Annotated in this window: 51 protein-coding genes (1 of these 51 running past the window's edge); 33 read left to right on the plus strand and 18 right to left on the minus strand. The window is 36.1% G+C overall.

All coding sequences use genetic code 11. From position 1 onward, the window contains the following. Nucleotides 1-89: 89 nt before the first annotated feature. Entirely contained in the window at nt 90-1,028 is a 939-nt protein-coding gene (locus EKM02_RS02555) for an L-threonine 3-dehydrogenase (RefSeq protein ID WP_126451905.1), read from the minus strand. 312 nt (nt 1,029-1,340) lie between these two features. Between EKM02_RS02555 and EKM02_RS02560 the strand changes: the two genes are divergently transcribed. Further along, nucleotides 1,341-1,946, plus strand: coding sequence for a hypothetical protein (locus EKM02_RS02560; RefSeq protein ID WP_126451906.1), 606 nt, complete (start codon nt 1,341-1,343; stop codon nt 1,944-1,946). Further along, nucleotides 1,939-5,307, plus strand: coding sequence for a transcription-repair coupling factor (mfd, locus tag EKM02_RS02565; protein ID WP_126451907.1), 3,369 nt, complete (start codon nt 1,939-1,941; stop codon nt 5,305-5,307). The genes EKM02_RS02560 and mfd overlap by 8 nt, the downstream gene beginning before the upstream one ends. Nucleotides 5,308-5,354: 47 nt before the next feature. On the opposite strand, the gene EKM02_RS02570 is transcribed toward mfd, so the two are convergent. From EKM02_RS02570 to EKM02_RS02585, 4 genes are all read right to left on the minus strand, one after another. Further along, nucleotides 5,355-5,963, minus strand: coding sequence for a hypothetical protein (locus EKM02_RS02570; RefSeq protein WP_126451908.1), 609 nt, complete (start codon nt 5,961-5,963; stop codon nt 5,355-5,357). 85 nt (nt 5,964-6,048) lie between these two features. After that, nucleotides 6,049-6,705, minus strand: a complete 657-nt coding sequence (locus tag EKM02_RS02575) for an aspartate kinase (protein WP_126451909.1) — start codon at nt 6,703-6,705, stop codon at nt 6,049-6,051. 108 nt (nt 6,706-6,813) lie between these two features. Next, nucleotides 6,814-7,173, minus strand: a complete 360-nt coding sequence (locus EKM02_RS02580; protein ID WP_126451910.1) for a YraN family protein — start codon at nt 7,171-7,173, stop codon at nt 6,814-6,816. Nucleotides 7,174-7,338: 165 nt separating this feature from the next. Next, entirely contained in the window at nt 7,339-8,340 is a 1,002-nt protein-coding gene (locus EKM02_RS02585) for an LD-carboxypeptidase (RefSeq protein WP_126451911.1), read from the minus strand. Nucleotides 8,341-8,502: 162 nt separating this feature from the next. On the opposite strand from EKM02_RS02585, the gene EKM02_RS02590 reads away from it, so the two are divergent. From EKM02_RS02590 to EKM02_RS02665, 18 genes are all read left to right on the plus strand, one after another. Further along, nucleotides 8,503-9,615 carry an endonuclease/exonuclease/phosphatase family protein gene (locus EKM02_RS02590; protein ID WP_126451912.1) on the plus strand — a complete coding sequence of 371 codons (1,113 nt, stop codon included), beginning with the start codon at nt 8,503-8,505 and terminating at the stop codon, nt 9,613-9,615. Between the two features lie 89 nt (nt 9,616-9,704). Next, the gene (locus EKM02_RS02595; protein WP_126451913.1) at nt 9,705-10,244 is read left to right on the plus strand and encodes a 3-hydroxyanthranilate 3,4-dioxygenase; all 540 of its coding nucleotides are present in this window, start codon (nt 9,705-9,707) and stop codon (nt 10,242-10,244) included. A gap of 451 nt (nt 10,245-10,695) precedes the next feature. Then, the gene (locus EKM02_RS14865) at nt 10,696-10,866 is read left to right on the plus strand and encodes a hypothetical protein (RefSeq protein WP_197037238.1); all 171 of its coding nucleotides are present in this window, start codon (nt 10,696-10,698) and stop codon (nt 10,864-10,866) included. A 104-nt stretch (nt 10,867-10,970) separates the two neighbouring features. Further along, nucleotides 10,971-11,510 carry a DUF4375 domain-containing protein gene (locus tag EKM02_RS02600; protein ID WP_126451914.1) on the plus strand — a complete coding sequence of 180 codons (540 nt, stop codon included), beginning with the start codon at nt 10,971-10,973 and terminating at the stop codon, nt 11,508-11,510. A gap of 242 nt (nt 11,511-11,752) precedes the next feature. Next, nucleotides 11,753-13,024: a serine--tRNA ligase gene (gene serS, locus EKM02_RS02605; RefSeq protein WP_126451915.1), complete on the plus strand. Its 1,272-nt coding sequence runs from the start codon at nt 11,753-11,755 to the stop codon at nt 13,022-13,024. A 29-nt stretch (nt 13,025-13,053) separates the two neighbouring features. Further along, nucleotides 13,054-13,635, plus strand: coding sequence for a TIGR00730 family Rossman fold protein (locus EKM02_RS02610; RefSeq protein ID WP_126451916.1), 582 nt, complete (start codon nt 13,054-13,056; stop codon nt 13,633-13,635). Between the two features lie 53 nt (nt 13,636-13,688). Next, nucleotides 13,689-15,467: a tetratricopeptide repeat protein gene (locus EKM02_RS02615; protein WP_126451917.1), complete on the plus strand. Its 1,779-nt coding sequence runs from the start codon at nt 13,689-13,691 to the stop codon at nt 15,465-15,467. Between the two features lie 69 nt (nt 15,468-15,536). After that, the gene (locus tag EKM02_RS02620; protein WP_126451918.1) at nt 15,537-15,848 is read left to right on the plus strand and encodes a DUF4286 family protein; all 312 of its coding nucleotides are present in this window, start codon (nt 15,537-15,539) and stop codon (nt 15,846-15,848) included. A gap of 108 nt (nt 15,849-15,956) precedes the next feature. Then, the gene (locus EKM02_RS14950) at nt 15,957-16,112 is read left to right on the plus strand and encodes an ORF6N domain-containing protein (RefSeq protein ID WP_234423142.1); all 156 of its coding nucleotides are present in this window, start codon (nt 15,957-15,959) and stop codon (nt 16,110-16,112) included. Between the two features lie 76 nt (nt 16,113-16,188). Beyond that, a complete protein-coding gene (locus EKM02_RS14955; RefSeq protein WP_234423143.1) occupies nt 16,189-16,479 on the plus strand; it encodes an ORF6N domain-containing protein in 291 nt (96 codons plus the stop codon). Nucleotides 16,480-16,595: 116 nt separating this feature from the next. Further along, complete coding sequence (rsmA, locus tag EKM02_RS02630; RefSeq protein ID WP_126451919.1) at nt 16,596-17,375, plus strand: 16S rRNA (adenine(1518)-N(6)/adenine(1519)-N(6))-dimethyltransferase RsmA; 780 nt, start codon at nt 16,596-16,598, stop codon at nt 17,373-17,375. Beyond that, nucleotides 17,365-18,717, plus strand: coding sequence for a magnesium transporter (gene mgtE, locus EKM02_RS02635; protein WP_126451920.1), 1,353 nt, complete (start codon nt 17,365-17,367; stop codon nt 18,715-18,717). The genes rsmA and mgtE overlap by 11 nt, the downstream gene beginning before the upstream one ends. Before the next feature lie 211 nt (nt 18,718-18,928). After that, nucleotides 18,929-19,705, plus strand: coding sequence for a pyrroline-5-carboxylate reductase (gene proC / locus EKM02_RS02640; protein WP_126451921.1), 777 nt, complete (start codon nt 18,929-18,931; stop codon nt 19,703-19,705). 410 nt (nt 19,706-20,115) lie between these two features. Next, nucleotides 20,116-20,655 (plus strand): hypothetical protein, encoded by a 540-nt coding sequence (locus tag EKM02_RS02645; protein ID WP_126451922.1) that lies wholly within the window; start codon nt 20,116-20,118, stop codon nt 20,653-20,655. A gap of 2 nt (nt 20,656-20,657) precedes the next feature. Then, nucleotides 20,658-20,855 (plus strand): hypothetical protein, encoded by a 198-nt coding sequence (locus EKM02_RS02650; RefSeq protein ID WP_126451923.1) that lies wholly within the window; start codon nt 20,658-20,660, stop codon nt 20,853-20,855. Nucleotides 20,856-21,006: 151 nt separating this feature from the next. After that, nucleotides 21,007-22,104 carry a YbjQ family protein gene (locus tag EKM02_RS02655; RefSeq protein ID WP_126451924.1) on the plus strand — a complete coding sequence of 366 codons (1,098 nt, stop codon included), beginning with the start codon at nt 21,007-21,009 and terminating at the stop codon, nt 22,102-22,104. 145 nt (nt 22,105-22,249) lie between these two features. Beyond that, nucleotides 22,250-22,630 carry a Dabb family protein gene (locus tag EKM02_RS02660; protein ID WP_126451925.1) on the plus strand — a complete coding sequence of 127 codons (381 nt, stop codon included), beginning with the start codon at nt 22,250-22,252 and terminating at the stop codon, nt 22,628-22,630. 64 nt (nt 22,631-22,694) lie between these two features. Further along, the gene (locus EKM02_RS02665; protein ID WP_126451926.1) at nt 22,695-23,111 is read left to right on the plus strand and encodes a hypothetical protein; all 417 of its coding nucleotides are present in this window, start codon (nt 22,695-22,697) and stop codon (nt 23,109-23,111) included. A gap of 68 nt (nt 23,112-23,179) precedes the next feature. Here EKM02_RS02665 and nhaA read toward each other — a convergent pair whose 3' ends face one another. Further along, nucleotides 23,180-24,349 (minus strand): Na+/H+ antiporter NhaA, encoded by a 1,170-nt coding sequence (gene nhaA / locus EKM02_RS02670; RefSeq protein ID WP_126451927.1) that lies wholly within the window; start codon nt 24,347-24,349, stop codon nt 23,180-23,182. A gap of 144 nt (nt 24,350-24,493) precedes the next feature. Between nhaA and EKM02_RS02675 the strand changes: the two genes are divergently transcribed. Together EKM02_RS02675 and EKM02_RS02680 are read left to right on the plus strand one after the other, a co-directional pair. Continuing rightward, a complete protein-coding gene (locus EKM02_RS02675) occupies nt 24,494-25,441 on the plus strand; it encodes a 2-hydroxyacid dehydrogenase (RefSeq protein ID WP_126451928.1) in 948 nt (315 codons plus the stop codon). Between the two features lie 443 nt (nt 25,442-25,884). Next, nucleotides 25,885-26,166, plus strand: a complete 282-nt coding sequence (locus EKM02_RS02680; RefSeq protein WP_126451929.1) for a TM2 domain-containing protein — start codon at nt 25,885-25,887, stop codon at nt 26,164-26,166. Nucleotides 26,167-26,440: 274 nt separating this feature from the next. On the opposite strand, the gene EKM02_RS02685 is transcribed toward EKM02_RS02680, so the two are convergent. Continuing rightward, entirely contained in the window at nt 26,441-28,243 is a 1,803-nt protein-coding gene (locus EKM02_RS02685) for a GNAT family N-acyltransferase (protein WP_126451930.1), read from the minus strand. A 199-nt stretch (nt 28,244-28,442) separates the two neighbouring features. Here EKM02_RS02685 and EKM02_RS02690 point away from each other — a divergent pair, with 199 nt between their 5' ends. From EKM02_RS02690 to EKM02_RS02700, 3 genes are all read left to right on the plus strand, one after another. Next, nucleotides 28,443-29,204, plus strand: coding sequence for an exodeoxyribonuclease III (locus EKM02_RS02690; protein ID WP_126451931.1), 762 nt, complete (start codon nt 28,443-28,445; stop codon nt 29,202-29,204). 172 nt (nt 29,205-29,376) lie between these two features. After that, on the plus strand, nt 29,377-30,318 hold the full coding sequence (locus EKM02_RS02695) for a flagellar motor protein MotB (protein ID WP_126451932.1): 942 nt from the start codon (nt 29,377-29,379) through the stop codon (nt 30,316-30,318). Between the two features lie 355 nt (nt 30,319-30,673). Next, nucleotides 30,674-31,711 carry an aldo/keto reductase gene (locus EKM02_RS02700; RefSeq protein WP_126451933.1) on the plus strand — a complete coding sequence of 346 codons (1,038 nt, stop codon included), beginning with the start codon at nt 30,674-30,676 and terminating at the stop codon, nt 31,709-31,711. A 51-nt stretch (nt 31,712-31,762) separates the two neighbouring features. Here the strand turns inward: EKM02_RS02700 and EKM02_RS02705 are convergent, their stop codons facing one another. From EKM02_RS02705 to panC, 4 genes are all read right to left on the minus strand, one after another. Then, the gene (locus tag EKM02_RS02705; protein ID WP_126451934.1) at nt 31,763-33,730 is read right to left on the minus strand and encodes a transglycosylase domain-containing protein; all 1,968 of its coding nucleotides are present in this window, start codon (nt 33,728-33,730) and stop codon (nt 31,763-31,765) included. A gap of 377 nt (nt 33,731-34,107) precedes the next feature. Then, entirely contained in the window at nt 34,108-35,469 is a 1,362-nt protein-coding gene (gene radA, locus EKM02_RS02710; RefSeq protein ID WP_126451935.1) for a DNA repair protein RadA, read from the minus strand. A gap of 235 nt (nt 35,470-35,704) precedes the next feature. Continuing rightward, on the minus strand, nt 35,705-36,055 hold the full coding sequence (gene panD / locus EKM02_RS02715) for an aspartate 1-decarboxylase (protein WP_126451936.1): 351 nt from the start codon (nt 36,053-36,055) through the stop codon (nt 35,705-35,707). A 14-nt stretch (nt 36,056-36,069) separates the two neighbouring features. Next, nucleotides 36,070-36,918, minus strand: coding sequence for a pantoate--beta-alanine ligase (gene panC, locus EKM02_RS02720; RefSeq protein WP_126451937.1), 849 nt, complete (start codon nt 36,916-36,918; stop codon nt 36,070-36,072). Nucleotides 36,919-37,026: 108 nt separating this feature from the next. Here panC and EKM02_RS02725 point away from each other — a divergent pair, with 108 nt between their 5' ends. The 7 genes from EKM02_RS02725 to EKM02_RS02755 all read left to right on the plus strand — a co-directional run bounded on the left by EKM02_RS02725 (nt 37,027) and on the right by EKM02_RS02755 (nt 48,155). After that, a complete protein-coding gene (locus EKM02_RS02725; RefSeq protein WP_126451938.1) occupies nt 37,027-37,833 on the plus strand; it encodes a glycogen/starch synthase in 807 nt (268 codons plus the stop codon). Between the two features lie 20 nt (nt 37,834-37,853). Further along, nucleotides 37,854-39,443 carry a DUF4270 domain-containing protein gene (locus EKM02_RS02730; RefSeq protein ID WP_126451939.1) on the plus strand — a complete coding sequence of 530 codons (1,590 nt, stop codon included), beginning with the start codon at nt 37,854-37,856 and terminating at the stop codon, nt 39,441-39,443. Between the two features lie 9 nt (nt 39,444-39,452). Then, nucleotides 39,453-41,300 carry a glutamine--fructose-6-phosphate transaminase (isomerizing) gene (gene glmS / locus EKM02_RS02735; protein WP_126451940.1) on the plus strand — a complete coding sequence of 616 codons (1,848 nt, stop codon included), beginning with the start codon at nt 39,453-39,455 and terminating at the stop codon, nt 41,298-41,300. Nucleotides 41,301-41,681: 381 nt separating this feature from the next. Further along, on the plus strand, nt 41,682-44,507 hold the full coding sequence (locus tag EKM02_RS02740; RefSeq protein ID WP_126451941.1) for a carboxypeptidase-like regulatory domain-containing protein: 2,826 nt from the start codon (nt 41,682-41,684) through the stop codon (nt 44,505-44,507). A gap of 33 nt (nt 44,508-44,540) precedes the next feature. Further along, nucleotides 44,541-46,034 carry a G-D-S-L family lipolytic protein gene (locus EKM02_RS02745; protein WP_126451942.1) on the plus strand — a complete coding sequence of 498 codons (1,494 nt, stop codon included), beginning with the start codon at nt 44,541-44,543 and terminating at the stop codon, nt 46,032-46,034. A 258-nt stretch (nt 46,035-46,292) separates the two neighbouring features. Then, on the plus strand, nt 46,293-47,804 hold the full coding sequence (gene atpD, locus EKM02_RS02750; protein ID WP_073204939.1) for a F0F1 ATP synthase subunit beta: 1,512 nt from the start codon (nt 46,293-46,295) through the stop codon (nt 47,802-47,804). Nucleotides 47,805-47,873: 69 nt separating this feature from the next. Then, entirely contained in the window at nt 47,874-48,155 is a 282-nt protein-coding gene (locus EKM02_RS02755) for a FoF1 ATP synthase subunit delta/epsilon (protein WP_126451943.1), read from the plus strand. 168 nt (nt 48,156-48,323) lie between these two features. Here the strand turns inward: EKM02_RS02755 and EKM02_RS02760 are convergent, their stop codons facing one another. The 4 genes from EKM02_RS02760 to EKM02_RS02775 all read right to left on the minus strand — a co-directional run bounded on the left by EKM02_RS02760 (nt 48,324) and on the right by EKM02_RS02775 (nt 52,362). Beyond that, nucleotides 48,324-48,533 carry a helix-turn-helix domain-containing protein gene (locus EKM02_RS02760; protein ID WP_126451944.1) on the minus strand — a complete coding sequence of 70 codons (210 nt, stop codon included), beginning with the start codon at nt 48,531-48,533 and terminating at the stop codon, nt 48,324-48,326. Between the two features lie 334 nt (nt 48,534-48,867). Next, the gene (locus EKM02_RS02765; RefSeq protein ID WP_126451945.1) at nt 48,868-50,424 is read right to left on the minus strand and encodes a phosphatase PAP2 family protein; all 1,557 of its coding nucleotides are present in this window, start codon (nt 50,422-50,424) and stop codon (nt 48,868-48,870) included. Beyond that, nucleotides 50,414-51,337: a hypothetical protein gene (locus EKM02_RS02770; protein WP_126451946.1), complete on the minus strand. Its 924-nt coding sequence runs from the start codon at nt 51,335-51,337 to the stop codon at nt 50,414-50,416. The genes EKM02_RS02765 and EKM02_RS02770 overlap by 11 nt, the downstream gene beginning before the upstream one ends. Nucleotides 51,338-51,822: 485 nt before the next feature. Continuing rightward, entirely contained in the window at nt 51,823-52,362 is a 540-nt protein-coding gene (locus tag EKM02_RS02775; RefSeq protein ID WP_126451947.1) for a hypothetical protein, read from the minus strand. 295 nt (nt 52,363-52,657) lie between these two features. Here EKM02_RS02775 and EKM02_RS02780 point away from each other — a divergent pair, with 295 nt between their 5' ends. After that, the gene (locus EKM02_RS02780) at nt 52,658-53,797 is read left to right on the plus strand and encodes an aminotransferase class I/II-fold pyridoxal phosphate-dependent enzyme (RefSeq protein ID WP_126451948.1); all 1,140 of its coding nucleotides are present in this window, start codon (nt 52,658-52,660) and stop codon (nt 53,795-53,797) included. Nucleotides 53,798-54,064: 267 nt separating this feature from the next. On the opposite strand, the gene rpoN is transcribed toward EKM02_RS02780, so the two are convergent. The 3 genes from rpoN to EKM02_RS02795 form a co-directional block, all read right to left on the minus strand. Continuing rightward, a complete protein-coding gene (gene rpoN, locus EKM02_RS02785; RefSeq protein WP_126451949.1) occupies nt 54,065-55,531 on the minus strand; it encodes an RNA polymerase factor sigma-54 in 1,467 nt (488 codons plus the stop codon). Between the two features lie 75 nt (nt 55,532-55,606). Then, nucleotides 55,607-57,043, minus strand: a complete 1,437-nt coding sequence (asnS, locus tag EKM02_RS02790; RefSeq protein WP_126451950.1) for an asparagine--tRNA ligase — start codon at nt 57,041-57,043, stop codon at nt 55,607-55,609. Between the two features lie 464 nt (nt 57,044-57,507). Beyond that, nucleotides 57,508-57,671, minus strand: the final stretch of a protein-coding gene (locus EKM02_RS02795; protein WP_126451951.1) for an efflux RND transporter permease subunit. The gene runs 2,254 nt beyond the window's last position; the window shows 164 of its 2,418 coding nt (coding positions 2,255-2,418); its start codon lies beyond the right edge, outside the window; its stop codon occupies nt 57,508-57,510.

Raw genomic sequence — 57,671 nt, forward strand, 5'->3', positions numbered from 1 at the left:
TTGCAAAAACGTTTTTGCAAGTGTTTAATTAAATATTTTTATCTAATAATCTGTATCGGTTATTCAGGACAAGACAATTGTTAAATGATTTACTTCAAATGCTCCAACATATCGGTAGTCATCGATGTTAAATCAAATTCATGTTTCCATCCCCAGTCTTTTCTGGCCTCGGCATCATCAATACTCGCCGGCCAGCTGTCGGCTATTTTTTGACGGAAGTCCGGCTCATAAGTAACGGTAAATTCCGGAATATGTTTCTTGATTTCGGCAGCAATCTCCGTCGGCGTAAAACTCATTGCCGCCAAATTATATGAAGAATGAATTTTTATCTGCTCCACGGGCGCCTGCATAATTTGGATGGTCGCCGCAATGGCATCGTCCATATACATCATCGGCATTTTTGTTTCTGAAGACAAAAAACACTCGTATGTTTTTTGGTCTAAGGCTTGATGAAAAATGTCGACTGCATAATCCGTAGTTCCGCCACCAGGAGGCGATGACCAACTGATTAAACCCGGATAACGGATGCTTCTTACATCTACACCAAAAATATTATGGTAGTATTCACACCATCTTTCGCCTGCTTGTTTGCTGATTCCGTAGACTGTTGAAGGTTCCATAATCGTGTATTGAGGCGTATTTTCCTTGGGAGTTGTTGGTCCAAAAACAGCAATACTCGAAGGCCAGAATATTTTTTTTATTTTTCCGGCTTTCGCCAAATTTAAAACATGAAATAACGAATTCATATTCAAATCCCAAGCAAAAGCTGGGTTTTTTTCTGCTGTAGCAGATAAAAGTGCTGCCATTAAATAGACCTCGTCAATCTGATGCAATTCCACCAGATGTTCAATTTGATTGAAATCCAAGGCATTTACCACTTCAAATGGACCGGAATTGACAACGTCAATATTTAACTTTCGAATATCCGAAGCAATTACATTTTCTGTTCCGTATATTTTTCGTAATTTTTGGGTAAGCTCCGTTCCTATCTGGCCGCAAGCGCCAACAATTAATATTTTAGTACTCATTTTTATCTGTTTAAAAAAAACAAAGATAACGTTTTCGTAAATAACATAATTTTGATAAAAATGACTATTAAATTCTTAAAGTTGCAATTAAAAACAAGCTATGTTTCTTAATTTTATAGGATTTAAATATAAAAACTGCTTTGAGAATATTAGATTGTTATTCCGATGCCGTAATTCGTAATTGTAAATTTACTTTGTAACTTTGCACCTAAATTAATTGCGATTTTTAAACGAGCAGAACGGGTTTTCGTTTGCAAAATAAGAGCAAATAGTAATTGCATTCCGCCAGTGAAAAACAACAAATAGCCACACATGAAATATAAAACAGCACTCTTTTTCGCTCTTGCTTTCCTCTTGTTTTCCTGTCAGGACAATAATCAAAAACGCCTTGCAGAAAATAAAAAAGAGATGCAGCGAAGAGAAATTATTTTTAAAAACATAGAAAAAGGCTGGGTTTTTTATGATACTCCAGTTACAGAGGCTTCTGAAAAAAGTTTGGCGACTTGGAATGCCTGGCGTATTTTTTTGGCTGAATTAGCGCTGAAACCCAGAAAATCAATTAAAGCGTTCCAACAAAAATCAAAAGCACTTTCTAAAAAAGTAATGGCTTTAAACGATAATATCCCTTACGAATACAGTAAACCTCAAATAAAAAGCAGAATTTCGACCTTAATTACTAAGGCACGATTGTTGGATTTATTTATTAATTTAGATGCTATTCCAGATAAAAAAGTAACGCAGCTAGTGTCAGAAATCAATTTAGAATTGGTTTCGCTTCAAAGACAGATGGACAAAATCACCGAGAAAAATAAGATTCCCATCGAGGAAGGGGAATCTGAGTTAATGAAAATGATGGATACCACAAGAGCCATTCCCAATTCACCGATAATCGACCCAAATATTCCACGCGTTGAGTAAAACAGCCTTATACAATACCTACGATAATTCGCCAAAAACCCAGCAAATTGTTGCTCGTTTATTAGATAACAAGCAAATAAAAATGCAGCTGTCGGGACTTTTGGGCTCTGCACTTTCATTTGTTATTCGATCTGTTTTTAAGAAAGCCGAACTTCCTCTTCTAATTGTTCTAAACAATAAGGAAGAAGCAGCGTATTACTTGAACGATCTGGAACAAATGATTGGCGAACAAGATGTACTCTTTTATCCTGGTTCATTTCGTCGCCCGTACGAAATTGAAGACACGGATAATGCGAATGTTTTGCTTCGTGCCGAAGTTCTCAACCGAATTAATTCCCGCAAGAAACCGGCCGTTATTGTTACCTATCCCGAAGCCTTATTCGAGAAAGTGGTCACCCGGAAAGAATTAGATAAAAACACGTTGAAGGTCGCTGTTGGTGACAAAATTTCTATCGATTTTATCAATGAAGTATTGTTCGAATACGAGTTCAAAAGAGTCGATTTTATTACTGAACCCGGAGAATTTTCGGTTCGTGGCGGCATTGTCGACGTCTTTTCGTTTTCGAATGATAATCCGTACCGAATTGAGTTTTTTGGAGATGAAGTGGAGAGCATTCGTACCTTTGATGTTGCGACCCAATTGTCAATGGTACAACAGAAGAAAATTACGATAATCCCTAATGTGGAAAACAAAATTTTTCAGGAAAACAGAGAAAGTTTCTTGGATTATATTTCAGAGAAAACGGTGATTTTCATCCAGAATACTGAAGATTTTTTATCACAATTAGACAAACAATTTGGCAAAGCCGAAGAAGCTTTCGCAAAATTATCGCAAGAAATAAAGCGGTCATCTCCGGAGCAATTGTTCTTGAATCAAGCCGAATTTATAAAACGAGCCTTGAATTTCTCGATTGTAGAATTGAGTTCAAAGCCTATTTTTAGAACCACCAAAAAATTCGAATTTCATATTCAACCACAGCCGTCGTTCAACAAACAATTTGATTTGTTGTTGAATAATCTGAACGAAAATCATTTCAATGGCTACAAGAATCATTTGTTTTGTTCCAATGACGCCCAAGCCAAACGATTTCATGATATTTTCAAAACTTTGGATGAAGCCAATTCCGAGAATATCCGCAAGCAGTATCACACGGTTGTTTTTCCTTTGTATCAAGGATTTATTGATGAGGAAAACCAAATTACCTGTTACACGGACCATCAGATTTTTGAACGGTATCATAAATTCAACATCAAAAATGGGTACTCGAAAAAACAGAATATCACTTTAAAAGAGCTTACGACACTTTCTGTTGGGGATTATGTGACGCATATCGATCACGGAATTGGACGTTTTGGAGGTTTGCAAAAAATACAAGTCGAAGGCAAAACGCAAGAAGCCATCAAGCTCGTGTATGCCGATAATGATATTGTGTATGTGAGTATTCATTCGCTGCACAAAATTTCAAAATACAACGGAAAAGACGGAACGCCACCCAAAATTTACAAATTGGGTTCGAATGCCTGGAAGATTTTAAAACAAAAAACCAAGGCGCGTGTTAAACATATTGCTTTCAATTTGATTCAGTTGTATGCAAAAAGAAGACTCGAAAAAGGATTCCAGTTTGCGCCCGACAGTTATTTACAAAATGAACTGGAAAGTTCGTTCATTTATGAAGATACGCCGGACCAAACTAAATCAACGGCAGAAGTAAAAGCGGATATGGAAAGTGACCGTCCAATGGATCGCTTGGTTTGTGGTGATGTAGGTTTTGGTAAAACCGAAGTCGCCATTCGTGCGGCTTTCAAAGCTGTGGATAATAGCAAACAAGTGGCGATATTAGTGCCTACAACTATTTTGGCCTACCAGCATTACCGAACTTTTACGGAACGATTGAAAGACATGCCGGTTTCTGTGGGGTATTTAAACCGTTTTAGAACTGCCAAACAAAAAGCAGAAACCTTAAAATTACTAGCCGAAGGAAAACTCGATATTGTCATTGGAACGCACCAATTAGTCAGTAAAAATGTTGTTTTCAAAGACCTTGGATTATTGATTGTGGATGAAGAACAAAAATTTGGGGTTAATGTAAAAGACAAACTCAAAACTATTGCTGCTAATGTGGATACGCTGACATTGACCGCAACTCCAATACCACGAACATTACAATTTTCGTTGATGGCAGCACGTGATTTATCCGTAATTACAACACCACCGCCCAATCGTTATCCTATTGAAACCAATGTAGTCGGTTTTAGCGAAGAGTTGATTCGGGATGCGATTTCGTATGAAATTCAGCGTAACGGACAGGTGTTTTTCATCAATAACAGAATAGAAAACATCAAAGAAGTGGCCGGAATGATCCAGCGTTTGGTACCCAATGCCAAAGTTGGAATTGGTCACGGCCAAATGGAAGGACGAAAACTGGAAGAGTTAATGTTGGCTTTCATGAATGGCGAATTTGATGTTTTAGTCGCCACAACCATTATCGAAAGTGGGTTAGACGTTCCCAATGCCAATACGATTTTCATCAATAATGCCAATAATTTCGGATTGTCTGATTTGCATCAAATGCGCGGTCGAGTAGGACGTAGCAACAAGAAAGCATTCTGTTATTTTATTTGTCCACCATATTCCGCGATGACTGATGATGCCAGAAAACGAATTCAGGCTTTGGAACAATTCAGCGACTTAGGAAGCGGATTCAATATTGCGATGAAAGATTTAGAGATTCGCGGTGCCGGAGATTTATTAGGAGGTGAGCAAAGTGGTTTCATCAACGAAATTGGTTTTGATACGTACCAAAAAATAATGAACGAAGCCATTGACGAATTGAAAGAAAATGAATTCAAAGATTTGTATCCGGAGGAAAATAATTTGGAAACCAAAGAATACGTCAAAGACTTGCAAATCGACACTGATTTTGAGCTGTTGTTTTCTGATGAATACATCAATAATGTTTCGGAGCGATTGAGTTTGTATAATGAATTGGGCGCAATCAAAAATGAAGAAGAATTGATTGTTTTTCAAAATAAATTGATTGACCGTTTTGGTCCAATGCCGCCTCGTGCCAAAGCGTTGATGAATAGTATTCGAATCAAATGGATCGCTACCCGCCTTGGAATCGAAAAATTAGTGATGAAACAAGGCAAGATGATTGGGTATTTCATTTCGGATCAACAATCAGATTATTACCAATCCAAACGTTTTCAGGATGTGTTACAATTTGTGCAAAAACACAGTTCTATTTGTAAAATGAAAGAGAAACAAACGCCGGCTGGTTTGCGCTTGCTATTGACTTTTGACAATGTAAAAAATACCAGGACAGCTTTGGAATTAATGGAGAAGTTGGGTGGGGAATAAATAAAAAAGCTTCCTGCCTTCAAAAGGCTGGAAGCTTTCTTTTGAACTTACTCCATAATCAATCCTTCAATTTCATCCAAATTTGGATTACTAGAATGGTAGTATTTAAAATTTTCTAAATCATGAAAATATTCTATGACTCTTTCTCTTTGTAATTTTGTCTTCTTGTTTGAGATAACTGTTCCATAAGAAGTCCAAGGATATTCTATGATGTGTTCTGTAAACTTATGATGAACGGGATTATTGTGGATATAAAAAACAAGTTTTTGGAAATAAGTTTCTGAATTAACTACTTTTCGCCTAAAGTTTTTCTCAAATAAACTACCTGTCCTGTTATATCGTTTATTCATGGCTAAAGTATAAGCATTGAATAAATTTGAAAACTGTTTTGAAGCACTAACCATTTTTGGTTTATCAGTTGAAGAGTATTGTAATTTTGTACTATCAATTTCTTCAGTTTCTTTGATGTACACCAAAATGTGAAAATGATTTTTCATCAAACACCAAGCATAAGTTTCTGCTACGGGGTCAATGTATTTCTCGTATAATCTCAAAAAATATTTATAGTTCTCAATTTCATAAAACAAATCGATTCCATTATTGCCTCTATTATAAATATGATAGTATTTACCGTTTTCAAGAGGAATTGGATTCATAATATTTTTTTAGTTTAAAAGCTTCTTTCAATTTAAAGCTTCCAGCCTTCAAAAGGCTGGAAGCTTTTTTGATTAACGGAATTTTCTAATTCTTCAAATCCTTAATTACTTTGAAAGCCACATCTACTTGTTCTTCACTTACTAAAATAGTGAATTCATTAGAAGTCGAAATTACTTCGTTTATGATGATTCCTTCCCAAGCCAAACGCTGGAAAATAAAATAGTAAATCCCGGGAACAACGATGTTTTCTTTCGGTAATTTCACGGTAATCGAAGCCAGATTATCCAGTTTTTGAATTAATTTCTCAGAAGCAAAATGCTTGTCAACCAAATTGTTGATGCTGTTGCTGACCACAATATTTGTTTCATTCACACCTCTGGACGAAGTGTAAAAAATATCCGGCAGCGTATTAATATCGGTAATTAAATCTGCTTGTTTATTTAAAACAGTGTCAGAAGCAGCAAAAGTATAATCCGTCAAAGCAGAACGAACGGTAATTTCTCCAATGTTTTTAATTACTTTATTGATCTTGTGATTCAGTCTGAAATCCAGTTCTTCAGTGAGTCTTTTTAAAGCCATAACCACTGCGCCTTGTTTTACTTCCTTGCCAAATTCACTTTCTAATTCAGTCATTATATTCCGGGATAATGAGGTCAGATTAATGATCCCTAATGATAATGCATTCAACAAAAATGGCTTTGTTTTGATGTAGTTCTCTACAATGGAAGAAACAGTTTTCATAATTCAATTTTTTTAGTGGTTGTAAATATACGGGTAGTCAGTGTGTACATATAACGCAAATGTAAATAAAAAAACAATTTGTTACAATTATAACATTAAAAAAACGAATTAAAAATGATAAAACGCATCGATAAGATGCTCAATGACATAAGATTTGCCTTCTTTATGTATTGCAATAATGTCAAAACGGACATCTATATCTAAATTTCTTTTGTTGACAAAGGCATGAACGGCCTTTACAAGGAGCTGGATTTTTTTTGGTTTTACAAAATCTTGTGGTAAGCCAAATTCTAATGAGGAACGCGTTTTGACTTCAACAACAGCAAGTGTGTTTCCTTTTTGGGCGAGAATATCTATTTCGGCTTTTTGGAAGGTCCAATTGGTTTGCAAAATCGTGTAGCCGTCTTTCCGTAGAAATTCGACTGCCATTTCTTCTCCTAGTTTTCCAAGTTCATTATGTGCAGCCATAAAAAAGTTTTCAGTTAATAAACCTGTGAAATTAATTCCTACAATTCAGAATGGTAATATATAACCAAAAACCCAAAATGATATGTAATATTACAAACAATTATCCTGAGTCTATTTCCGTTTAGTCTCTCCCTCCTTCGGAGGGGAGCCGGAGGGAGGGTTTCTTTATTCAAAAACCAGTGTGCTGCTTTTCTCGCTGACATTAATCGTTACAGTATTGCCTAAAATTAAGGCTCTGTTATCTTGTATGTGTCCCGCCGGGAAATTATACAAAATAGGAATAGAGTATTTTTTGGTTACATCCTCGATAATTTCGATGGCATTTTTCCCCCACGGAATATCATTATCCTTCATCTTTGTCATCGAACCTACCACAATTCCCTTGACGCTTTCCAGGCAACCATTTCGTTTTAAATTCATCATCATGCGGTCAATGTGATACAAATATTCGTCTAAATCTTCTAGAAACAAGATTTTATCGGAACAATCAATCGCGGAGGGTGAACCCAACAAACTGTATAGAATGGATAAATTCCCACCCACTAATTCTCCGGTAGCTTTCCCGGGTCTATTCATTACAAAAGGCGTTATATTGTAGGATAGTTTTTCACCAAATAAAGCAATCCGCATAGTTTTTATAGCTTCAGGAGTGGCTCTTGGAGCGGTTATCGGCATGATTCCGTGAATGGATTTGAAACCCATAGTGTTCAAGTGATTGTGTAAAACAGTCACATCACTAAATCCAATAACCCATTTGGGATTTTTTCTGAACGCAGTAAAATCTAACAAATCAATCATACGCACGGTTCCGTATCCGCCTTTTACGCACCAAATGGCTTTGATGTTTGGATTGTCCAGTTGCTGCTGAAAATCAGTTGCTCGCTGTTCGTCAGTCCCGGCTAATTGGTTGTCGTCTAAACCTATTGTGCTGCCTATGGCCACTTCCAGGCCCCAACTGTGCAGTAAATCAATAGCGGGTTTCAGGTTATCATCTGTGTTTTTTCGGGCTGTTGCCAAAATAGCTACGGTATCTCCTTTTTGTAAACTAGGGGGTGTAATCATATTGTATTGGGCTTGACTGTTGAAAGATTGTAACACAAAAATAAGCAATAGTAATTGATATAAAATAGAATAACGGGATGTAAAAGTAAATTGATTTTGATTCATGCGGGATTGCTTTTCTGAGAAATTCTAATGATAAAGGCGTTAAATGACAAAAACAAAGATAGACATTTAGAAAATAATTCTAAGTTCACACTCAAATGACTATTTTTACAATAACCAGATTCTAAAAGGGATCTCAGCAACAGCGGTAAATAAATGATATTTATGAGAATTACGTACTGGATTCCTATTCTTTTTTTATTCTTTCCAATTGCAAAATCTACTGCGCAACCAAAAAAATATGTTATTCATACCGTTGCGTTTTATAATTTTGAAAATCTTTTTGACACCATAAACGATCCGGATACTTTTGACGAAGAATGGACTCCAACTGGTTTGCAGCGTTGGATCTATGATAAATATGAAAAAAAACTGGGAAACTTAGCCCGAGTGTTAGCTGAAATTGGTTCAGCTGAAAACACGGATTCGCCCACATTTATTGGCGGTTGTGAAATAGAAAACAGAGGCGTTTTAGAAGATTTAGTAAAACAGCCCAAACTTATTGATAAAGACTACGGAATCATCCATTTTGATTCACCAGACAAAAGAGGAATTGACGTGGCGCTGTTGTATCAAAAAAAGAAATTTCAGCCCACGAGTTATAGTAACATTCCGTTGTACATTTATAAAGAAGGAACCACCACAAACGAAAATTCTAAAGCTAATTCCGAAGAAAAAACAGATGACGAATTGCAAATAAGCACCAAAAATTATCGGGTTTACACACGAGATCAGCTATTGGTAACCGGATTTCTGGACGGAGAGGAAATCAATATTATAGTCAATCACTGGCCGTCGCGTTCTGGCGGCGAGAAAAAATCAAGTCCGTTCCGGGAAGCCGCTGGAGCATTAAACCGAAAAATAATCGATTCTTTGCAACGCATAAATCCAGAAGCAAAAGTGATTACTTTAGGTGATTTGAATGACGGACCATATAATAAAAGTGTCAAATTTGGGCTTGGCGCCAAAGCAAAAAAAGCAGATGTGCTACCGTTTGGGATTTATAATCCCTTCGAGGAAATGGCCAAGAAAGGATTTGGAACCATTGCATTTCGTGATGCATGGGATGTTTTTGACCAAATAATGGTTTCCGAAACCTTACTGCAATCAGACTATTCTAGCTTTCGGTATTGGAAAGCCGGAATTTACAACAAATCTTTTTTGATACAAACCAGCGGACAATACAAAGGCTATCCGTTGCGGCATTCCCCCACCGAAATAGGATTTAGCGACCATTTTCCCGTGTATATTTATTTGATTAAAGAAAAACGGAACTAAAGTGCTTGTACTTTTGGAGAGAATTAGTAGGTTCTATCATTTAAAATCTTAGTACCTTAGTACCTTAAAAACTTTGACCTTCAGAAAAAATGGCAATTGCAAAACCTTTCAACCTCAATAAATGGATTGACGAAAACCGTCATCTGCTGAAACCACCCGTTGGCAATAAAAATTTATACACGGAATCCGGTGATTATATCGTCATGGTTGTTGCCGGCCCAAATGCCAGAAAAGACTATCATTACAACGAAACTGAAGAATTGTTTTACCAGCTTGAAGGCTCCATCAAAGTGATTATTCAAGAAGATGGGGAACGCAAAGAAATGGAATTACATGCGGGTGATATGTATCTTCATCCTGCTAAAATCCCCCATTCTCCAGTGCGTTCCGAGGGTTCTATAGGACTTGTCATCGAAAGAAAAAGAGCTGGAAAAGGATTCACGGACGGATTACTTTGGTTTTGTGATACTTGTAATCATAAGCTGCACGAAGTCTACTTTGAACTTCATAATATCGAGAAAGATTTCCTGCCTCATTTTGAACAGTTCTATACTTCTACAAAGATGCGAACCTGTGAAAAATGTGGAACCATAATGGAAACCGACACCAGATTTGTAGCCAAAAAATAATTTTAAGTCGCTGCTTAGCATCAGTTCGCTTCCTTCATGTCCCAATATTTCTGAAAATTATATGTTTTTGGCAGCAAAAAACAAAATATTTTTTAGGATAAGAACAGCTCGTGACTTGTCTGTACTACGGCGAAATTGTTTGTGTTTTTTGGAGCTATTTCCCGCTATTCGTTGCAATCCACGCCCAAAAGCGTGGGATTTCCACTGCTATCGGGGCTAGGGGATTTGGGATTTTCAGTCACAGCAGAACCAAAAGCATAAATATTTTTAACATTATGACTTTTGCATAATGTTAAAAATTCCGCTAATCTCATTTGTATAGACTCTTTTATTTTCATAAAGTTAAGATAGTTTATTTTTTTAAAGATATTTTCTGTTTTATAGATAACAAATCCAGAAAGAGTGGTCTCTTTTATATCTTTGTAACCGTAATTAACAAAGCTTCTACATTATGGCAAAAGGACCCGAAAAAAACACCAAAAATAAGGCGTTGCATACCAAATTGCTCAATCGGAAAAAGACCAAACTTCAAGAAGAAAAAAAAGAAAAAGCCATGCGTTTGAAAGCGTTGGTTACCAAAATGAATCAGAAAAAGCGTAGTGACGAATCTGATGTCATTTAAATGGTTGCGCTAATCAATCGGTGCTAATCTGTGGCTAAAAAATAACATTTCGATTCTTCACTATTTTGCCCGAAATTTGTAGCACATATTCAAATACAAAACCTATGGAATTCGGTAGAATAATTATTTCAGAAACAGCAATGAACAGTGGAAATCTCCAAGATGTAATTCACTCTAATATATCGGTAATCAACTTAATGCGTGAGGAAGGCGTGAACGATGATTTGATTCATGAAGATGCTATAATGAGTTATTATTTAGACTATTACACGTCGCAATATACTGAAGGAAATTTTGCTCAATTTGTTCACAATTCGGGTTGGGATAAAGAACTAAACGAATTGATCGAAGAAGGTTTGGCTTTGATTGGTGCTGAAAAGCATTTGGAATTGTTTCAACAACAATCCAAAAAAGTGAAATTAATGAGCAGTGTCAAGCTGAATAAATTTCTGAAAGGAAAACTCGAAGGCGTAAATCCTACTCGAGATTTGCTTAACAACGACACTTTTTTCGAAATTGAAGAAAACCTGATTACGTTGAATGCTACTTTCTTAAAAACGCACCCAGATTTCGAAGTCCTTTCAGTAGACGACATGTTTGCAACCTTAGAAGAATTTGTGGGTCATGAGATTAAAAGAGCCTAAACAAGAAATTAGTTGTTTCACAAAGACACGCCAAGAAAAAACACGAAGTTACGCTGAGAGATACAAAGGGAAAACCTAAAAAAACTTTGTGAATCTCTGTGTCTGCTTTGCGAACCTTCGCGAAATAGCTTTTTGCAAATACAAAGAATAAATTTTCAATTTAAACTTTCCCTCATTTCTACCAAACATTTCCCTAAATTTGCTTCCATTAATATATAAGTTAGCGTTAAAAAAATCAAGCTATGTTACAAATCGCATTTATTAGAGAGAATCAGGAAAAAGTAATCACCGCTTTGGCAAAGAGAAACATCGATGCAACAAGTGTTGTTGAAGAAGTGGTACAACTGGATGAAAAACGTCGCGCTACGCAAGTGGAGCTAGACAGCATTTTATCCGAATCTAATAAATTATCCAAGGATATTGGCGAATTGATGAAAGCGGGAGAGAAATCTAAAGCCGCAATCTTAAAAGAAAAAACTGTTTTAAATAAAGAGAAAAGCAAGAAATTAGCCGAAACTGCTGATGCACTTGCCGCTGAACTTTTAGAAAAATTATATACCTTACCCAATCTTCCTGCTGATATTGTTCCTATTGGAAAAACACCGGAGGAAAACCTGAACGTTTTTGAAGAAGGGGAAATCCCAGTTTTGCATGAAGGCGCGCAACCACACTGGGAATTGGTAAAAAAATACGACATTATCGATTTTGAATTGGGAGTAAAAATCACAGGCGCAGGATTTCCGGTTTATAAAGGAAAAGGAGCAAAATTACAACGTGCTTTGATCAATTATTTTCTGGACAAAAATACCGCTGCAGGATATAACGAAGTTCAGGTGCCACACATGGTAAACGAAGCATCTGCTTATGGAACGGGACAATTGCCCGACAAAGAAGGGCAAATGTACCATGATAAAACCGATGATTTATACTTAATTCCAACTGCTGAGGTTCCAGTAACGAATTTGTTTCGGGATGTAATTTTAAACGAAAGTGAATTACCGGTTTTGACTACGGCTTACACGCCTTGTTTTCGTCGTGAAGCAGGTTCTTATGGTGCGCACGTACGTGGATTGAACCGTTTACATCAATTTGACAAAGTCGAGATTGTTCGTGTAGAGCATCCCGATAAATCGTATGAAGCCTTGGACGGAATGGTGGAGCATGTAAAAAGTATTTTGCAGGAATTGAAATTACCCTACAGAATATTGCGTCTTTGTGGCGGCGATATGGGATTCACAGCAGCGTTAACCTATGATTTCGAAGTGTTTTCTACTGCACAAGACCGTTGGTTAGAAATCAGTTCGGTTTCTAATTTTGAGACTTTTCAAGCAAATCGGTTGAAATTACGTTTTAGAGATAAAGATGGAAAAAATCAATTAGCACACACCTTAAACGGAAGTTCATTGGCTTTGCCAAGAGTTTTGGCAGCACTTTTAGAAAATTACCAAACTCCGGAAGGAATCGTAATTCCTGAGGTTTTGCGTGCGTATTGCGGATTTGATAGTATCAATTAGTTAAAACACTACTGAAAAATATTTTGTTGATGAAAAAGATTACGGTGTTCTGTGGCTCCAGTTTTGGGAATGAAAAAAATTATGAGGTTCAAGCGATAGTACTGGGACAGGTAATGGCTAAGAAGAACATTGATTTGGTTTACGGTGGCGCAAAAGTTGGTTTAATGGGTGCGGTTGCTGACGGTGTTTTGAGTGAAAACGGAAAAGTATTTGGTGTTTTACCCCGTTTTTTGATGTCTAAGGAAGTGGCTCACGATAATTTGACCGAGTTAATCATTGTGGAAAGTATGCACGAAAGAAAAACCAGAATGAATGAATTAAGCGATGGCGTAATTGCATTGCCTGGTGGATTTGGAACTTTAGAGGAGTTTTTCGAAATGCTCACGTGGGGGCAACTCGGACTTCATAAGAAACCCATTGGGATTTTAAACGTTGATGGATTTTATGATTTATTATTGCAATTCATCCAAAAAATGGTTGATAACGGTTTTTTAAAAGAAATCAATCAAAAGATGATTTTGGTTAGTGATAATGCGGAAGAATTGCTGAACAAAATGGAAAATTACACCGCACCGGAAGTTGGAAAATGGATTAAAAAAGGAAATGAATAAAGACACGAATGTGTATTCCAAGACCTAATCTGAATTAGAAAAACAGATAAAAAATGAAAAAAATCGTTCTCTTAATACACCTGTTTTTATCGCTATTCGCTTTCGCCCAAAACGAACAATTAGCGCAGTATTATTATGACAAAGGCGATTTTGAAAAAGCCAAAATCAGTTATGAAGAATTACTGCAAGAGATTCCATTAAACTCTCAGTATTTTTTAAGAATAATAGATTGTTCGCAGCAATTGCAACAATTTGAAAGCGCTGAAAAAGCCATTCAAGAACGACTTGACAAGTACAATCAAGGAAATCTTCTGGTAGAATTAGGATACAATTTTCAGTTGCAAAAAAATGATGATAAAGCCAAGATGTACTACGATCAGGCATTAGACCGCATCAGAAAAAATCCAAATCAAGTGTACGGAATTTCAAACACTTTTGAGCGAAAAGCACTACTTAAATACGCGCTGAAATCCTACCAAATCGCAGTAGAATTAGAGCCTAATTTTAATTTCAATTATCAAATAGGATTGCTTTACGGTCAATTGTCTAATATAGAAATGATGATTTCCACTTTTCTGGATGAAGCGTTTGCTAATCCTCAAAACTCCATTCGAATCCAAAATCAGCTGGTTCGTTTTATGGCTGATGAAGGCGATGCAAATTTCAATGAATTGTTGCGTAAAGCTTTAATTGTAAGGACGCAGAAAAATCAAGACATTTTTTGGAACCATTATTTGAGTTGGTTTTATGTCCAGCAAAAAGAATTCGGAAAAGCATTTATTCAAGAAAAAGCCATTTACAAACGCAATCCGGAATCGCTTGCCAATATTGTAAATTTAGGCCAACTCGCTATTGACGAGGGAAATGAGGAAGCTGCAGAAGAAATATTGGGATTTGTATTGGAAAATACGCAAGATTTAGAACTCAAGATCCAAGCATATTCGTATTTGATATCCATGAAAATTGAAAAAGCAACCGAAAAAGACTTTGCCGCCATCAGCACAGAATTAGACGGTTTGTTGAAACAATTTGAAATAAGTCCTTTTACCTTATCTTTGCAGCTGATTCAGGCTCATTTCACGGCATTTAAGTTAAAAAAACCGGAGGAAGGAAAGGCAATAATCAAGAGAGCGCTGGAATTGCAATTGAATGATTATCAGGTGGCTGGCGCCAAAATGGAACTGGCAGATATTTTGCTTTACGAAGAAAAATTCAATCAGGCGTTGATTTATTATTCCCAGATTGAATTGGATTTGAAGAATGATGTAATGGCGCATGAAGCCAGTTTGAAAGCCGCAAAAACGAGTTATTTCAAAACTGATTTTGCGTGGGCGTTGAAACAGTTCAAGGAATTGAAATCGGCCAATACGCAGTTGATTGCGAATGATGCTTTGGAATATTTTCTGTTAATCAATGACAATACCGTCGCTGATTCGACACAAACGGCTTTGAAACAATTTGCCAAAGGAGATTATCTGTTGTATCAAAATAGGAATCAGGAAGCGATAACGCAGTTTCTATCGATTTTAAAAAATCATAAAGGTCAGCAAATAGAAGCCGTGACGTTGTTGCGTTTGGGAAATATTTACGAAGAAACGGGCGATTTTACTTTGGCTTTAAGCCAATACCAAACGATTATGGATCAGTATAGCGATGGGATTTACATAGACGAAGCGCTGTATTTTTCGGCAGAGATATATAAAAAACAACTGCTATTGCCTGATAAAGCGAAACCATTGTATGAGAAGATTATTTTTAATCATCAGGACAGTATTTATTTTGTGGAAGCCAGAAAGAAATTCAGGCAATTGAGGGGAGATACTAATTTATAAGTAAATGTTTAATCGGTTAAATGTTTAACCGATTAACCGAAAAAATAATTAACCAGTTAAACAAAAAAAATGATACTATACAACGTCACCACAAACATACATGAAAGCGTTCACGATCAATGGATGATCTGGATGCAACACAAACACATTCCAGAAATTCTGGCTACAGGAAAATTCTCTTCGGCAAGAATGGTACGGGTTTTAATTGAAGAAGAAATGGGCGGAGTAACCTATTCCGTTCAATATGTGACGGACAGCAAAGACACTTTGGAGAAATATTATTTGGAGGACGCACCGGCTTTTCGTGAAGAAGGAGCGAAGCTGTTTGGAGATAAAATGCTGGCGTTTAGAACGGAATTAGAATTGATTGCGGATTATTAGAGTCCTTGCGAGGAACGAAGCAATCATATTCAGATTGTCGTTTTGAATCACAATCTTCAAGTCGCAATTTGTGACCTCCATTTATAAAAAACATAAAAATTTCATTTTATGAGCGATAAAATTTCAATAATTCCAGATGACATTGTTATCAATAAAATTTATTTCATCAGAAACCAAAAAGTAATGCTGGATCGTGATTTGGCAATACTTTACGGGGTTGAAACAAGGGTTTTAAAGCAAGCTGTGCGAAGAAATTTGAATTGATTTCCAGAAGATTTTATGTTTGAATTATCTAAAGTAGAATTGGAGGTCACAAATTGTGATCTCCAATTCTGAAAAGATGGGTTTGCGATATGCTCCGATGACTTTTACAGAACACGGCGTATTAATGTTATCGAGTGTTTTGAATAGTGAAAAAGCAATTCAAACCAATATTCAGATAATGCGGATATTTACAAAAACGAGGCAAATGCTCTCCGATAATTCGGATTTACGTATTGATTTTGAAACAATGAAAAAGAAAATTGAAAATCAGGGAAAAAACATAGAACTCGTTTTTCAATATGTAGATGAACTTATGGAAAAGAAAGAAATCATTCCAGAACGAGGAAAAATAGGATATAAGATGTAGTTGCAATATTGATTTTGTGATAGTTTTCTGGATATTTAATACAATACAGTAGTGCCTTAGGGGCAAAATAAACCTAACAATAAAGTGAGATTGCTTCGTGCCTCGCAAAGACAAACATGGAAAAAGTAAAAGCAAAAAAACACCTCGGACAACACTTCTTGAAAGACGAAAGTATTGCCAAAGACATTGCAGATACATTGAACTTAGAAGGGTATGATGATGTACTGGAGATAGGTCCTGGAATGGGCGTTTTGACAAAATATTTATTGGATAAACCAATGAACACCTACGTTATTGAAATCGATGCGGAATCAGTGACGTATTTAGATGAAAATTATCCAAAATTAAAGGATAGAATCATTTCTAAAGATTTCCTGAAATACAACATCAATGAAATTTTCGAAGGGAAACAATTCGCAATTATTGGAAATTTCCCGTATAATATTTCGACACAAATTGTGTTTAGAGCATTGGAATATCGCGATCAGATTCCAGAATTTGCCGGAATGTTCCAGAAAGAAGTGGCACAACGCATTTGTGAAAAAAAAGGAACAAAAGCGTATGGAATCCTGTCAGTTTTGGTACAGGCTTTTTATGATGCCGAGTATTTATTTACGGTAGACGAACATGTTTTTATTCCGCCGCCAAAAGTAAAATCAGGAGTTTTGCGTTTGCGCAGAAAAAAAGATTACAGCTTGCCTTGTGGTGAAAAATTGTTTTTTACGGTAGTGAAAACGGCTTTTCAACAACGACGTAAAACGTTACGCAATAGTTTAAAAACCTTAAATTTGTCGGATAGTTTGAGAGAAGATGAAATTTTCAACCTTCGACCAGAACAATTAAATGTAGCACAGTTTATAGCACTCACCCAAAAAATAGAAGCCGATGGAGTTTAAAATCAGCAAAGGATTAATTCAGGAATTAGAGCAACTCATTCAAAACAAAAACGACCAGCAACTGGAAGTATTATTGAATGATATGCACCATGCTGATATTGCTGAAATCCTCGATGAGCTTGATTTTAATGAAGCGACCTATATTTTTAAAGTATTAGACAGTGAAAAAACTGCCGAAATTCTTCTGGAACTAGAAGATGATTTACGAGAAAATATATTAAGCAGGCTTTCGCCAAAAGAAATTGCAGAAGAGTTAGATGAGCTGGAAACCAATGATGCAGCTGATATTATAGCGGAGCTTTCACAAAATTTGAAAGCCGAAGTAATATCAGAACTTCAGGATGTAGAACATGCCAAAGATATTGTTGACTTATTGCGCTATGACGAAGATACCGCCGGTGGAATCATGCACAAGGAATTGGTAAAAGTCAATGAAAATTGGAATGTGCTTACTTGTGTCAAAGAAATGCGCATTCAGGCCGAAAATATCTCCAGAGTCCATTCGATTTATGTGGTGGATGATGAAGACCGATTGAAAGGGCGTTTATCCCTCAAGGATTTATTGACCACTTCTTCCAGAACGCCAATTAATGATGTGTACATCCGGAAATTAAACTCCGTAAAAGTAGATACAGAAGATGTTGAGGTAGCCCGAATTATGCAGAAATATGATTTAGAAGCTATTCCTGTTGTAGATGAATTAGGAAGGTTAGTGGGCCGAATCACTATTGATGACATTGTGGATGTAATCAAGGATGAAGCCGATCAGGATTACCAGTTGGCTGCAGGTATCTCGCAAGATGTTGAAGCCGATGATAGTATATTCGAACATACAAAAGCGCGGTTGCCTTGGTTAGTTTTGGCTCTTTTAGGCGGTTTTATCTCCGTAAAAGTATTGGGCTTGTTTGAAGGTGCAATGCTGCAACATGGTAATTTATTCTTTTTCACGCCCCTTATCGCTGCGATGGCAGGAAATGTCGGTGTACAATCCTCGGCAATTATTGTACAGGGTTTGGCTAATAATACGTTGAGTGGGTCGCTATTTAATCGATTAGTGAAGGAAGTTTCCCTAAGTTTATTAAATGGATTGATTCTGGCTATAATATTATTTTTAGGAAGTCATTTTCTATTGGATGTTGAAATGATAATTGGCGTTATAATCTGCGTAGCATTAATTTCAGTAATTATTATTGCTTCATTAATAGGGACTTTTATCCCGTTATTGCTGGATAAATTTGGTATTGATCCCGCATTGGCAACCGGTCCGTTTATCACAACCAGTAATGATATTTGTGGCATTTTGATTTATTTTTCGATAGCAAAAATGATTTTAGGGTTTTAGGAAAGTAAGGAACAATGAGAATAGAACAACGAGAGTAGAGAGAATAGAATAAAGAGAATAGAATAGACAAAAAGAGAATAGAGAGGAAATTCAACAACAACAAACGAATACAACTTTACAATCAACACTTTTCCCTAACGGCTGACTTTCTCGTGGAGAGTCCCGTCCCAATTTTTTGCGATCGGAGGGAAAAGTAAAAACCACAACTAGCATGAAAGTACATATCATTGGCGGAGGAAACTTAGGAGTTTCTATCGCATTAGGACTATCAAAATTTTCACCAGAAGACCAAGTTACCATAACCCGAAGAAACACCTCCAGTATTCTGTATCTTGAAAAATTAGGCGCAACAGTTTCTACCAATAATATTCATCAGATTCAGGAAGCCGATGTCATTATTTTGACCATCAAACCATACCAAGTAGACACTGTTTTGGCCGAAATTCTTCCCGTAATTTCTAATAAAATCATCGCCTCGGCAGTGAGTGGATTGTCGATAGAAAATCTGCAAAACAAAATCGGTACTGCTAATAGTGCCATCCGAATCATGCCCAATATCGCGGCACAGTTTGGCGCCTCAGCCACCTGTATTGCGTTTAATGAAAAAGACAAAGAGAAGGCACAAGAGGTAGTTTCCCTTTTTCAGAGTTTGGGAACCGCTCCTATTATTGACGAAAAATTAATGGATGCTGCAACTGTTTTGGCCGCCAGCGGAACCGCTTTTGCGCTACGCTACATTCGCGCCTCGATGCAAGCCGGAATCGAAATTGGATTTGACTGGCAAACGGCCTTGGCCATCTCGGCACAAACCGTAAAAGGCGCTGCCGAAATGCTACTAGAAGAAAAAGTACACCCGGAACAATTAATAGACCGCGTGACCACGCCGCAAGGTTGCACGATCGCGGGATTGAACGAAATGGAAATGCACGGATTCAGTTCGTCCCTAATCCGAGGTATTAAAACATCCTTGAAACAAATCAAGGGGTAAATTTCATTTGGGCGTGCCGCCATTACAAAAAGGGTCCTCTCAGCGTAACTGTTGAGAGGACCCTTTTTTTATTGGCGTCAGGCTATCCGCGCTACTTTGGTAGCTAGCTGCTATCCTTCACGCAGCTCCGATTGGTATTGTATTCGGTTTTCTACATCAGCAATCAAAAATCGTTGATAAAAAATTTGCAATCATTTTATTTTTCACCTAAATGAGGAAAACCGTAAAGAAGTGTGTTTTCTTCTTGATAAATTTGGAGAGAATTAATTTTATAAAATAAATCTTATATTTGAAAACAAACACGATCGCTTTTCAGACTTAGCAACTCAATTTAGGGTAGATAAGTCGGGCGCTAAAAGCTATATAAACAAGTTAGGTAATAGCTACAGGAAAACTTTTAAAAACAAAAAATGACTGAGAAAGAACAATATATAAAAGATTTGTTTGAAGATTTAAAATATAGCTTATCTAAATTTGATAGTCAATCTTTAGCAATAAGTAGCGGTGCAATAGGTTTATCATTAACTTTCATAAAAGAAATTGTTCCATTCGAAGAATCAAAATATATTTTACTTTTTTATTTTTCATTAGGATTATTTATTTTGACTTTAACACTTGGATTTATAGCTCATTATTTAAGTTTAAATCAAATTTCAAAATCAATCAAAAAAGTTGAAGAAAATAAAGTCTCAGAAATAAAAATTGACAATCTAATTCCTAAAATAAATTTAACAATTGCAATATCATTACCTTTAGGGATATTGTTTTTGGTTTTGTATTGTGTGCTGAATATTGAGAATGTAATAGGTCATAAAAAGACAGATTTAAATAAAAAAATGATAATTGAAAAAGAATCAAAAAATGGAGAAAAAATATTTACAGAAGGTTCATTGGAAGAATTTAGATATAATGACACCTTAAATAAAAAAACAACTATAAAAATAAAATAATTATGAGCGATAAAATAAACAAAGAACAATTAAATGAGATTCTTAAACAAAGATTAGGAAATCAAGACAAAATTGAAGAAAAAGCAATGTTTCTAAGACAGCCTCCAAGCTCACTTACTAACCAAACTATCACAACAAATACAGAAAATAACAATCAAAATCAATCTAGTTCTACTGAAAATAAGGATGAAAAAAAATAAATGCCATCTCCTAAGAGCTCTCAAACGACAGCGAAAAAAAAATGACTACAAACTAATTTAAAAGTTAAAATATAAATTATAATGAGTACGAGCGAGACGCTCGCACTAGCGACTAAAAACAATTATTTAGAAAACAAATAAAAATTTAAAAATGGCAAACCCTAAAGATATTTTGGTAATAACAACATCTTCAGCAGAAGGTTTGAAAATAAAAAAACATTTAAAACCAGTTTCAGCTCATATTGTTGCAGGAACAAATTTATTTAGTGATTTTTTAGGAGGATTGACAGATGTTTTTGGTGGTCGTTCAAGCTCTTATCAAAAACAATTATCGTCACTTTATAATGAAGCTATTGAGAGAATAAAACATAATGCTCACGAGATTGGTGGAAATTGTGTCATTGGTTTAAGTATTGATATGGATGAAATATCAGGAAAAGGAAAATCAATGTTTATGTTAACCGCGATTGGAACTGCGGTTATTATTGAAAGCGATGAAAAGTCAAACTCACTATCAAATATTAGTAAAAAGTTTGAAAATGTTGGAGTTGAGAGAATTAATAATTTAAGACAAAGAAAAAATATTATTAAAAGAGCTGAGAATGGAGAACTAGATTACAATGATGAAACATGGAGTTTTATAACTTCGAATCAAGTTCAAGAAATTTTTACTTTCTTATTAAAAAGATTTTCTCACACAATTGAAAACTTTCAGTCAATGCCAGACTCTTATAATATTTTTAATAAAAATTTTATAAGTTACATTGACTCTTTGGAGGAAAACAAAAAAACAAGTTTACTTTATGACACAATCGAAATTGATAATAATGAGCAAGTTGCTTTGTATATATCTAAAGTAATCAAGGAATTAAATCTATTTGATTATGAAAAAAACATGAGTTTACTTAAAAATTCAGATTTCAAAAAACAAAAAATTGGAATAAGAATATCTGCTTATGACAAATCATTTTATGATAAAAATGACATTGAAGACCTAAATCAAACCAAAAATTTTATTTTTACAACTTTTAAAGAAAGAGGTGAAATAACAACTAAAAAACAACTTTTGTCATCAAAAGAAAAAGATGTTTGGAATTGTGAATGTGGAAATAAATCAAATGAAATTGGACAATATTGTGGGACTTGTGATAATGATATATCTGGATTTAAAGAAAATGAAATGAAACCAAATGAAATAGTGAAATATATTGAGCAAAAAATGGAATTGATAAGTGAATATATAAAATAACGAACAGCTACTCCGTAATTTTTTCGTTAATTATGCTGCGCAAACGTCTCCGACTTTAAGCAATTTTTTTCTTAAAAGGGATGAATATTGACATTTCATATTTGTATTAACACTCAAATAAATCTTATATTTGAAAAAAACAACCATGAAAAAACTACTCCTATTATTCCTTATTTTAATTTCAAGTTATACTGTGAATGCGCAAAAAGACGAACAAAAACAAACCCTTAAACATGTAGTGATGTTTGGTTGGAAACCCGGTACAGATGCAGCAGCAATTGACAAAGTAGTCACTGCTTTTGGAAACTTAGAACATAAAATCAAATTGATCAAAGCGTATGAATGGGGAATTAATAACAGTCCTGAAAACCTGAATAATGGTTTGACCCATTGTTTTGTGTTGACTTTCACCAGTAAATCCGACAGAGATGCATATTTAATTCATCCGGATCACAAAGCTTTTGTGGCTGTTTTGAGTCCGGCACCAGACAAAGTTACCGTAGTAGATTATTGGACGAATAAGTAAACAAAAATCGCAGTAAATAATTAAAGAACAATTTTTCTGCATAGTAAACCGTAAAAAATAAAACATGAATCAGAGCACAATTGTTTTCAGAATGTCTAAAAGCAGTGGTATTTACAATAAATCCAATCGCTATGTAGTACGTATTGATAGCAAAACGGAGTGTGAAATGAACTACAGCAACAACCGGAAAGAATACCGTGTTTTGCCCGGAAAACATACCATAGAAATTGGTGATGGAACTTCTTTTCAAACAGAAGAGATAGTGCTAAAGGCGGGAGAAACGAAAGTACTGAGCATAAATCCCAGTCTTACGTACAATCTTGGATTCGGAATACTGACCGGAATGGTGGTAACCGGTTTGGTTATTCAATTTGCAGTACTTCAAAAATTTTCTCCTGTGATGATTATTCCATTCATGCTTTATTTATTTATTAAAAAAAGAGATTTTAAAAATAGTTTTGCGATAAGTTATTCAAAATAGAAGCTTATTGAACATAAAAAAGCCTCGTTTAATTGCTTAAACGAGGCTTTTTAGGATCACAATATGTTTTATACTAGTGCTGTTTTCTTCTTTTTAGATTGTTTTCTTAAGGTATATTTCAACCAGAAGAAACCCGTCAGACCAGCAACAAAAGAAGCAATCAGAATGGCAATTTTAGAGTATGTAATAACCTCTTTACCACTTTCTTTGAAAGCAAGAAGGGTAATGAAAATGGACATGGTGAACCCAATTCCACCAAGCATTCCTGCCCCAATTATTTTTTTCCAATTTAAATCTTTGGGCAACGTGCAAATGCCTAAACTCACTCCTAAAAAGGAGAAAAGCCAAATTCCAAGAGGTTTTCCCACCACAAGTCCCAGCATGATCCCAATTGTATTGGTATGATTCAATCCTTCTGACCAATCAGAACCAATGGCAATACTGGTATTGGCGATGGCAAAGAGCGGCAGAATCAAAAATGCAACCGGTTTGTGCAAAAAATGCTGTAATTTATAAGATGATGTTTTCTTGCCTCCGTCTCCAAACGGAATGACAAAAGCCAATAACACTCCGGTAATTGTGGCGTGAACACCTGAATTCAGCATAAAATACCACATAGCAGCACCCCCAATTAAATAGGGGATAAGGTTGTGAACCTTTCTTTTGTTCAGGATAAATAAACCACCCATAATGGCAAAAGCAATAAACAGATTGGTAAAAGCAATTGTTTTTGTATAAAAAACAGCAATTACCAAAATAGCCCCTAAGTCGTCAATTACAGCAAGGGCAGTAAGGAATACTTTCAGCGAGGTAGGAACCCGATTTCCTAAAAGCGATAAAACTCCAATTGCAAAGGCAATGTCAGTAGCCATAGGAATACCGGCACCATTTTGTGTGGGTGTTCCAAAATTGAGCAGTAAAAAAATTCCTGCCGGAACAATCATCCCGCCTAAAGCACCAAAAACAGGTAAAGTGGCATTTCTAATACTCGACAATTCTCCTTTGTAGATCTCCCGTTCTAGCTCTAAACCAATCAAAAGAAAGAAGATAGTCATCAGTCCGTCATTGATCCAGTGGGTGATCGAATGGTTGCCGACATTGGTTTCCCAAAAGGCAATATAGTCAGTTTGAAAAGGGGAATTAGCAAATAGAAGAGAGAGTATCGTAACTAGGAGTAATAAAAGACCTCCCGCTTTTTCGTTTTCAAAAAAGGCTTTGAATGTTTTTGTTAATCTCATTTGTTGTTTTTCTTTTCCTATAATTAATAGTATAAATGATGAATAGGAATTCTGCAAATTTAAGCTTTTGAAAGCTAATTTCCGTTCTTAAAAGTATAAACCGTAATTTTTTTGTTTCTTTGATGTAGTAAAAACAAAGCAATTATGACCATCAAAATACTTCATATCGACAGCAATCATTCCTTACTGTGGAATGAATTGCAAAAATCCGGGTTTATCAATCACAGTGATTTTATTTCTTCAAAAGAAGAAATCGAAGCTAAAATTCAGGATTATCAAGGAGTTGTGATTCGAAGCCGTTTCAAGATTGACAAAACATTCTTGGACAAAGCTACTAATTTGCAATTCATCGCTCGCGTTGGAGCCGGACTGGAAAGCATTGATTGCGAGCATGCTGCATCTAAAAACATTACACTTATTGCCGCTCCAGAAGGAAATAGAAACGCTGTTGCTGAACACACCTTGGGTATGATCTTATCCATTTTTAATAAATTGAATCAAGCTGACAGCGAGATACGAGCGGGCCATTGGAACCGGGAAAGCAATCGCGGTCAGGAACTTGATGGTAAAACCGTTGGGATTATCGGGTATGGAAACATGGGAAAATCGTTTGCCAAAAAACTCCGTGGTTTTGATGTCGAAGTCTTGTGTTATGACATTCAGGAAAATGTGGGTGATGCTAATGCGAAGCAGGTTTCCTTAGCAGAATTTCAGCAAAAAGTAGATGTAGTGAGTTTGCATGTTCCATGGACTTCCGAAACAAATAAAATGGTGAATGCTGATTTTATCAATGGATTTCTTAAGCCTTTTTGGATTATTAATACCTCTCGAGGCAAGAATATTGTCACTGCTGATTTGGTTACTGCCATGCAATCCGGGAAAATTCTCGGAGCAGGTTTAGATGTTCTGGAATATGAGAAGTTGTCTTTTGAAACCCTTTTTAACGATAAAAACACACCAGAGGCTTTTCAGTATTTGTTGACAGCCAAAAACGCAATTCTGACGCCACATATTGCCGGTTGGACTTTCGAAAGCCATGGACGATTGGCACAAGTGATCGTTGATAAAATAAAAGCAAAGTATCTTAGTTAGGTAAAATTTGTCGTGCCGTAGCAGCGCAATACGGGAATTGGAGTTTCTTCTTTAAAGTAAAAATTCCTAAAACTCGTCGCTTGTTTCGAAGATAACATCTTGTTTTAAAGCTAATTAGTATCGTTTTACTTTTTGGTGGAAAGACAAAATAGGAAGGATCGTTTTATCCAGTGGCAGCCGTTTATGGATGGTACCAATGATTTTGAGCCAAGCGAAAAACGGTTCGTGCAAAATTTTACAGTTGATGATTTAGAACGTTTATTGCAAAATTATCAGATGAAGGTGTAATAATTGTGGGTGTTATGGAGGTTTGTAGCTCTAGAAAATTCGGATGGGTTTTGAATAGTGGAGGAAATAAAACCGAATTTTTGAACCAATTGGTAGAGTGTTTCAATAATTTTTATATTTTTAACCATTGAAAAACAATCTAATACAAATTATTTATGCAAAATTCGAAGATTGAAAATTGGAATAATCCGCTGCCAGTTCGTCAAAACAATAAAAAGCTGCCTGCCGGAATTTTAGCGATACTTTTAGGTCCTCTTGCGATTCATAAATTCCTATTGGGGTATACTACTGAAGGGATAATATGGCTGGTAATTAGTCTTTTTACCTGCGGAACGGTGACATACATTTTAGGTATTATCGAAGGAATAATTTATTTGACAAAATCTGACGAGGAGTTTTACCAAATGTATCAAGTAGGTAAAAAGGCTTGGTTTTAAAACATAAAAAACGCCGGTTTTAGACTATTCCCAAAAAGACAGACACTATTTGGGGGTATTTTTCTACCACAAATTTTACTAATTGCCCCGAATTAATTTTGTGCTGATTTGTAAAATTTCTAGCAACTAAGTAATAACCATGGTATAATGTCGTATTTTAAAATCAAGATAAAATTATGTAACAATCTGATTTAAAGTTGTTTTACTTAAAGTTAATTCTTTTGACTTTACGACTTTTAAACTTTCGACTTACTTATTTAATGTAATTCTGAAATTAATCTTCTTTCTCGCTCAGTTTTCGCTCCAGTTCTTTCTGGAATTCTTCCATTACGGGCTTCATCGTACTTTCCGGAATGTCTGCAATCCTGATGTACATCAATCCGTCTACGGCATTGTTAAACAACGGATCCACATTAAATGCGACCACTTTTGCATTTTGTTTAATGTATTTTTTGATTAAAACCGGCAAACGCAAACTTCCCGGTTCCAGCTCGTCGATAATTTTATCAAACTTATTCAAATCGGATTCGGTTTCGTTAAAAATGAAATCCTTATCGGCATCTTTTAATTTTACTTTATACGCTTTTTTGGGATGAATGTACTGCGCAATATACGGATCGTAATAATTAGATTTCATGAATTCAATCATTAAGGATTTAGAAAAATCTGAAAATTGATTGCTGATACTCACACCACCCAGTAAAAATTTATGTTCCGGGTAACGCAATGTTGTGTGCATAATTCCTTTCCAAAGCAAGAAAAGCGGCATTGGTTTTTGTTGGTACTCTTTGATGATAAAAGCGCGTCCCATTTCGATAGATTTGTGCATCATGTCATGCAATTCGGGCTCAAATCTAAACAGATCGTTGAGGTAGAATCCATTGATTCCATACTTCGGATAAATTTCTGAACCTAATCCCATTCGGTACGCACCGGCAATCTTATGGGCTTCATTATCCCATAAAAACAAATGATGATAATATTTATCGTGCTTGTCTAAATCAATAGACTCATTGGTTCCTTCGCCTACTTCCCTAAAAGTGATTTCTCTAAGACGTCCTATTTCGTGTAGGACATTAGGAATTTTAGCGGCTTCAGTAAAGAAAACCTCGTAATTTTTACTTTGCAAAAGGCGGCAATCGCTATTTCTTGCGGCATCAACTTCGGCAATCATTTTTTCACTGTTGGCCGGAGTAACAATCTTCTTTGGACTTTTAGGGATTTTTAAGGTGGGTGTTGGCAAAAAAGGAATTTCTTTCTCAAAAGGATTGGCCAGCATATATGTTTTTTTTCGTAAAAACTCTGAGTATTCTTCTAAAGTCTTGTGCTCATTTTGTTCGCTTACGGAAATTGGTTTACCAATACGTACTTTAATCACACGACGTTTCTGGCTAAAGACTTCCGAAGGCAGTTTTGCCGTTCTAAAAGTGCTGCTTATTTTAGAAAGTAAATAAAATAATCGACTGTTTTTAGCATGAAAATAAATAGGGACCACAGGCACCTGTGCTTTTCTAATTACTTTGATAGCTCCTTCTTCCCACGGCTTATCTACCATTAACTTTCCGTCTTTATAGGTAGATACTTCACCTGCGGGAAACATGCCTAAGGGTTTTCCATCGCTTAAATGACGCAGTGTTTCCTTGATTCCCACCACGCTTGATTTAGCATCCTTATGATTTTCAAAAGGATTCACCGGCATGATGTATTTTTTGAGCGGCTTAATGCGGTGTAAAAGAAAATTAGCTATAATCTTGAAATTGGGCTCTCTCTCCAGCATTAATTTCAATAATAAAACCCCGTCAATTCCTCCCAGTGGATGGTTTGAAATCGTGATGTAAGCTCCTTCTTTTGGTAGGCGTTTTAAATCCTCTTCCGGAATTTCAAATTTTATTTGTAAATCATCTAATATTCCATTCAGGAAATTAACATCTTTCAAATGCTTATTTCTGTCGTACATTTTGTTTAAGGTAGAAATCTTTAGCACCTTCATAAGTATCCATCCTGAAAAGGTACCCAAAACTCCATACTTATCAGCATTTATTGCTTTTGCAACTTCTTTGGCGGTTACTAAACCCATGAATTTTTTTCTTTTAAAGCAAGAAACAAAGATAGCAAAAAACTCCATTTTCTCTATTTTTCTGAGTCAAACTTGTACTTTTTTATTACATTTGAAATCGGTACATACACGCCATAATTTTTTCTGACAGAATCTAAAAATGTATTTCTAATACCATTTGGAAATTATTTATTTCGACAGAAATTCAAATACACACTATATGAGAATTATTTCATACAACGTCAACGGAATCAGAGCCGCCATTTCAAAAGGATTTATCGATTGGTTGCAACAGGCAAATCCGGACATCATTTGCCTACAGGAAATCAAAGCCACTGAAGATCAAATTCCTGTGGAGGCTATTGCAAAGGCAGGGTATCCGTATCAATATTATTATTCAGCCACTAAAAAAGGGTACAGCGGCGTAGCAATTCTTTCAAAGATCAAACCTAATAATGTGGTCCACGGAACCGGAATTCACCACATGGATTTTGAAGGAAGAAATCTTCGGGCTGATTATGATGATTTTTCCGTGATGAGTTTGTATCTGCCATCTGGGACAAATATGGAGCGACTCGACCATAAATTCATGTTTATGGATGATTTTAAGAATTATATTGATGAACTCAAAAAAGAAACGCCAAACTTGATTATCTGTGGTGATTACAACATTTGCCACGAGGCAATTGACATTCATGACCCAATCAGAAATAAGACCGTTTCCGGATTTTTACCCCAAGAAAGAACCTGGCTTGACGGATTTATAAAGTCCGGATTTATCGATAGTTTTCGCCACTTCAACAGTGAACCGCATCAGTATTCCTGGTGGAGTTACCGCGCTGGAGCCAGAGGAAATAACAAAGGGTGGCGCATCGATTATAATTTAGTTGCCGATTCTTTGAAACATAAACTCAAAAGAGCCGTTATTTTATCAGATGCCGTACATTCAGATCATTGCCCGGTCTTGGTAGAATTAGAGTAATCCTCTTTAGCGCAGCCTAGGGAGGAGCTATTTCCCGCTATCCGTTACAATCTTTTCTCTCGTTGAAAAACGAGAGAAAAGGATTTTCACTTCTATCGGGGCTAGGGCATTTGAATACCATTTTAATTTTTGATTTCAAAACAACAATAAAAACGATAAAAATACCATTAAAATGATTAAAAAAATTTCCTTAGGATTACTCGTATTAGCACTTTCAACATCCTGCGTGTCGAAAAAAATATACAATGACTTAGAAAACAAGTATGCGGATTCCAAAAAGGAAAACCGAAGTCTAACGGACGAAAATGAAGATTTACTGAAAACTAAAAACCAATTGGATTTAGATCGGACCGCTTTAACTTCTGACTTGAGTGCTTCTAAAGCAGCGCTTGATAAATTGAAAGCAGATTATGCTGCTGCTCAAAACAAACTCGAAGTCCTGCAGGATTCCTATGCCGCTTTAGAGAAAAACAGCGGAGAGGCTTTACAAAGTAATATGAAGAAAAATCGTGATTTACTAGGCCAATTAGATGAGAAAGCAAAAGCGTTGGCAGTAGAACAAGAGCGTTTGAGCAAAAGTGCCCAGCGTTTGCAAGAATTAGAAGATTTGATCGCCGCCAAAGAAGCTAACATGAAAAAACTAAAAGAAACACTCTCTAATGCTTTGAATAGTTTTGAAGGAAAAGGATTGACTGTCGAACAAAAAAATGGAAAAGTATACGTATCCATGGAGAACAAACTGCTCTTCAATTCCGGAAGTTGGTCAGTAGGTTCCGAAGGGAAAAAGGCAGTAGTAGAATTAGGTAAAGTTTTAGGAGACAATCCTGAAATCTCCGTTCTTATTGAAGGACATACGGATGATGATGCTTTTTCAGCTTCTGGACCAATTGCCGATAACTGGGATTTATCAACCAAAAGAGCCACCGCAATCGTAGCGATTTTGAGCGAAAACTCAAAAATCAACAAACAAAGTCTTACCGCCGCCGGAAGAGGAGAGTTCTCCCCGCTAGCCAGTAACGCAACTGCTGATGGAAAAGCGAAGAACCGTAGAATTGAAATCATTCTTACCCCAAGATTAGATGAAATTGCCGAAATGCTGAATGAAATAAATTAAGGTTTAAAGGTTAAAGTATAGAAAGGTTCAGAGTGTATGCTTTGAACCTTTTTTTGTTCTCTACGGGATATTTTATAAAATAATCTCCAGTTTTATAAGTTTAACCATTAAGGAATTAAGAAAATTATGCGTGAATTCTTAATGAAACTTAATCTCTTAATGGTTTAAAAAAGAAACCTTTTCTTAACCGCTAATTCGCTAATTTTATCTTTCGTTTCAAGGGCTTTTAATTTGCGAATTCGCGGTTATTTTTTTAACATCCTGTAAACTTTTGTCAATTTTCTGTTAACACTAAATCGTAACCGCAAACTAATTTTATCTTTGTTTTCGAAAATAAAATACAATTTCCTTAAAAATGAAATACACTACACTACCCAATACTGATATAAAAGTCAGCAAAATTTGCCTTGGAACCATGACTTTTGGGCAACAAAACACAGAAGCTGATGGTCACGCACAAATGGATTATGCTTTAGAAAACGGAGTCAATTTCTTTGATACTGCCGAAATGTATTCTATTCCGGGGCGTCAGGAAACCTATGGAAGTACAGAGAAAATCCTTGGAACCTGGTTCAAGAAAACAGGGAAAAGAGAAGAAATTGTTTTGGCCTCCAAAATTGCCGGACCCAATCCTAATTTTGGCTACATGAGAGAAAAATTAGATTTTTCGCCCGCCAGTATCAAGTTTGCATTGGACAGTAGTTTGCAACGCCTGCAAACTGATTATCTGGATGTGTACCAATTGCATTGGCCGGAACGTAAAACCAATTATTTTGGACAACGCGGTTTCAAAGTGCAAGACGATGCTTGGGAAGATAATATTCATAATGTGCTGGAAGCATTAGACGGTTTTGTCAAGGAAGGAAAAATAAATCACATAGGTCTTTCAAATGAAAATCCTTGGGGAATTATGCGTTTTCTGGAGGAAAGCAAATACAATAATCTGCCAAGAATAAAGACGATTCAAAATCCGTATTCGTTATTGAACCGACTTTTTGAAAACGGGTCCGCTGAAATTTGCCTGAGAGAAAATGTTGGTTTATTGGCTTATTCTCCAATGGCTTTTGGCGTTTTGTCCGGTAAATTCCTTACTGGCGAAGCGCATCCAAATGCCAGAATCAAATTGTTTCCGCAGTATTCCAGATACAACAGTCCACAATGCATCGAAGCCACGCGGCTATATCAGGAAATCGCTAAGAAAAACGGATTGACCTTGACGGAATTGTCGTTGGCATTTATAGAACAACAGCCGTTTGTAACCAGCACGATTATTGGCGCAACCACATTGGAACAATTAAAAGAAAATATTGATACCATTCAAGTATCACTTTCGGATGAAATCTTAAAAGCGATTGATGAAGTGCAAGCCGTGATTCCGGATCCGGCACCTTAATTTAATAAACCCTGTCAGAGTTCCAAACTCTGACAGGGTTGTTTTTAATAATTAAAGATCAAATTCATCATCAACGGCTAAGGAATCCATTTTTATTTGCGTGGAATCTTGTACTTTGAATTTGATAAAAGATTTTGCAGGTCCTGAAATCAATATTGGTAAGGTCTTGTAAATCGTGTCTTCAGAAGTCAAAAGTCCTCTTCGAAACATAATATTCGTTAAGAACGATTCTTGTTGTACAGCAAAATCTTTCAACATCCCTAGATCGTTAAACTGATACATGAATTTCTTAGGACTTGGAATGATTCTAGCAAGATACAAGCATTCGTTCAGCGATAATTCCAAAGGTGTTTTTTGAAAGTAAAACTGACTTGCTTCGCCAATTCCATATACATTTGGACCCCATTCGATAATATTAAAATACACTTCGAGCATGCGTTCCTTGCTTACAATCCGGTTGTTTTCCAGAATATAAACCAATAAAATTTCTTCCAGTTTACGGGAAACAGTTTTTTCCCGGCTCAGAAAAACATTTTTCACTAATTGCATGCTGATGGTACTGGCACCGCGGGAAAACTTTTTAGTTTTTATGTTTTTGATGATGGATTGTTTGAAAGCTTCGCTGACAAAACCACGATGCGAAAAGAAAGAAGGATCTTCCGTTGTCAAAACTGACTTTCGTAAATACGGTGAAATTTGGTCCAGGAGCGTGAAATTTGGATTAGCAGAACCCACTAAAACCGGACGTTGCAACACGTTCTTTATAAGTGCGCGATACACAAATTCGCCTTTGAGTTTGTTCAGGTTGGCTTCACCGTATTTTGTAATTTTTAGATTTTCTTTTTTTAGTTTACTGTCAAAAACCAGTTGATTGGGTTTGTTTTGGTTGAATGTAAAGTCCAATTTGTAATCAAAAGTACCACTGGCTTTCATGCCTTGAAAATTGGCAAATAAACCGTCTGGAAGCGAAGTGATAAAATCCTGCGCGTTCATTTTGGGAATATTCACTTTGAGTTTATAAATCGTGTCTTTCTCAGTTTCATAAGCCACATAAGGATAAAATTTTATCTTGTTTAACTGAACCGTTGAGCTGCTGTCAATCGAAATAAAATCAGAACCCAAAAGAAAACGGTAATCAAATTTGGCGTTTTTTAGCAATACATCTTTGCTGGCGATTTTAGGATGGTTGAGTTTTAAATTGGCAATAGCCATAAACCCATCGATATGCAATTCATCACCGTCTTTATCTATGTTTTGAATATTCAAACGAATGGAGTCAAAGCTTAATTTTAGGTTGAACCGCTGGTCTAAATACGGCATTTTGATGGCACCGGTATCGATATTTACAAAACGAATATCCGCTTTTTTGTTTCTTGGATCAGCAAATCCTTTAATTCTCCATCGTTGTGAAATCGTATTGGTTTTTACATTAATAGAAGTTTCTAGTTGTTTGTTGACCAATCGCAATTTTTGGAAATTGATGTTTGTTTTTTTTTCGTTATCGTTAATTCGGATCGAAAGATTGTTCAGAATCATATCAGTTGGAACTAAATTTAGTACTTTTGAGATGATTCTGTAGGCAAATTGAGCGTAATCTCTTTTCTCATTTTGTACTGGTGTTTGATTGTCCCTCTTTAAAAAAGCATCGTAATTTCCCTTTTTTCCTTTTTTTACTAATTGAATAAAACCATTCTGAACCTCTAAAGTACCAAGTTGTAGGTCGCCGGTTATCAAATGCCACAAATTAACGCTGGTTTTTAATTTTTTAATTTTAAAAAGCGTATCGGCATTTTTTGGAACCAATGCTATTTCGGTAAGATTCAAGCCTGATAATCCATCAAAAGAAGCTTTTTTTATCGTAAAAGTACTGTTGTAACCCATTTTCATTTCATGGGAAACTTTTGCAATGGTTTGCTGTAAAACGGCATCACGAAAAAGGTAAAAAGCAATAATTATAGTGGTAAACAATACAAAAAGTATTTTTGTTGCTAGAATTATGTTTTGTTTTTGGGTTTTCATAAACAGTTTTAAAAATAAAAGAATCTAAAAGACAATGCGTTTGGAGTATTAGTCATAAAGAAAAGGAAAATAATATTAAAGCAGAGTTTTTTATAATTTTCTTTATAGTTTTGATTGGATAAAATGAATGCTATTCCATTTTAGGATATCAAAAACTACAACATTTCTGCGTTGTAGTTTTTGATATTCTCGATAGCAGTGCCATTAGTAATTGGATTTCGGTTTTTTATATCCCGATAACGGATTTGCAATCCGTGCCCTTAGAGTATTTGAAAACAAATCAAGACTACAACTTCTGCGTCGTAAACCAAATAATCACAATTAGTTGCAATACTAAATGTATAAGAGAAACGTTATTTTAGATTTGTCAACAAATATCATCCAAACAACTCACTCGCCACATCTTCAATTTTGGCTACTAATCGAATGTTAATTCCGGTATTTTTCAACGCAATTTTATTGTATTTAGAAACAAAAATGGTCGAAAAACCTAATTTCTCCGCTTCCTGAATGCGTTGGTCCACGCGGTTTACAGGACGTATTTCGCCGGAAAGTCCCACTTCGCCGGCAAAGCAAAAACCTTTATTGACCGCAATGTCTTCATTTGAGGATAAAATGGCGGCAACTACAGCCAAATCTATTGCCGGATCATCCACTGAAATTCCTCCTGTGATGTTCAGGAAAACGTCTTTTGCGCCAAGCCTGAAACCGGCTCTTTTCTCTAAAACGGCCAGAATCATATTGAGTCTTTTGGCATTATAACCTGTTGTACTGCGCTGCGGTGTTCCATAAACTGCGGTGCTTACCAAGGCTTGGATTTCAATCATCAACGGGCGCATGCCTTCTAAAGTAGAGGCAATAGCTGTTCCGGATAATTCCTCGTCTTTATGCGAAATCAGTATTTCGGATGGATTCGAAACTTCTCGCAAACCATTGCCCAGCATTTCATAAATACCAATTTCAGCAGTGGATCCGAAACGGTTTTTTAACGAACGTAAAATACGATATACGTGATTTCGGTCACCTTCAAATTGTAAAACAGTATCGACCATGTGTTCTAGGATTTTTGGTCCAGCAATGTTACCGTCTTTGGTGATATGACCAATCAAAATCACGGGAATATTAGTTTCTTTGGCAAATTTGATTAGTTCGGCAGTGGTTTCCCGTATTTGAGAAATACTGCCGGGAGTGGATTCGATATAATCCGTATGCAAGGTTTGAATGGAATCGATAATCACGATTTCCGGTTGTATTGCTTCAATTTGCTTGAAGATATTTTGTGTTTTTGTCTCGGTAAGAATATAGCAATTGTCACCGCTGGGCGTAATTCTTTCGGCACGCATTTTTATTTGTTTCTGACTTTCCTCGCCTGAAACATATAAAGTTTTATAAGGTAATTTTAAAGAGATTTGCAGTAGTAGCGTGCTTTTTCCTATGCCGGGTTCACCACCCAAAAGAATTAAGGATCCGGGAACGATTCCACCACCCAGAACGCGATTTAGTTCACCATCTGTCGTGTCCATTCGGATTTCCTGAGCAGAATCAATTTCGTTTATTCGTAACGGTTTTGGTGCTTTACTGCTAGAAGTAGTTTCGCTTTTCCAAGCGGTTTTTTCTTGTTTCTGTATAATTTCTTCTGCTATTGTATTCCATTCTTTACAGGAATTGCATTGTCCTTGCCATTTGGCATATTGTGCGCCACAGTTTTGGCAAAAAAAAGTTGTTTTTACTTTTGACATTATTTTTTTGGTATTTGGCTTTTCATAGCATCCTGTTTTTCTAGTAGCAACCGTTTGGTTAAAGTACGGGTATTTCACGCTCACTGGGAGAAGCAATATACTACATTATAAAAAATTAGCCACTGTTGCTTTTCTTTTTCTTATTTAAAAAATAGAGCATCAGTGGCTGGAAGTGACAAAAGTCTTTTGTGTATCATAAACGATACCATAAAGAGTCGTTTTGGAGTGGAATGTTTTAGGTCAAAGAATTGTCTTTTTCATTGGGAAAAACAACCCATGGTTTGAAGGTTTTTGCTTCTTCAAATTCCATTGTTGCGTATGAGATGATGATGATGATGTCGTCTTTTTGCACTTTTCTGGCCGCAGGTCCGTTGAGGGTTATGGTTCCTGAATTTCTTTCGCCTTTGATGGCGTAGGTTTCAAAACGTTCACCATTATTGATGTTTACAATAGACACTTTCTCCCCCTCAATGATGTTAGAAGCATCCAGTAACGTTTCGTCAATGGTAATACTTCCGATATAATTCAGATCGGCTCCCGTTACTTTAACGCGGTGAATTTTTGATTTTAAAACTTGAATTTGCATGCTACAAAAGTAAATTAATTTAATGAAATGGTGTCAATCAAACGAATATTGTTGACTATTACAACAATAAAGGCACGGTATTTTTTATTTTTATGTTTTCGGGTACACGGAAGCAGGGTTGCTTCATCAGCAATAACGAAATATTCCAATACAAATGTAGGATTGTTCCGGAATGATTTTTGAACCCATTCTGAAATTTCGGCGGTACTTTTTGTAAAAAATTGGGCTTTTACAGAAGTTAAAATTTTGTAGATGATTGCGGCTTCGATTCTTTCCAGAGCTGATAAACGTTCATTTCTGGAACTCATGGCCAGATTGTTAGGCTCTCTAAAAATGGGACAGCCAATTATGGTTATGTCTAAATGGTTTTTAGCTACCATTTTTTTTACGATTTGCAATTGCTGAAAATCTTTTTCCCCAAAATAAGCTTTTGTAGGTTGAACAATCTCAAATAGTCGTTTTACAATTGTACCGACACCATTAAAATGCCCAGGCCTGAACTTGCCTTCCATTTGATTTTCAAGTCCATCAAAATCAAAATGTTCTGCAAGGGGTGTTCCATCATAAACATCGGCCACCGTAGGGGCGTATAAAATGATATTTGGATTCAAAGCCGTAAGTTTTTTTACGTCTTCATCTAATGTTCTTGGGTATTTTGCCAGATCTTCGGAATTGTTGAATTGCGTAGGATTGACAAAAATACTCACTACCGTATTCTCATTTTCCAACAATGATTTTTGCATTAATGCCAGATGGCCTTGGTGTAAAGCACCCATAGTTGGAACAAATCCAATGGTGGAGTGAAGTGCCTTTATAGGTTTCAAATAGTCCATTAAAGATCCTTTTCCGTAGAAAATAGGCATGACTGTATTATTAAAATTAAATGCAAACTTACTATTTTAGTTAATAACTGCATAAATTATTGTAATTTTGCACTGTTTTTATTGCCAATAAATTAAGTAAATTACAATATGAAAGATAAGAGGATATTATACGTATCATCTGAAGTGGTGCCTTATCTCGCTGAAAATGAGGTTTCTTTGATGTCTTATGACGTTCCAAAAATGATTAACGATCAAGGCGGACAAATAAGAATTTTTATGCCAAGGTATGGGAATATTAACGAGAGAAGACATCAGTTGCACGAAGTTATCAGACTTTCGGGCATGAATTTGGTAGTAAATGATTTGGATATGCCTTTGATTATTAAAGTGGCATCTATACCAAAGGAACGAATACAAGTGTATTTTATTGATAATGATGAATATTTCAAGCGTAAGGCAACTTTTGCAGATGAAGAAGGCGTCATGTATCCAGATAATGATGAGCGTGCTATTTTCTTTGCAAAAGGGGTGGTAGAAACCGTAAAAAAACTCAATTGGGTGCCAGATATTATACATGTTCATGGCTGGATGGCGGCAATGTTGCCCATTTACATGAAACATTATTATAAAAATGAGGCATTGTTTTCAGAGACAAAGATCGTTACATCGGTTTACAGTCAGTCTTTTGAAGGAAGTTTAGATGCTGGAATGATTAATAAAGTAAAATTTGATGGCATACCTAAAGAAGATATAGCTGATCTAGAAATCCCGGATTATGAAAATATTATTAAGGCCACAATAAAACATTCTGATGCTGTGATTATTGCCTCGGAAAACCTGTCTTCAAGTTTAACAAAATTTATAGAATCTTCAGGGAAACCTTTTTTATCTTTCGTCCCGAAAGACGCATTCGCGGAAGCCTATACTAATTTCTACAGAAACGAGGTTCTTTAAATTAAACTTTTTTATTAAATATGTACAATAATTCTTTCTTTAAGAAAATTCTGGTAGTGGCAAGTATTGCTTTTTTATATTCTTGTGATAAAGATTATAATGAAATTGGAGCGGGTTTAATAGGTGAAAATAATTTTAACCTAGAAAAAGAAACGTATGATGTAATAGCCTACAATCAAAAAACAGGGCCAATACAATCTAATAATTTGGCAGTAAGCCCTCTAGGGATTTTTAATAATCCTAATTTCGGCGAAGTAACAGCAAATTATGGTACACAATTGACATTGGTCACTCCTATAACTACTATAGGTGCAAACCCTTATATAGAAAGTGTAATCTTGACAATTCCATATTTTAGCACATTGACCTCCTCGTCTACCACAACGGGAAATGTGTATCGCTTAGATTCAATTTATGGTGCCGAAAAAGCTAAAATGAAAATTAGTATCTATGAGTCGGGTTACTACATGAGAGATACGAATCCGGTAGGTGGTTTTCAACAGGCTCAAAATTATTTTACAAACCAAAATACAGAATTTGATAATGTTAAAGTATCCAATCGTTTAAATGACGCTGTGGATACAGCACAAAACGATGCTTTTTTCTTTAATCCTGCGGAGCATGTAGTTGCGGTTACGGATTCCTTAACTAGTGCTGTTACCACAACAAGAACGGCTCCGGGAATGCAAATCAGTCTAAATAGAGGCTATTTTAAGACAAGAATAATAGATGCTGTTGCTTCGGGAAAATTAGCAACAAATGATGTTTTTAAAGACTATTTTAGAGGCCTGTACTTTAAAATGGAGAAAGCGGCAGGAAGTGCTGGTAATTTAGCAATGTTGGACTTTAAAGCAGGGAAAATCACAATAAAATATAATGAAGATTTGGCCTCAACCACGGGAGGGAACCCAACACGAGTTAAAAAAACTATAGTGATGAACCTGACAGGAAACTGTGTTAGTTTGTTAGAAAACAATTTTGGAAGTAGCGGACTTGCCTATAATGCTTTGCCTAATACGGGAAATACTTCGGAAGGAGACGAAAAATTATACCTTAAAGGGGGCCAAGGATCCGTTGCAGTATTGAGTCTTTTTAACACTCCGGGTCAGTTAGAAGCCATTAGGAACAGTGGCTGGTTGATCAATGAAGCAAGTCTTGTTTTTCATATTGATGCGGAGGCTATGTCAGGTAGTTATGAGCCAAAAAGGATCTATCTATATGATTTTAATAATAATCGGCCTATTGTGGACTATTTTATGGACTTATCTTCTAATACTGCCAATCTTAAAAAAGCAAAAACAGTTTTTGATGGGAATATTAACGTAAACGCTACTTCCAAAAAAGGGTTGACATACAAGATCAGAATAACCAATCAAATACGAAATCTAATCAATGTGAAGGATTCAACTAATGTCAAATTAGGAGTTGTTGTTACCGAAGACATCAGTGTATTTCCTTCCCATATATTGAGAACTCCTAATTCCTTCATCACTGGAGCGCCAAAAGCTTCTGTTATGAGTCCTTTGGGAACTATTTTATACGGTTCTAAATCTACCGTACCATCAGATAAACGATTGAAACTTGAAATTTTTTATACAAAACCAAATTAAACCAAATTTATGTGTGGAATCGTTGGATATATAGGTTATAGAGAAGCTTATCCTATTGTAATAAAGGGATTGAAAAGGCTTGAGTACAGAGGGTATGATAGTGCTGGAGTCATGCTATATGATGGCGAAAACTTGAAACTGTGTAAGACAAAAGGAAAGGTTTCTGATCTGGAGGAGAGCGTTTCTTCTAGCATTACTACCAACGGAACAATTGGAATAGGTCACACACGTTGGGCTACGCATGGAGTTCCTAATGATGTAAATTCGCATCCGCATCTTTCTAATTCTGGAGATTTGGCTATAATCCATAACGGAATTATTGAAAACTATTCTCCCTTAAAAGCAGAGTTGATAAAAAGAGGGTATGTATTTCATTCAGATACGGATACCGAGGTGTTAGTGAATCTAATTGAAGAAGTACAAAAAAAAGACAATCTAAAATTAGGCAAAGCAGTCCAGGTCGCTTTAAACCAAGTGGTGGGCGCTTATGCAATTGCTGTCTTTGATAAAAAAAATCCTAATGAAATTGTGGCTGCCCGTCTGGGAAGTCCACTGGCTATAGGTGTTGGAGAAGGAGAATTTTTCATTGCCTCTGATGCTTCCCCATTCATAGAATATACATCGAATGCTATTTATTTAGAAGACGGTGAAATGGCGAATATCAGGTTGCACAAACCGATGAAAATCCGGAAAATTAAAGATGATTCTTTAGTAAATCCGAATATTCAGGAACTTCAAATGAATTTGGAGCAAATTGAAAAAGGAGGATATGATCATTTCATGCTGAAAGAAATTTATGAGCAGCCAAGTGTTATCAAAGATACTTATCGTGGAAGGCTTCATGCTAATCAGGGATTGATTCAAATGTCTGGTGTGGAAGATAATTTAGAAAAATTTTTAAACGCCGATAGAATTATAATCGTTGCTTGCGGTACTTCTTGGCATGCCGGTTTAGTTGCGGAATATATATTTGAAGAATTTGCCCGTATCCCAGTTGAAGTTGAATATGCATCAGAATTCCGATATAGAAATCCTATAATTAATAGTAAAGATATTGTGATCGCCATCTCTCAATCTGGAGAAACGGCAGATACAATGGCGGCAATTAAGTTGGCCAAAGAAAACGGGGCATTTGTTTTTGGAGTATGCAATGTGGTGGGTTCTTCTATTTCTAGAGAAACACATGCTGGAGCCTATACACATGCCGGACCTGAGATAGGTGTTGCTTCGACCAAGGCTTTTACCACTCAAATTACGGTTTTGACTATGATTGCGTTGCGTTTGGCTAAAGCCAAAGGGACATTGTCAAATTCTGTTTTTCATGCTTATTTACAGGAATTAGAAATTATACCTGAAAAAGTAAAAGAAGCTTTAGAGACAAACGAGAGAGCAAAAGAAATTGCGGCGATGTTTAAAGATGCTCCAAATTGTCTTTATTTGGGGAGAGGCTATAACTTTCCTGTAGCGCTTGAAGGAGCCTTAAAGCTAAAAGAGATTTCCTATATTCATGCTGAAGGTTATCCTGCTGCTGAAATGAAACATGGACCAATTGCACTGATAGATGAACACATGCCAGTAGTCGTTATTGCGCCTAAACAAGGTCATTACGATAAAATTGTAAGTAATATACAAGAAATAAAATCCAGAAGTGGTAAAATTATAGCAGTGGTGACTAAAGGCGATACTCAAGTTAGGGAGTTAGCAGATTATGTTATCGAAATACCAGAAACTTCAGATGCTTTATCGCCGCTGATAACTACAATACCGTTACAGCTCTTGTCCTATCATATTGCTGTTATGCGGGAATGCAATGTAGACCAACCTCGTAATTTAGCAAAATCGGTTACTGTAGAATAAAATATAATAGGGATATTATTGACATCCTTTTTAATAGTGCCAGCCTCGAAAGAAAAACTTTCGAGGCTTTTTTTATTAGTACTTTTTTTGTCTTTAATTTTTTTCCGAAATGCAAACGAATCATAAATGTTTGCTCTTTTGACACTTTTATCATATATCCAAAAATCAATAATAATTTTGTGATAAATGTATTTTTTATATGCATGCATAGTGAAATTTTGATTTTTTAATCTAAATTTTAACATTTTAAAATAAAATACAAATGTAGAATAACTGTAAATGAGGCAAAATTACTGATAAATATGAAATTTTTTAGCCGATTTTTTATTAATATCAAAAATATTTGTACTTTGGCTACATAAACCAACAAAATAGAACCCAATGAGAGTGTATTTACTTTTTTTGTCATTGTTTTTTTGCAGTCTAACCTTTGCTCAAAACTCAATTTCAGGTATTGTTACAGATAGTAACAACCAACCAATTCCTGGAGCCAACATCAAGATAGTTGGAGATACTTCTGGCACAATTACGGATCTTGACGGTTCTTTTGTATTGCAATCCTCTAAAAAACTACCTTATTCAATTGAGGTGACCAGTGTGGGGTTTGTTTCCCAACAAATTAGTGTTGTTTCCAGTAGTCAAAAACTATTCATAATGCTTTTAGACGAAGAGAATAAATTAGATGAAATTGTAGTTTCTGCTTCAAGAACACCAGAACGAGTGATCGAGTCCCCGGTTACTATTGAAAGAATGGGAATTCAGCAGATAAAAAACACCACAGCGCCAACTTTTTATGATGGTTTAGAAAACCTGAAAGAGGTGCATTTTAATACCAGTAGTATTTCCTTTAAATCGATCAATACAAGAGGTTTTTCAACTGTCGCCAACACGCGTTTTATGCAATTGGTAGACGGAATGGATAATTCCTCTCCGGCCTTAAACTTTGTTTTGGGAAATTTAATAGGACTTTCTGATATTGATGTTGCTAACGTAGAATTACTGCCAGGAGCTTCCTCTGCATTGTATGGTGCAAATGCTTTCAATGGTATTTTATTTATGAACAGTAAAAATCCGTTCACAAATCAAGGAATCAGTACTTATGTAAAATATGGACAAACAACCCAGAAAGCAGCAGGAACTAATGATTATTTTGATTTTGGACTTAGAGCTGCTAAAGCGTTCAGCAAGCATTTTGCCGCCAAAGGGAATTTTAATTTTTTGAGGGCTACTGAATGGATTGCTGCTGATCAAAGGAGTGTTACTGGCGGATCAATAGGTCATGCTAATAATCAAAATTATGACGGATTAAATTTATACGGTGATGAGGTAACCACTTTTATCACTAATGTTGGTCAGGTAAGCAGAACGGGATACCGAGAACAAGACCTGAATGACAATAAAGTAAGAAGTGTAAAGGCAGATTTTTCTTTACATTTTAAACCATGGGAAGGGGAAACCGAAATTATATTACAGCACAAAATAGGTTTGGGGAGCACTATTTATCAAGGAGCGAATAGATATGCGCTTAATGATTTCTTTATGCAACAAACTAAAATAGAAGTAAAAGGGAAAAATTTCTTTGTGAGAGGGTATGTTACTGATGAAGATGCGGGGAATTCCTATGACATGCGTTTTGCTGCTTGGAATGTAAATAGAGCGGCAAAATCAGATACAGAATGGTTTACGAACTATGCTACAGCATATCAACTTTCAGGGGCAGTTTTGGGAACTAATGCGCAGTTGTCTGCCGCGAATGCAAGGAACTATGCCGATTACAATATTAAACCGGCTGGACTTCCTTTTTTGCCAACTCCAACAGGGAGTGCAAGATTTGAACCGGGTTCGGTACAATTCAATCGTGCTTTGGCGGCTGCAATCGCGGAACCGGATCTAACCAAAGGAGCTAAATTTATTGATCAATCAAAAATTTACCATTCAGATGTAAATTATAATTTTAAAGATCTAATAAAATTTGCAGAGATTCAATTAGGAGGGTCATTCAGACAATATGAAATGAATTCTCAGGGAACAATTTTTACTGATTTTGATGGTCCTTTACGTTATAACGAGTATGGTGCTTATACGCAATTAACTAAAAAATTCTTAGATGACCGATTGAAATTTACTGGGTCTGCACGGTACGATAAAAGTCAAAATTTTAATGGAAATATATCCCCACGTGTCTCTTTAGTGTATTCTGCGGGAGAGTCAAAAAGACATAATTTCAGGGTTTCTTATCAAACTGGTTTTAGAAATCCAACAACTCAAGACCAGTATATTGGTCTTGACTTAGGGCCATTTGCTCTAATTGGTTCAGCTCCTGAAAACTTAGATCGTTTTACAGAGGTTAGAGGAGTTAGTGCGGCGGGACAAGCAATGGGCGTTCCTGCTACGTTAACATTAACAGGACAAAATGCGTATAATAATTCGTTTACGCTAGCTTCAGTTCGGGCTTTTAGTGCGGCAATAGCGGCTAATCCAGCTAATGTTCCGGCTGCAGCAGCTTTGTTGCAAGTGGCTAATATAGGGCTGGTAAAGCCAGAAGAAGTTCAAGCACTTGAGCTAGGATATCGTACGGTTGTAAATAATGACTTATCAATTGATATTAATGGATATTACAATGTGTATAATGATTTCATGAATGTTTCAAGAGTAATTAGTCCTTATTATGGGGACGTTAACACGACATTTGATTTTGGCAATCCGGCAACTTTAGCGACACTTTCTGCTTTAAGTAACGGAGATAGAAGGGTGTATCAAGTGTATACAAATACCACTGCGAAAATTACGTCTCAAGGGTTTGGAGTAGGCTTATCTAAAAAAGTGTATAAAGATTTTGAGGTTGGTGTCAATTATAACTTTGCTGAATTTAGTTTCGATCAAGCAGAAGATCCAGGTTTTGTAGCTGGTTTCAATACTCCAAAACATAGGGTTAAAGCGTCTTTAGGAAATGATAAATTATTCAAAAATTTTGGGTTTAATATCAATGTGAGATACAATACGGAATATTTATGGCAGTCCTCGTTTGCTGATGGAATTGTTCCTGAATATACAGTCTTAGATGCTCAGATTAATTATGGTTTTCCGTTCTTAAAATCAGTGCTTAAAGTAGGAGCTACTAATTTAGGAGGAAGGGATTATATTCAGGTAATTGGAGCGGGTGCCATCGGACAACAATGGTTTGCTTCTTGGACAATTAATCCGTAATTCAGAAAAGTCAATAATTTTAAAAAATATATTATGATAAAAAATTTCAAATGGCTGTTGTTGATTTCGCTAACCTTCGCAGCATGTAATAACGAGGATGAGGTAGTCGTTGAAGAGCCGCTAACTGCAGGTTCTGCAGATTTCTCTAAATTTGTGGCTTTAGGAGATTCATTTGCGGCAGGATATAGTGATGGTGCTCTTTTTAAAGCGGGTCAAAAAAATTCATATCCAAATATTATGGCAGAGCAATTCGCTTTAGTTGGTGGAGGTGTTTTTACAAATCCATTTATGGCTGACGATAATAGAGGAGGTTTTTCTAATGGAGGGAATCAAATTCCACAATTTCCAACTCGTTTGTATTTCAATGGTGCTGGGCCTGTAAATGTTTCAGGTGTTTCGGGAACAGTTTTTGGCACTAGTATTTCTGGAGCATACAGCAATATGGGTGTTCCAGGTGCGAAAGCTATACACTTAGGAATCGCAGGATACGGGCAAGCGAACCCATACTTTGGCAGATTTGCAAAAACCGCAATGTCAAGTATGGTTAAAGATGCTACAGATCAAAATCCAACTTTTTTCTCCTTGTTTATTGGAGGGAATGATGTTTTAGGATATGCTACTAATGGTGGTATTCCTACTTCGCAAGATCCTGTTGCGGGAAATGATATTACTCCGGCAGGCACATTTAACGCGGCTTACAATGCTTTAGCTGTTGCTCTTGCTACAGGAGGAAGAAAAGGAGTTGTAGCAAATTTACCATATATCAACAATCTTCCGTTTTTCACGACGGTTCCCTATAACCCAATTCCATTGGATGCTGCCACTGCAGCACAATTGAATACACAGTTGCTAGGGCCTGTAAAACAAATTCTTTCTGCTTTGGGCGCTGGAAGCAGAATCAAAACACTGTCTGCTTCAGCTACAAATCCGTTGTTGATAAGGGATGAAACTTTGGTAAACTACAGTGCTCAGATAACTGGTGCTTTGACTGCTGCTGGCGTTCCTGCATCTCAAGCTGGTTTAATGGGTAACTTATACGGTCAAGCACGTCATGCTAATGGAGGAGCAAATGTTGCTAATAAAGATTTTATATTACTTACTACCAGAACGGTTATTGGAACATCACAAGCTGGAATTCCGCCTCCATTTAATACAGTGGGGGTGACTTATCCATTACAAGATAATAGAGTTTTAACAGCTTCGGAGGTTTCTGAGATAAAGTTAGCTACTGATGCTTATAATGTAACGATAAAAGCTGCTGCAGATTCTAATGGCCTGGCTTTTGTTGATGCTGCGTCAATTTTAAATCAGTTGAATAACGGAGGAATTCGTTTTGGTACTTTTCACATGACAGCTGCTTATGTAACTGGTGGTACTTTTTCTTTAGACGGAGTTCATCCAAGTCCTAGAGGATATGCTTTGATTGCCAATAAATTCATAGAAGCCATAAATACTAAATATGGCTCTAACTTGAAAGGTGTTGATTTAGGGTTATACGGAATTCAATATCCGGCTTCTATTCAATAATTAGAATTTGATTTTTACATAATAACAACCACCCGTTTGATGACGTGGTGGTTGTTTATTTTAGTGACAACTCGGTCTTTTGTTAGTTTCTAAGTCGTTTGTAAATAATCTATTAAAAAAATATCTTTTTTTATAAAAAAACATCTTGATTTTATATTTTAAAAATTATCTTTGCACACTGAAAAAAGGGTATAATCGATATGTTTCGATTGGTTCTGTTTCATAAACCTAAATAGCTATTTAATAAATACATAAGTGATGTCAAAAGTAATAGGAAAAGTTGCCCAAATCATTGGCCCAGTAGTTGACGTTGTTTTCAACGGTAAGGATGTTGAACTTCCAAAAATTTATGATTCATTAGAAATCACAAAAAAAGATGGTACACTATTAGTACTTGAAGTACAATCTCACATTGGTGAAAACACGGTACGTACCATTTCGATGGACTCAACAGATGGTTTGAGTAGAGGTTATGAAGTAGTTGGAACAGGAAATCCTATCCAAATGCCAATTGGTGCTGATGTTTACGGTCGTTTATTCAACGTGATTGGAGATGCAATTGATGGTTTAGGAAACTTGCCAAAAACAGGAGAAAACGGGATGTCTATTCACAGACAGGCACCGAAATTTGAAGATCTATCAACTTCATCTGAAGTTTTATTCACAGGTATTAAAGTAATCGATTTAATTGAGCCTTACTCAAAAGGAGGGAAAATTGGATTGTTTGGTGGTGCTGGTGTTGGTAAAACAGTATTAATTCAAGAGTTGATCAACAATATTGCAAAAGGTCACGGTGGACTTTCTGTATTTGCAGGAGTAGGGGAAAGAACACGTGAAGGAAATGACTTACTTCGTGAGATGCTAGAGTCAGGAATTATAAAATACGGAGATGAATTCATGCACTCTATGGAAAATGGAGGATGGGATTTATCTAAAGTAGATATGCCAGGAATGAGAGAGTCTAAAGCTACTTTCGTTTTCGGACAAATGAATGAGCCTCCAGGAGCTCGTGCTCGTGTAGCACTTTCTGGATTATCTATCGCTGAATATTTCCGTGATGGTGCAGGAACTGATCAAGGGAAAGATGTATTGTTCTTCGTGGATAATATCTTCCGTTTTACACAAGCAGGTTCTGAGGTTTCGGCACTTTTAGGCCGTATGCCATCTGCAGTGGGTTACCAACCAACATTGGCTACTGAAATGGGTGCAATGCAAGAACGTATTACATCAACAAACAAAGGTTCTATTACATCAGTACAAGCGGTTTATGTTCCTGCGGATGATTTAACGGATCCGGCTCCGGCTACAACTTTTGCTCACCTTGATGCAACAACAGTATTATCTCGTAAAATTGCTGAGCTAGGTATTTATCCAGCGGTTGATCCATTGGATTCAACTTCAAGAATCCTTACGCCTCAAATTTTAGGTGATGAGCATTATGACTGTGCACAAAGAGTAAAAGAAATTTTACAAAAATACAAACAATTACAAGATATCATTGCGATCCTTGGTATGGAAGAATTATCTGAAGAAGATAAATTAGCCGTTTCAAGAGCACGTCGTGTACAACGTTTCTTATCTCAACCCTTCCACGTTGCAGAGCAATTTACAGGATTAAAAGGAGTGTTAGTGGACATCAAAGATACTATCAAAGGATTTAATATGATTATCGACGGTGAATTAGATCACTTGCCAGAATCAGCTTTCAACCTTAAAGGTACTATTGAAGAAGCTATCGAAGCTGGAGAAAAAATGTTAGCGGAAGCATAAATTAATGTTCAGTGTTCAGTCTCAGTATTCAGTACTGTGACTGTAAACTGAGACTGTAAACTAAAAAGTATGTTATTAGAAATAGTATCACCAGAAGCAAAATTGTTTTCAGCAGAAGTAACTTCGGTTACATTGCCCGGAGTTGATGGAAGCTTTCAAATTTTGAATAACCACGCGCCAATCGTTTCTATTTTAGGAAAAGGTGTCGTGAAAATTACAGCTTCTACTTTTGCTTTTGCAAAAGAGGTAGTTGGTAAATTCACGAAGTTAGATGATCAAAATTATACGCTAACGATCACTTCAGGAACAATTGAAATGAAAGACAACAAAGTTATTGTTTTAGTTGACTAAGATGATTTCCGATATATAAATGAAAGCCTCGCAATTTGTGAGGCTTTTTTTTTGGAGCTATGTCCAGCTGTCCACTATATCTTTTACAAAGCTTCCAGCCTTCAAAAGGCTGGAAGCTTTGTAAAAGGATGCCGTTTCCATCTGGGCTAAAAAGTCGAGAACAAGAGATTATTTATCCTTTACGAACTCCATAATATCTCCGGGTTGACATTCCAGAATTTTACAAATCAGTTCTAGAGTCGAAAATTGAATCACCTTTGCTTTCACGGTTTTCAAAATAGAAAGGTTGGCCGTGGTAATTCCCATTCGTTCCGCTAATTCATTGGAACGTATCTTCCGCTTTGCGAGCACAATATCTAAGTTGATGATAATAGACATGGTTATATTGTTAAATTATTTTCCGTTTCTATGATATTTCCTTTTTTAATAACATCAGAAAAAGCTAATAACCCAAATCCAATTGCAAGTAGTAAAAAATACAAAATAATGTCAGAAAGTATTTGGTCCTTTGGCGTCTGACTCATGCCCATCAGTCTAATTATAATCCCATAAACGCTTAACAGCAATAAAAGACAGCCACTTCTTTTAAATCTCTCTGCGCTTTTAAAATTAAAAAAGCCTAACTGGTTTCCAACATCTGTTAGGAGGTAGTTGATAAAATTAGATATTAAAACAAACCATTAAAACAAATCACCAACTTGATTATTCCTAGTTATTCTGCACCATCAATAAGAGCTCTTGCAATTGCAAAGCCACCCACTTTTTCGCCTAATTCAAGTCCTTTTTCACAATCGCTTCTATAATGAATGCATCCAAACATTCTGGAATCCGAAGCTTCTTTTGCCATAGCTACAAAACCTTTTGCTTTTGAAGGGATGAGATGTGATAAAACAACATAGGCTGCACCGCTGAAGGTGGAATGGCCGGATACATAAGCAGGGAAATTTGGAATCCCGGTTAATGTTTTTATAGACGGATCCATTTGTGATGGTCTTGGATTGAAGTACCTGTATTTTGCGTCCCAGCAGCAGATCGCCGCATCCATCATGGCAATATTTAGCAACGCTAGATTTCGTGCCCAGCGCACCTCACTATAATTGAGTGCTACAAATGACTCTGATGCAATTGCATTCCAGTGTCCCGGTGGCGTATAAGTTCCTACTCCATCAGCCCAAAAAGTAACAATTTCCATGTTTTTTCTAGTGGCATTTTTTGCATAACTTTTTACTTCAGCTAATTCTTTTGCAAATTGTTCTGATTTTGTTGATGGTGGTGGAACCGGGCGACTGGCCACAACCATTTCAGGAGTCATAAGGAATGATTTTACTTTTCCAAATAATGGTAGCATTGGAGGTCTTGCTGGTATATCTAATGATTTCCATGGAGTTTCTCCGGTTGCTGCCGTTTGAGTTTCCAGTTGTGTCCAAAGCGCTTGATTGCCAATAGCAGCTCCTGTTCCGTCAGCAGCTGCTCTTGCGATAAATTTAGTTGCTATTTTTCGCCCTAAAATAATTCCAGCATCCACATCACTGCGAACATTGGCACCACTAATGATTCGATACAATTTTTGTTCCTCTGCCTTTTCTTGTATGTAAGCGCTTTCTGTTGGGAATAATAATTTTAATAACTCAACTGTTACTCCTGCTAAAACAGCATCTTCAGAGGGATAGGAAGGCAAGTTGCTTTTTGGGATTAAAACCGGTAATGTAGCATCAACCGTAAAAGGTGCAGCTCTATTGTACAGTTTTTTATAATGCCAAGTTGCTATCATCGCATCGTATTGCGCCGCACTCACATAGGCATACGCTCTGGCTGCATAAGGCGGATTTGAGAATGGAAACTGCGGATTCGCAAACGGATTTGCTCCAGATGGTGCAGGGTAGGTTCCGTCTTCATTTTGATACGGCGGTCGATTGTGTCTTGCCACTAATGTTCGCATGATTTCATTCCAACGCAAAACTCCTCCGGCACTCCAGTATTTTATGATCTTTCTTTGGTCTTGCGTGATGTTTGCCTGATAGCTTTTTATGTCATTTATTTCTCTTGTAAATGCCGCTGCGGTAGTTGCTATTGGTGCATCCAAAGAGAACTCATCCGGAGTAGTCAGTAAGAATGTTTTCCAGGTTCCTGCTAATTGGTCTGTATTGGCTGGATTCAATTGAGGGAATTGCTCGTTGCGTTCTGTTAGCTCATCACTGCAAGATTGGTTCAATGTAAGAAACAGAACCAAAAGAGTGTAATAGGCTATTTTTTGTGTTTTATTTTTCATTTTCTTGTGCTGTTTTTTTTAAATTAAGGATGTAAAATAAACCACCATAGAAGGTGTTTGATTGCCCAATATTTCTACCTTCCGTAACAAAATTGTACCCCCCAATAAGAGATAATCCCGGAATTTTCTGGACTGTGTATTTCGTATTCATGCCAAATTTTAAGGCATTCATAGTATTGCTCGGGAAAGGCATGTTGTTGGTAGTGATGTCAAATCCTCCGGATTGCGTAACCCAGTTATCAAGAACTACTTCGGCTATTAATCTAGTGGAACGATAGCCAATTCTCAAGTTTACAGAAATTGCGTCTGGCATGTCTACTTCATTGGTGTAATGCATTTCGGTTGTGTAATAGGAATTTCTATCAATAATTATATTGGCCCTTTTTACATACGCTCCCGAAATAGTGGTAAAAAAATGACCTCTTTGATAATCACCCATGATGCGTAAAGATGCTGTCTTGCTTTTTAGGCCAAGACTCAAGGGTAAATAATCAGCTGAATAATCAGAAACTGGAGCCGAAAGACCTCCCAAAGCATATAACGAGTAGGTAGCTTTACCAATTGTTTTTTCAAATGGCATGTATTTTACTGTTAGTGAAATATCTTGTAATCCTTTTTGGCCTTCCATTGTTCCAGCACTTGCATGTGTATCCACGTAAGGAAGACTGAAAATAATATTCAATTTATCAGAAACACCATAGTTTCCCATTAGAGCAATTGATTTTGTTGAAACAGTACCCAGATTAAGATTTTCTCTTTTAAAGGTTCCTTCCCAATACTTATCCCAGCTGCTGTATTGGTAAACAGCTCCGAGACAAAAATTGTTTTTGCTCATCATAATACCATCAATCTCGGTTTGAGCATTTATAAATAAAGGTGCCAACAGCAGGCAGTTCAGATAAATTTTTTTCATTAAAAAATGATTTTTGGTTAATGGTTTTAGCCTTTTTTAGAATGGGTAATGGTATAAAATAGTACAACAACAACTTTTTACCTAAGAAGGTCTGAGTTAAAAAAATAGTGATTGTTTGTCAAGTAATATCGCTGTAAAACAAGATTTGTTTTTGGCTTCAGCCAAAAAATCTCTTTGAATTTACAAGGCTAAATGCATTGATTAAGGGCGTTTTTCAAACACAGAACTTTTCTGTAAATCTATTTTAGTCATGGTCCTAAAGGCTAGTTGTACAAAGTATACCAGAATAGCAATGCAAAATGGCCTATCAAATTATTCACAAAAGTGAATTCAGAAAACACAAAAACCTGTTTTGTATTTATAACGGGCACAATTTCTATCGAAAGGGTGTAATAAATGTACAGATGTAGCTAAAGCAATCATGAATTATCTTGACTTACAAAAACCGGATAAAAGCGAATGATTCTACTAAAATGAATGACGATTTAAACGAAATCAGGTGGTGAATACGAAATGGAAGTGTACCCGGAATCTAACGCCTGGTTTGGCGTAATGATAGGTTCAGCAGAAAGTATCGCTGTTTTTGGATAAAAAGCTAGGCAAACAGTATTATTTGGAATATAATCTTGAAGAAAAGACTTCATGAGTTTTTTAACCGGAGACTCTTTAGAGGAAGATCCATTAAATAATTGATTGTCAACAATATCTTTTAAATCCTGGCTTATTGCATCTTGATGTGCATTGCGCAGGTAATACAAACTTAGTATGTTATTTTGAATTCTTTTCTTGAAAATATGATACCTTTTATTGTTGATAACCACATCTTCATTGACGTACTCAAAATCAGTGTCTTCAATAAAAGAATATAAAGTTGCATTCAATTGGATTACTTCAAACTCTGTATCATGTCTTTTTTCCATAGTAGATACCCACGCTTGCTCTTCTTGATAAGCAAACATCAGATAGTATCCCATCACGTTGTAGAACAACGTTACTATTAAAAAAAGTGATGCAATTCGTTTCATAATTTCCCGAAAGTAGAAAACTATTTAATAAGTTAACATTTTCAATATTAATTTTAAGTTTTTTTTAACATAATTTAATAAAATTATAAAACGAAACCGTTTTCGGAAAAATTTGTATATTTTTTTTTAATAGTTGTTTTTTAATTGTTAATTTTTATAGAATTATATTTTTTTGAATAATGAAACAAGATTCTGTATTAGAATTCCTGTTTCAAAATTCATTAATTGGAAGAAATTAGTAAACAAAAATGGCGCAAAATTCATAAACCAAAAAAGATGCTTATTTTTGTGGACTATGAAACATTTCCCAGAAAATCTATCCGCTAAACTTGAAATTCGAAAGCAAAATAATGCGTTGCGAAAATTGCCTTTATCAAGTAAAAGAATTGATTTTTCTTCCAATGATTACTTGGGCTTTTCACAATCAGAAATTATATTTAATCATACGCACGAGTATTTAATTACTAATAATGTCATTCAAAACGGGGCGACCGGTTCCCGATTATTATCCGGGAACCATAAGCTGTATCAAGAAACAGAAAACTATATTGCCAGTTTCCACCAATCAGAAACAGCCTTGATTTTTAATTCGGGTTACAATGCCAATATTGGTTTTTTTAGTGCCGTTCCACAAAAAGGCGATTTGATTTTATACGATGAATTGTGTCATGCTTCTATTCGGGACGGAATCCAACTGTCGAAAGCCAAAGCCTATAAATTCAATCATAATGATTTTGAGGATTTAGAAAACTTGATTTTACGGAATCCAAACACTATTATTTATATCGTTACTGAATCTGTTTTTTCTATGGATGGTGATTGTCCCAATTTGGAAGAATTAGTTTTGGTTTCAACTAAATACAATTGTTATCTTGTTGTGGATGAGGCGCATGCTTTGGGCGTTTTTGGTGAAACAGGCGGGGGATTGGTTCAAATGCAGGGTCTACAAGAACATGTCTTTGCTCAAATTATGACTTTCGGGAAAGGACTGGGATGCCATGGAGCCGCGATTTTAGGCTCGGTTGAATTGAGGGATTATTTAGTAAATTTCTCCCGCAGTTTTATTTATACCACAGGGCTTTCGCCACATTCTGTTGCTGCGATTTTGGTTGCGTACCAGCATTTAAAAAAAGATTCGGTTTCAATTTTAAAATTAAAAGAAAACATTGTCTTTTTCAATCAGCAGAAAAATCTATTGAGTTTAAAACCACTTTTCGTCCGAAGCAAATCGGCAATACAATCTGCGATTATTCCCGGAAATGAAAAAGTAAAAACCATCGCCAGTCAACTGCAGGAAAAAGGATTTGATGTGAAAGCTATACTTTCGCCAACGGTTCCCGAAGGGCAGGAACGCCTGCGTTTTTGCATTCATAGTTACAATTCGACGCAAGAAATTTCGGAAGTGTTGCATTTGTTGTGCACTTTTCTTTTTTAGCCAGCGGATGCTCCGGATTTCAAGGATTAAAACAGATTAGTGCATTAACGTACTTCTTGCTGTAATTATGGGTTTACTTTTGATTGCAGATTAATCCTGAATTCAAATAATCAAAAAAGCATAAAGAATACGGGTGAATTGTATTGTAAACTATCGGTACTTTATTAGGAAAGAAGCGATTAGTATTTAAACCTAATATGGTTTGTAAATTAATTTTTTATTGTACGTATTTTGAGTGCTTAAATTGGTCCTTATTTAACGCATCGCCTATATTTTCTTTCTCATTCTCGCCACAGGAATATCGAGTTGTTCTCTGTATTTAGCAATGGTTCTTCTCGCAATTGGATATCCTTTTTCTTTTAGGATTTCGGCCAGTTGATCATCTGGAAGCGGTTTTTTCTTGTCTTCTTCCTCAATTGTATTTTGAAGGATTTTCTTGATTTCCAATGTCGAAACATCCTCGCCTTGATCGTTTTTCATGGATTCCGAGAAAAATTCCTTGATCAGTTTCGTGCCATAAGGCGTTTCTACATATTTGCTGTTTGCTACACGTGAAATCGTCGAAATGTCAAGACCTACCATGTCGGCAATATCTTTTAAGATCATTGGTTTTAACTTGGTTTCATCACCATCCAGAAAAAACTCTTCCTGATAATGTGTAATCGCATTCATGGTTACAAAAAGGGTTTCCTGACGTTGGCGTATCGCATCGATAAACCATTTAGCTGAATCCAACTTTTGCTTTATAAACTGCACTGCATCTTTTTGCTGTGCCGATTTGTCTCGGGAATCCTTATACGTTTGCATCATTTCCTGATACTCTTTAGAAACGTGCAGAGAAGGAGCATTTCGACCGTTTAAAGTCAGTTCCAGTTCACCGTCTACAATTCTAATGGCAAAATCAGGAACTACGTTTTCTGTTATTTTATTGTTTCCGGTAAAGGATCCTCCTGGTTTTGGGTTCAGTTTTTCTATTTCGTGAATTGCTTTTTTAAGCTGCTCATTTGAAACATTGTATTTTTGTAACAGCTTGTCATAATGTTTTTTAGTGAAAGCATCAAACTGATTTTCGATAATGTCAGTGGCCAGTTCTACGGATTCTGTCGGTGTTTTATGTTTCAATTGTAACAACAAACATTCCTGTAGATCTTGTGCGCCTACGCCGGATGGTTCCAGTTCATGAATTACCTGCAGCATTTTTTCGACCATTTTCTCATCGGTATAAATGCCTTGCGTGAATGCCATATCGTCTACCATATCAGCAACACTGCGACGAATATATCCCATGTCATCAATACTTCCTACAAGGAATTCAGCAATATCACGCTCTTCATCATTCAGGATGAAGGTATTCAACTGATTGATTAAATCCTGATGAAAACTCACTGGCGCGGCAAAAGGCGTTTCGCGATCATCGTCATCATCACTATAATTGTTAGCCTGCGTTTTATAATCCGGAGTTTCGTCATTGCTTAAATATTCGTCAATGTTGATGTCTTCGGCGTCAATCCGCTCTGATTCCGCATCATCATAATCGTCATAATCTTCGTTTTCGAATTCATCCTTTTCATACTCATCTTCTTCTTTTCCAGTTTCCAAAGCTGGATTCTCGTTCATTTCTTCCAGTAAACGCTGTTCGAAAGCTTGCGTAGGCAATTGAATTAACTTCATCAACTGAATTTGTTGAGGAGATAATTTCTGTGATAATTTTAAATTTAAGAATTGCTTCAGCATTTTTATTGTTTAATCGGTTAACCGTTTATTTGTTGAATCGATTAACCGAATAACCGACTAACCGAATAAACTTTTTTAAAACTCCGCATTCATTGGCGTTCTTGGAAAAGGAATTACGTCACGAATGTTTGTCATTCCTGTTACAAACAATACCAATCTTTCGAATCCAAGTCCAAAACCAGAGTGAACCGCTGAACCAAATCTTCGGGTATCAAGATACCACCATAATTCTTCTTCATCAATTCCTAAGGCTTTCATTTTTTCAACTAAAACATCAAAACGCTCTTCTCTTTGAGAACCGCCCACGATTTCTCCAATCCCTGGGAAAAGGATATCCATCGCACGAACCGTTTTTCCGTCTTCGTTCAAACGCATGTAAAATGCTTTGATATTTGCCGGGTAATCAAACAAGATTACCGGACATTTAAAGTGTTTTTCCACCAAATAACGCTCGTGTTCCGATTGTAAATCAGCTCCCCATTCGTTAATGATATAGTTAAATTTTTTCTTTTTATTAGGCGTACAATCCCTTAAAATATCAATTGCTTCCGTATATGAAACTCGTTTGAAATTGTTCTCTAAAACAAAATTTAATTTGTCAAGCAACGCCATTTCGCTTCTTTCCGCAACTGGTTTTGATTTCTCTTCATCCAATAATCTTCCTTCCAGGAATTTCAAATCCTCAGGACATTTTTCCAAAGTGTATTTAATTACATGCTGAATAAAATCTTCGGCCAAATCCATATTGTCATTCAAATCATTGAACGCTACCTCTGGCTCAATCATCCAAAATTCGGCAAGGTGACGCGAAGTATTCGAGTTTTCGGCTCTAAAGGTTGGTCCAAAAGTATAAATTTGACCCAAAGCCATCGCAAAAGTTTCTCCTTCCAGTTGTCCCGAAACCGTTAGGTTGGTTTCTTTTCCGAAGAAATCTTCTTTGTAATTCACTTTTCCATCTTCGGTTCTTGGCGTTCTGTCAAATGGCAAAGCGGTAACTTTAAACATTTCACCAGCACCTTCAGCATCCGATCCCGTGATGATTGGTGTATTCACATACACAAAACCTTTCTCTTGAAAATAACTGTGAACTGCATATGACAATACCGAACGCACTCTCATAATCGCTCCAAACATATTAGTACGCACTCTTAAATGCGCATTTTCCCGCAAGAAATCCAAGCTCGGTTTGTTCTTAGGTTGTATTGGGAATTTCTCCGCATCCGAATCTCCAAGGATTTCCAGTTTAGCTACCTGAATTTCAAATTTTTGTCCTGCACCTTTGCTTTCTATCAAAGTTCCGGTTACAGATATTGCTGCTCCAGTGGTAATTCTTTTCAAGGTTTCATCTGGAGTGTTTTCAAAATCGACAACACATTGTATATTATTGATAGTCGAGCCATCGTTTAAGGCAATAAATTGATTGTTTCTAAAAGTTCTCACCCATCCTTTTGCATTCACTTCATGAAGCGTTGTTGTGCTATTTAGTAAGTCTTTAACTTTTGTATGTCTCATTTTAGGGGTATAATTAATATTAAATAGTGTCTTGTAATTGAACTGCAAATATAAATGATTTGTTTTAAAAGTCATTGCGAGGAGTGAAGCAATCTGGAGCTATTTCCCGCTATTCGCTATATCTACGCCCAAAAGCGTGGGATGCCGCTGCTATCGGGGCTAAACGAATGGAGTTATTTGGGAATTTTTGAAAGTATTTTATGAATTTCCTGTACCGTTTTGCCTTTCTGTTCTTTATTTGCCATTCTGACGAAGGAGGAATCTTATCACTAATAGTTCATTTTTATAAGTTTTATCTTTAGTTAAAATGACAACGAGATTGGATAGGTTTTTTTAAATTTTTCTAGTTTTCATAATTCCCTAGCCCCGATAGCAGTGAAAATCATTTTTAAAGCTTCCAGCCTTTCAGAGGCTGGAAGCTTTAAAATATTGTAACGAATAGCGGGAAAAAGCTCCAAGTACTATTACTTGTTTTTCTGTAAATCATCAATCTCGGCATCACTTGGTTCGATGATGTCAATTTTGGGTTCGATAAAATCTTGTTCGTTGGCCAAAGTTTTATTCAAGGTCAAGACTAAAGCTGGCAACAACATCAAATTGGATAGCATTCCGAATAACAATGTCAATG

Source organism: Flavobacterium sp. RSP49 (assembly GCF_003968735.1).
Taxonomy (GTDB): domain Bacteria; phylum Bacteroidota; class Bacteroidia; order Flavobacteriales; family Flavobacteriaceae; genus Flavobacterium.

Excerpts from the sequence above, each read along its gene's own strand:
- EKM02_RS02600 (WP_126451914.1), top strand. The coding sequence starts at position 10,971 with ATGGAATTCGGTAGAATAATTATTTCAGAAACAGCAATGAACAGTGGA.
- radA (WP_126451935.1), bottom strand. The coding sequence starts at position 35,469 with ATGTCAAAAGTAAAAACAACTTTTTTTTGCCAAAACTGTGGCGCACAA.
- EKM02_RS02655 (WP_126451924.1), top strand. The coding sequence starts at position 21,007 with ATGGCAAACCCTAAAGATATTTTGGTAATAACAACATCTTCAGCAGAA.
- EKM02_RS02700 (WP_126451933.1), top strand. The coding sequence starts at position 30,674 with ATGAAATACACTACACTACCCAATACTGATATAAAAGTCAGCAAAATT.
- EKM02_RS02685 (WP_126451930.1), bottom strand. The coding sequence starts at position 28,243 with ATGGGTTTAGTAACCGCCAAAGAAGTTGCAAAAGCAATAAATGCTGAT.
- EKM02_RS02595 (WP_126451913.1), top strand. The coding sequence starts at position 9,705 with ATGGCAATTGCAAAACCTTTCAACCTCAATAAATGGATTGACGAAAAC.
- EKM02_RS02755 (WP_126451943.1), top strand. The coding sequence starts at position 47,874 with ATGTTATTAGAAATAGTATCACCAGAAGCAAAATTGTTTTCAGCAGAA.
- EKM02_RS02575 (WP_126451909.1), bottom strand. The coding sequence starts at position 6,705 with ATGAAAACTGTTTCTTCCATTGTAGAGAACTACATCAAAACAAAGCCA.
- glmS (WP_126451940.1), top strand. The coding sequence starts at position 39,453 with ATGTGTGGAATCGTTGGATATATAGGTTATAGAGAAGCTTATCCTATT.
- EKM02_RS02770 (WP_126451946.1), bottom strand. The coding sequence starts at position 51,337 with ATGAAAAAAATTTATCTGAACTGCCTGCTGTTGGCACCTTTATTTATA.
- EKM02_RS02760 (WP_126451944.1), bottom strand. The coding sequence starts at position 48,533 with ATGTCTATTATCATCAACTTAGATATTGTGCTCGCAAAGCGGAAGATA.
- EKM02_RS02765 (WP_126451945.1), bottom strand. The coding sequence starts at position 50,424 with ATGAAAAATAAAACACAAAAAATAGCCTATTACACTCTTTTGGTTCTG.
- EKM02_RS02665 (WP_126451926.1), top strand. The coding sequence starts at position 22,695 with ATGAATCAGAGCACAATTGTTTTCAGAATGTCTAAAAGCAGTGGTATT.
- EKM02_RS02705 (WP_126451934.1), bottom strand. The coding sequence starts at position 33,730 with ATGAAAACCCAAAAACAAAACATAATTCTAGCAACAAAAATACTTTTT.
- EKM02_RS02780 (WP_126451948.1), top strand. The coding sequence starts at position 52,658 with ATGAAACATTTCCCAGAAAATCTATCCGCTAAACTTGAAATTCGAAAG.
- proC (WP_126451921.1), top strand. The coding sequence starts at position 18,929 with ATGAAAGTACATATCATTGGCGGAGGAAACTTAGGAGTTTCTATCGCA.
- EKM02_RS02645 (WP_126451922.1), top strand. The coding sequence starts at position 20,116 with ATGACTGAGAAAGAACAATATATAAAAGATTTGTTTGAAGATTTAAAA.
- mgtE (WP_126451920.1), top strand. The coding sequence starts at position 17,365 with ATGGAGTTTAAAATCAGCAAAGGATTAATTCAGGAATTAGAGCAACTC.
- EKM02_RS02555 (WP_126451905.1), bottom strand. The coding sequence starts at position 1,028 with ATGAGTACTAAAATATTAATTGTTGGCGCTTGCGGCCAGATAGGAACG.
- EKM02_RS02610 (WP_126451916.1), top strand. The coding sequence starts at position 13,054 with ATGAAAAAGATTACGGTGTTCTGTGGCTCCAGTTTTGGGAATGAAAAA.
- EKM02_RS14865 (WP_197037238.1), top strand. The coding sequence starts at position 10,696 with ATGGCAAAAGGACCCGAAAAAAACACCAAAAATAAGGCGTTGCATACC.
- EKM02_RS02620 (WP_126451918.1), top strand. The coding sequence starts at position 15,537 with ATGATACTATACAACGTCACCACAAACATACATGAAAGCGTTCACGAT.
- EKM02_RS02740 (WP_126451941.1), top strand. The coding sequence starts at position 41,682 with ATGAGAGTGTATTTACTTTTTTTGTCATTGTTTTTTTGCAGTCTAACC.
- atpD (WP_073204939.1), top strand. The coding sequence starts at position 46,293 with ATGTCAAAAGTAATAGGAAAAGTTGCCCAAATCATTGGCCCAGTAGTT.
- rpoN (WP_126451949.1), bottom strand. The coding sequence starts at position 55,531 with ATGCTGAAGCAATTCTTAAATTTAAAATTATCACAGAAATTATCTCCT.
- EKM02_RS02590 (WP_126451912.1), top strand. The coding sequence starts at position 8,503 with ATGAGAATTACGTACTGGATTCCTATTCTTTTTTTATTCTTTCCAATT.
- EKM02_RS02725 (WP_126451938.1), top strand. The coding sequence starts at position 37,027 with ATGAAAGATAAGAGGATATTATACGTATCATCTGAAGTGGTGCCTTAT.
- asnS (WP_126451950.1), bottom strand. The coding sequence starts at position 57,043 with ATGAGACATACAAAAGTTAAAGACTTACTAAATAGCACAACAACGCTT.
- EKM02_RS02690 (WP_126451931.1), top strand. The coding sequence starts at position 28,443 with ATGAGAATTATTTCATACAACGTCAACGGAATCAGAGCCGCCATTTCA.
- EKM02_RS02570 (WP_126451908.1), bottom strand. The coding sequence starts at position 5,963 with ATGAATCCAATTCCTCTTGAAAACGGTAAATACTATCATATTTATAAT.
- EKM02_RS02745 (WP_126451942.1), top strand. The coding sequence starts at position 44,541 with ATGATAAAAAATTTCAAATGGCTGTTGTTGATTTCGCTAACCTTCGCA.
- EKM02_RS02580 (WP_126451910.1), bottom strand. The coding sequence starts at position 7,173 with ATGGCTGCACATAATGAACTTGGAAAACTAGGAGAAGAAATGGCAGTC.
- panD (WP_126451936.1), bottom strand. The coding sequence starts at position 36,055 with ATGCAAATTCAAGTTTTAAAATCAAAAATTCACCGCGTTAAAGTAACG.
- EKM02_RS02775 (WP_126451947.1), bottom strand. The coding sequence starts at position 52,362 with ATGAAACGAATTGCATCACTTTTTTTAATAGTAACGTTGTTCTACAAC.
- EKM02_RS02730 (WP_126451939.1), top strand. The coding sequence starts at position 37,854 with ATGTACAATAATTCTTTCTTTAAGAAAATTCTGGTAGTGGCAAGTATT.
- EKM02_RS02615 (WP_126451917.1), top strand. The coding sequence starts at position 13,689 with ATGAAAAAAATCGTTCTCTTAATACACCTGTTTTTATCGCTATTCGCT.
- EKM02_RS02680 (WP_126451929.1), top strand. The coding sequence starts at position 25,885 with ATGCAAAATTCGAAGATTGAAAATTGGAATAATCCGCTGCCAGTTCGT.
- EKM02_RS14950 (WP_234423142.1), top strand. The coding sequence starts at position 15,957 with ATGAGCGATAAAATTTCAATAATTCCAGATGACATTGTTATCAATAAA.
- EKM02_RS02560 (WP_126451906.1), top strand. The coding sequence starts at position 1,341 with ATGAAATATAAAACAGCACTCTTTTTCGCTCTTGCTTTCCTCTTGTTT.
- EKM02_RS02585 (WP_126451911.1), bottom strand. The coding sequence starts at position 8,340 with ATGAATCAAAATCAATTTACTTTTACATCCCGTTATTCTATTTTATAT.
- EKM02_RS02660 (WP_126451925.1), top strand. The coding sequence starts at position 22,250 with ATGAAAAAACTACTCCTATTATTCCTTATTTTAATTTCAAGTTATACT.
- panC (WP_126451937.1), bottom strand. The coding sequence starts at position 36,918 with ATGCCTATTTTCTACGGAAAAGGATCTTTAATGGACTATTTGAAACCT.
- EKM02_RS14955 (WP_234423143.1), top strand. The coding sequence starts at position 16,189 with ATGGGTTTGCGATATGCTCCGATGACTTTTACAGAACACGGCGTATTA.
- nhaA (WP_126451927.1), bottom strand. The coding sequence starts at position 24,349 with ATGAGATTAACAAAAACATTCAAAGCCTTTTTTGAAAACGAAAAAGCG.
- EKM02_RS02695 (WP_126451932.1), top strand. The coding sequence starts at position 29,377 with ATGATTAAAAAAATTTCCTTAGGATTACTCGTATTAGCACTTTCAACA.
- rsmA (WP_126451919.1), top strand. The coding sequence starts at position 16,596 with ATGGAAAAAGTAAAAGCAAAAAAACACCTCGGACAACACTTCTTGAAA.
- EKM02_RS02675 (WP_126451928.1), top strand. The coding sequence starts at position 24,494 with ATGACCATCAAAATACTTCATATCGACAGCAATCATTCCTTACTGTGG.
- EKM02_RS02650 (WP_126451923.1), top strand. The coding sequence starts at position 20,658 with ATGAGCGATAAAATAAACAAAGAACAATTAAATGAGATTCTTAAACAA.
- serS (WP_126451915.1), top strand. The coding sequence starts at position 11,753 with ATGTTACAAATCGCATTTATTAGAGAGAATCAGGAAAAAGTAATCACC.